Here is a 57671-nt window from a genome sequence, read left to right as displayed (position 1 = left end):
CTGGGAGTGGATCACTTAATCGCGGTGAATCCGGAGGTCAAGAATGGCCGCTACACAGGGCGCGTGTCGGGCATTCCCAGCTACCGCGAAGGCAAAGTCACTCGTTTGGAAAAGTGGTTGGAAGATCAAGACCTGACCATGGAAGGCGCGTGGTTTTACAGTGACTCGCACAATGATTTGCCGCTGCTGGAAATAGTCGAGCACCCCGTCGCCGTCGACCCCGATGACACCCTGCGCGAAATCGCCAAAGAGCGCCAGTGGCGGATTATGAGTTTGCGGGATTGAGTTTGTGAAGGCGAACCCCGGCACCGCTTCGCGCTGCTTCCGCGGGTGCGCTTCGCTTACCACGCGCTACTAAATCTCGCAGGCACATGAAGGTGGGGATTCCAAGGACATGTGCACGTTATGCAAATGGCCGTGGCACGTTATCATGCCACCGAAATCGGGTGACTGTCGTAGCGCGTGGTAACGAGAAAGCGAGTTCAGCGAGCGTTTCGAGGCACCCGCGGGAGGCGGCGGGACGACGCCCAGTGGTACCCAACCAACCCTGCCGGCACGAGCCAACCCCGGCACCGCTCCGCGCTGCTTTCGCGGGTGCGCTTCGCTTACCACGCGCTACTAAATCTCGCAGGCACATGAGGGTAGGGATTCCAAGGGCGTGTGCACGCTATGCAAATGGCCGTGGTACCCCACAACAACCTCTGCACCGTTGCATGCTGCTCAATCTCACCCAATAAAAAACCCCACAAGCTAAGCTTGCGGGGTTTTGGCGTTGGCTGCTGCTTCAATAGCACAGCGCCAGTAAGCGTGTTTAGCCGAGCAGGTGCTCGACGGCTGCACGCTCTTCGCGCAGTTCTTTCTCGGTGGCTTTCATCTTCTCTTGGCTGAATTCGTCAAGCTCAAAACCTTGAACGATTTCATACTTGCCACCCTGGCAACGCACTGGGTAGGAGTAGATGATGCCTTCTTCGATGCCGTAGCTGCCGTCAGACGGGATCGCCATGCTGACGATGCCTTTGGAACCCAGCGCCCAGTCGTGCATGTGGTCGATGGCGGAAGAAGCAGCAGAAGCGGCTGAAGAGGCGCCACGTGCTTTGATGATCGCCGCGCCGCGCTGCTGCACGGTGGGGATGAAGTCATTTTCGTACCAGTCGCGCTCGACCAGATCAAAAGCGGCTTTGCCGTCGACTTTGCACTGGGCCAGATCCGGGTACTGGGTGGCACTGTGGTTGCCCCAGATGATCATGTTTTCAACGTCAGTGACGTGCTTGCCGGTTTTCTGTGCCAGCTGGGTCAGGGCGCGGTTGTGATCCAGGCGCGTCATGGCGGTAAACTGGCCAGCGTCCAGATCCGGCGCGTTGCAGGAAGCAATCAACGCGTTGGTGTTGGCCGGGTTACCGACCACCAGCACTTTCACGTCACGGCTTGCGTGGTCGTTCAGCGCTTTACCTTGCACGGAGAAGATCGCGGCGTTGGCTTCCAGCAGGTCTTTACGCTCCATGCCCGGGCCGCGCGGACGCGCGCCTACCAGCAGAGCGAAGTCGACGTCTTTGAAAGCGGTGTTCGGGTCATCGGTGGCAACGATGTCTTGCACCAGCGGGAAGGCACAGTCGTTAACTTCCATCACCACGCCGTTCAGGGCGTCCATTGCCTGGGGAATTTCCAGCAGCTGGAGAATGACGGGTTGATCCGGCCCCAGCATGTCGCCAGCGGCGATGCGGAAAATGAGAGAGTAGCTGATTTGACCGGCGCCGCCGGTAATCGCAATACGTACTGGATCTTTCATCATTGCTCCTTGATTGGTTCGCCTAGGGATGGTTCTCGCCTGAGGGTGGCTTAACAGAACTCAAGACGCAAAGATGGTATGCCCAGCCGGACAAAAACTCAATCAGACATGAGACTACTTGCTATTTAACACACCTATCCGGTGATACACGTACGATCCACCCAATGGCGTGCCACTCGCTGAAAAGGTCGAGTTGCGCTATGGTATCTTCGGTTTTATGCCCTCCTTTACTTGTTTTGCTAAGGACATGGACGCTCCATGCGAAAAATTCCGTTCTCTTATGCCTTGGCTAGCCTGCTGGTGCTGGCACTGGTGATATGGCTCGCTTTTGGCAATTTTCAGCGCTTTCAAACGACGCCCCCAGACGCCCCCACAAGCAATGAAGCAGGCTCGCGGGTAGAAATTGTCGTTCAGCAGAGCACCCCGTTTATTCCTCAGCAACTTGTCCAGGGCCAGCTGACGGCAGAGCGCGAAACCACCCTGCGCGCCAATGTAGCGGGCTTTGTGGCGGAGAAGCCGGTCGCCCAAGGCAGCCGTGTGAATGCAGGCGATACGCTGCTAGTGCTGGATAACGACGCCCTGCCCGAGCAGTTGCAGCAGGCCCGCGATGAGCTGGCGGTAGCCGAGGCAGAGTATGCCGGGGCACGCAATCTGCGCCAGCGGGAACTGATCTCCCAGCCGGAGCTCCTGCGCTTGCAGAGTGCCCTAAGCGCCAGCGCCGCTTCAGTGGCACGACTGCAGAAGCAACTGGACGACAGCCGCCCCACCGCGCCATTTGATGGCGTACTAAACCGCGTTCAGGTAGAGCTAGGCGATCTGCTGCAGCCCGGTGAGGAGTGGGGTCAGTTGGTGGATGACCGGCGTCTGAAAGGTGCCGCCTGGGTCTCCCAGCAACAGGTGGGGGATTTAAGCGTGGGATTGCCGGTGACCGCCCGGCTGCTGAATGGTGACCATTTAGAGGGGGAGCTAACCTTTATCAGCCACCGCGCTGAAGAGGCAACACGTAGCTTCTATATAGAAGCCACGCTGGATAACCCGGCCGGTAAACACTTGGCGGGCGGCAGCGCTGAATTGACCATTACCCTGCCGCCCCGTCAGGTGCATACCCTTTCGCCCGCACTGCTGAGTTTGAACAGCGAAGGAGAGCTGGCGGTCAAGCATCTGGATGATAACGATCAGGTACAGCAGACCGCTGTTGAACTCGTTAGCGCCGATATCCAACGCGCCTATGTCACCGGCCTGCCTGATCCGCTGCGTTTGATTACGCTGGGCGCCGGTATGGTAGACACCGGCGAAACGGTCACACCGGTGCCCGTTGAGGAAGCCATCATTTCGCAGCCGGCGGAACAGGATAGCGTGCATGCGCCAGTTGATTAATGCGGCGCTAGCCCATACCCGTACGACGTTACTACTGTTGGTGAGCCTTCTACTGGCGGGTATCGCTGCCTGGCAGGTGATTCCTAAAGAGGCCAACCCCGACGTCACCATCCCGATGATTTATGTCTCGCTGTCGCTGGAAGGCGTTAGCCCCGAAGATGGCGAGCGGCTATTGATCCGCCCCATGGAGCAGGAGCTGCGCGGTATTGAGGGGCTGCGTAAATTTACCGCCCAATCCAGCGAGGGGCATGGCTCGATCACGCTGGAGTTCGACCCTGGCTTTGATCCGGATACCGCGCTAACCGATGTCCGCGACCGTGTGGACATTGCCCGCAGCGAGCTGCCTTCGGAAGCCGATGAGCCTCGCGTAATGGAGGTCAACGTCTCAGAATTTCCGGTATTAACGATTGGCCTCTCCGGGCAATTGGATACCCGTGAACGCATGACCATTGCCCGACGCTTGCAGGAGGAGATTGAGGGCATCGCCGATGTGCTGGAAGTCGACATTGCCGGTGAGCGGGAAGACCTGCTGGAAATTGTCGTCGATCCACTGGTACTGGAGAGCTATGGCGTCGATTTTGACGCGCTGTTTAATCAGGTATCGCGCAATAACCGCTTGGTAGCCGCAGGCAGTCTGGATACCGGCGCCGGACGTCTGGCGTTAAAAGTCCCCGGCATTATTGAGTCCCTTGAGGACGTCATGAATATGCCGGTCAAGGTCGATGAGGATCGCGTGGTCACCTTTGGCGATGTGGCGTGGATTCACCCCACCTATAAAGAGCCGGAGGGCTTTGCCCGCATTGATGACCAGCCAGCGGTGGTGCTGGAAGTTTCCAAACGTGCTGGCGCCAATATCATCGCCACCATTGGCGCTGTCCGTGAGCGCTTGGCGGAAGCTGATGACTTGCTCCCTGAACAGCTCCGCTTCACGACCATTCTGGATGAGTCGACCACCGTTGAGAATATGCTTTCTGAACTACTCAACAACGTACTGACCGCCGTGGTGCTGGTACTGATTGTGGTGGTTGCGGTGATGGGCTGGCGCATGGCGCTGCTGGTAGGGCTGACCATTCCTGGGGCCTTTTTAACCGGTATCCTGCTGGTGTGGGCATTTGGCTTTACGCTCAATATTGTGGTGTTGTTCGCGCTGATTCTGGTGGCGGGAATGCTGGTTGACGGTGCCATCGTGGTCAGTGAACTTGCCGACCGCCATTTGCGGGATGGTCAAACGTCTCACGAAGCGTGGTTTAACGCTGCCTCCCGCATGAGCTGGCCCGTCATTGCCTCGACGGCCACTACGCTGGCGGTGTTTATTCCTCTGCTGTTCTGGCCCGGCGTGGTCGGCCAATTTATGAAGTACCTGCCCGCCACGGTCATTTTGTGCCTGCTGGCGTCGCTTGCCATGGCGCTGGTATTTTTGCCCACACTGGGGCGCTTGTTTACCCGCAGCGATGCCAAGCAATCGAGTGCCCATCATGACGACGCCACAACTGCCTTTGGCCGCGGCTACCGCCACCTGCTGTCACGGCTACTGATGCACCCGGCCTGGGTTCTACTGGTAACGGTACTACTCATGGCACTGCTGTATACCGGCTATGCCCGTTTCAATCATGGTGTCGACTTTTTTCCTAATGTGGAGCCCGATAGCGCTCAAGTATTGGTGCGTGCCCGGGGCGACTTTTCCGCCGTGGAAACCGATGCCATTGTGCAGCGAGTAGAAGCCAAACTGTCTGGCATGAGCGAGGTGCGGGCGCTGTATGCACGCTCATTTGCCGTGCCTAACGAGCAGATGGGTAACGATGTGATTGGCATGCTGCAGTTCCAGTTTATCGACTGGCATGAGCGCCGCCCTGCCCAGGCCATTTTGGATGATATGGCCGAGCGCGCAGGAGACATTCCCGGCATCACGCTGGAGTTTCAGGAGCAGGAGATGGGCCCCGGCGGCGGTAAACCGATCGTACTCGAAGTGAGCGCCACTAACCCCGACGTCGCCGATGCGGGCGTGAACCAGCTAACCCAACTAATGCGCGAGCTGGGCGGCTTTACTGATATTCAGGATAACCGCAGCCTACCCGGCGTGGAGTGGCAGGTTAACGTGGATCGGGAGGCCGCGGCGCGAATGGGAACCGATGTGACGACCATTGGTAGCGCGGTACAGTTGCTCACCACCGGCCTTCAGGTGGCGAGCTATCGCCCGCCGGAAGTGAGCGATGAAGTGGATATCCGCGTACGTCTGCCAGAAAATTGGCGCTCGCTGGATCAGCTTGAGCGGCTGACCATCAATACCCAGCGGGGTCAGGTGCCGATCTCACATTTTGTGACCCTGGAACCAGCCCCTAAAGTGGGTACGCTGAACCGCATTGATGGTCGCCGGGCGATTACCATTGATGCCGATCTTGCCCCCGGTTACCTCGCCGATGAGCGACTCGGCGCCCTGATGGTGGCGGGAAGCGGCAGCCTGCCTGACGGTCTGATGGTCAATGTGGCGGGCGAGCAGGAGGATCAGCAGGAGTCGATGCAATTCTTAGCCAGTGCCTTCTTGATTGCTATCGGCTTGATGGCGCTGATTCTGGTCACTCAGTTCAATAGCTTCTATCAAGCGGGCCTGGTGCTCTCGGCGATTGTATTCTCCACCGCGGGGGTTTTGATGGGGCTACTGATTACCGGCCAGGCTTTCGGCATTGTGATGGTGGGCATGGGCGTGATTGCTCTGGCAGGTATTGTGGTCAATAACAATATCGTGTTGATCGATACCTACAACGAGCTGCGCGGTCAGGGTATGACGCCCGGCGAGGCGGCGCTTGAAGCAGGCTGCCTGCGTCTTCGCCCGGTGCTGTTGACGGCGATTACCACGGTGCTGGGATTGATGCCCATGGTACTGGGGATCAATGTAGACCTCTTCACCCCTGCCCTGGGCTTTAACGCCCCCTCCGCCCAGTGGTGGACACAGATGTCGAGCGCCATCGCCGGCGGGCTCACCTTCGCCACCGCGCTTACGCTGCTGCTTACGCCTTGTATGTTGGTAATAGGCGGAAAGTTACGGCGTTATAGGTAAATGGTGAGGTGTGAGGTGTGAGGTGTGAGGTGTGAATCGATTATTGGTCATCCGCCGGTTTATGTGCACGCGTGATTTAGTAGCGCGGCGTAAGCGTCAGCGCACCCGCGGGAGCAGCGCGCAGCGGTGCTGGGAGTTGGATCAATCATCAAGAGGCAAAGGCGCCGTTTGGCGGCGCCTGTTTCATAAGGTCTCAAGCGGGGGCTTTGTTATGCTGCGGGCTGTGGGCGGCGTGTAGACGTGCAATCAACTGGTCTTCCAGCGCGAAGCGTTCGGTAAGCCCGCGGGCTAGGCGGTCGATCCAGGCAGGCAGCCGGGCGATATTTTGCTCGCAGCTGAGCGTGGAGCCAAAATCGGTATCAAACTCCAACACCATCTCGGTGGACATTTCTAAACGCTCAAGCAGTTTAGCAGCGATCGCCAGCGCGCTTTCATCCTCAAAGGCTTTCGCCTCTTCCGACAGCTGGGGATAAATCTCAAAGTGGCCCGCGCTGATGTAGTCCATTAACTTTTCACTGAAGGTATCGATAGGCGCTTTGCTAACGGCTTCCAGCTCAGCATCGCACGCTTCCTTTAGCTCGATAAAGCTAATCAATAGCTGACGACGCTGATCCAACCAGCGGTCGATCAACGTGTGCACGCCACCCCAGCGCTCCAGGGCATTTTTGCAATCTTCGAGCATGGGGCTTTCTCCTTAAAACTCACCTTTTGACTACGCAACATTAACTGCGCAACTGTCGACTCTGTATAGCCGCTTAAAACAACAATAGGCCTAGGTTCGCGCCTCCTCCCACCTCTGTCAATCCCAGCGGGTACGGTTTCTTTGGTACTTATCATTCGCCGCTCATAGCGCCTTTGAGGACGCCGCATAAACACTGACCTCCAACGGCGAGCGCCTTAATAATTTTAACTATATTTATGTTCATTTCTTCTGATAGCTACTGTGAGTAAAGGCGACGACAGCCCCGAAAAGGCTTCTGAAAATATATTTTAAACTTAAACATTTTAAGCTTGAATTTTATACCTACCTCTCCTATCTTCAAAACAGAGTGTATTTTCCCGTGGAGAAAAATAATGAGAATCGCCTGCCTGGGTGGAGGGCCTGCCGGCCTCTATTTTGCTATCAGCATGAAGCTGCAGAATCCCTCTCACGAGATGGTGGTCATTGAGCGCAATCGTGCAGACGATACCTTTGGCTGGGGCGTGGTGCTGTCAGACGAAACCTTGGATAACCTGGCGGCGAATGACCCGGTTAGCGCAGAGCGTATTCGTGAACATTTCGCCTATTGGGATGACATTGCCGTCGTTCATAAAGGCGTAAAGACGGTCTCCACCGGCCACGGCTTTTGCGGCATTGGTCGTCGCCAACTGCTAATTCTGCTCCAAGAGCGCGCTCGGGAACTGGGCGTTGAGATGCGCTTTGAAACCGATGTAACGGAAGTCTCCATTGAGCAGTACCGACATGAGTATGACCTGGTACTGGCCGCCGATGGACTGAACTCCCGTACCCGCCAAACCTATGCCGAACATTTCAAGCCCGATATTGACGTGCGTGCATGCAAGTTCGTTTGGCTGGGCACACACCAGACTTTCAACGACGCCTTTACCTTTATTTTCGAGAAGACCGAGCACGGCTGGGTGTGGGCTCATGCGTATCAGTTCGATAAGGATACGGCGACCTTTATCGTCGAGTGCAGTGAGGCCACCTGGCAGGCGTTTGGCTTTGGCGAAATGAACCAACAGGAATCAATCACGGTTTGCGAGCGCATCTTTGCCAAGCATCTTGATGGTCATGCCTTGATGACCAACGCCAACCATATCCGCGGCTCGGCGTGGATCAACTTTCCACGAGTGCTTTGCGAGCGCTGGAGCTATGAGAACGTGGTGCTGATGGGCGATGCTGCCGCCACCGCCCACTTTTCGATTGGTTCAGGCTCCAAACTCGCCCTGGAAAGCGCAATCTCGCTGGCTAACATGCTACACAGTGAGCCCAGCATGGAAGCCGCCATCGCCCGCTACGAAGAGGAGCGCCGTTTCGAAGTGCTACGTTTACAGTCGGCGGCGCGCAACTCCACTGAGTGGTTTGAGCAGGTGGAGCGCTACCTGGATCTCGACCCGGTGCAGTTTAACTACTCCTTACTGACCCGCTCCCAGCGCATTAGCCACGAAAACTTACGGGTGCGCGACCCAGTGTGGCTGGAGAGCGCCGAACGCTGGTTTCAAACCCAGGCGGGTAATTCGGGCAGCGCCCGCGCACCTATGTTTGCGCCCTATCGGTTGCGTGATTTGACGCTGGTTAATCGCGTGGTGTTCTCGCCCATGGCCCAGTATAAAGCTGTCGATGGCTGCCCTACCGATTGGCACTTTAGCCACTACGCCGAGCGGGCCAAAGGCGGGGCGGGACTGGTGTATACCGAAATGACCTGCGTGAGCCCCACCGGGCGGATCACCCCCGGCTGCCCAGGACTGTATGCTCCAGAGCATGAAGCAGCGTGGAAGCGGCTATGTGATTTCGTGCATACGGAAACCAACGCCAAGCTGTGCGCCCAAATCGGCCACTCAGGAGCAAAAGGCTCTACTCAACTGGGCTGGCAGGAGATGGATGCCCCGCTTGCTGAGGGTAACTGGCCGATAATGGCAGCCTCTAATATGCCCTGGTCAGCGCGCAATCAAGTGCCCAAGGCCATGGATCGGCACGATATGGATCGTGTCCGCGATGAATTTGTCAGCGCGGCGCAGATGGCTGACCGGGCAGGCTTCGATATGATCGAGATTCACGCCGCCCACGGCTACCTGCTCTCTTCATTCATTACTCCTCTAACCAATCATCGTGACGATGAGTATGGTGGCTCGCTGGAGAACCGCCTGCGCTACCCGCTTGAGGTGATCAATGCCGTACGCCTTGCCTGGCCCGCCCACAAGCCGCTTTCGGTGCGTATTTCTGCCAACGACTGGTGTGGCGATGAAGGTATCACCCCCGACGATGCAGTGAAGATCGCTAAACGGCTGCGGGATGCGGAGGTGGATATCGTTGATGTCTCTGCCGGACAAACCTCGACCCAGGCCAAACCGGTGTATGGGCGTATGTTCCAAACGCCCTTCTCTGACCGGATCCGTAACGAAGCAGCGATTGCCACCATGGCGGTGGGCAATATCTATCAGGCCGACCATGTGAACTCGATTCTGATGGCTGGGCGTGCTGACTTGGTCTGCATTGCCCGCCCCCACCTGGCCGATCCTTACTGGACGCTGCACGTTGCCGCCGGCTTGGGTGATCGGGAGGTAGAGTGGCCCGCCCCCTACCGGGCAGGCGCGGATCAGTTGCAGCGCCTGGCTGAACGTGGCGAGGGGTGGGTATGACGCAGCTCACAGATAAGCGCGTGGTGATTACCGGCGGTGGCAGCGGTATCGGTGCCGATATGGCCATGGCCTTTGCCGAAGCAGGCGCCAGGGTCACGATTACCGGACGTCGGGAAGTTGCCCTTCAAGCGGTGGCAGATCAGCACCGTCAGCTTGATTTTGCTGTGGTCGACGTTACCGATGAGGCTGCCATGGTGGCGCTGTTCGAAAGAATTGGCAGGGTCGACATCGTTATCGCCAACGCAGGCGCCGCCGAGAGCGCGCCTTTTGGCAAGACCTCGTGTGAGCAGTGGCAGCGTATGCTCAACGTTAATTTAAGCGGCGTATTTTTAACCCTGCGTGAAGGCTTAAAGCAGTTGAACGATGGCGGACGGATGATCGCCGTAGCCTCTACCGCTGGCCTTAAAGGCTACGCCTATGTGGGCGCTTACTGCGCGGCTAAACATGGCGTGGTGGGGTTGGTGCGTTCGCTGGCGGCTGAAACAGCCACACGCAATATTACCGTTAATGCACTCTGCCCCGGTTTTACCGATACGCCGCTATTGGCTGCCAGCGTCGACAATATTATGGCGAAAACCGGCCAGTCCGCCGAACAGGCGACCTCTCACTTTCAATCTACCAACCCCACCGGGCGCTTAGTGACGCCCGCCGAGGTGACCGCTACTGCCCTATGGCTATGCGGCCCTAACAGCGGCGCGATTAACGGCCAAGCCATCTCAATCTCAGGGGGTGAGGTATGAAGGCGGAAAGTTTGGATAAAAATAGTTTGGATAAAAATAGTTTGGATAAACATAGTTTGGGTAAACATAGCTTAAGCAAGGAGCGCCTGCGCCTATGGCTGCGCATGCTGCGGGTTACCCGCCAGGTGGAGTCGGAACTGCGAGAACGCTTGCGTACTGAGCACGACTCGACGCTGCCGCGCTTTGATGTAATGGCCGCCCTGTATGCCGCTGAGGAGGGTTTGAAAATGAACGAGCTCTCCAAACGGCTGCGGGTTTCCAACGGCAACGTCACCGGGATTATCGATCGCCTGGTGGAGGATGGCGCCGTGGAGCGCATAGCCATTGAGGGCGATCGCCGCGCCACGCGGGTCTGCCTAACCGTCGCGGGGAGAGAAACCTTTAGAGGCATGGCCGTTGAGCATGAGCGCTGGATCAATGCGCTATTTGAGGGGGTGAGCGAAGAGGACGCCCACCATATCGGCGAGTTGCTCCACCGTTTACCCGCTTCTCCTAGCGATGCCCATTAATCACCGACAGGCGAGAACAACAATATGAAGAGTATGGCTGGCTTAACCCCCGAGCACTTTATCTGGAAAATGCGAGGCGGAGTCGCCGTTATTCGGCTCAATCGCCCAGAGCGTAAAAACCCGCTGACCTTTGAGAGCTACGCCGAGCTGCGCGATACCTTTCGTGATTTAGCCTACGCCTCCGATGTGCACGCCGTGGTGTTTACCTCCAACGGCGAGAACTTCTGCTCCGGCGGCGATGTGCATGAAATTATCGGCCCCTTGGTGGGCAGGGATATGAAGGGCCTGCTCGAATTCACCCGCATGACCGGGGAGCTGGTCAAAGCCATGCTCAACTGCGGCAAGCCGATAATTGCCGCCGTGGACGGCATCTGCGTAGGCGCCGGGGCAATTATCGCCATGTCTTCGGATATTCGCATTGCCACTCCCCGCGCCAGCACGGCGTTTCTGTTTACCCGGGTGGGTTTGGCGGGCTGCGATATGGGTGCCTGCGCCATGCTGCCGCGCATTATCGGCCAGGGCCGTGCCGCCGACCTGCTCTACAGTGGGCGCAGCATGAGCGCGGCAGAGGGCCTGCAGTGGGGCTTTTACAATCGGGTGGTCGAACCAGACGCCCTTGAAGAGGATGCCATCGCCTACGCTACCCGGCTGGCTAACGGCCCCACCTTTGCCCACAGCATTACCAAAACCCAGTTAAACCAGGAGTGGTCCATGAGCCTGGAGCAGGCCATTGAATCGGAGGCCCAGGCCCAGGCGATCTGTATGCAAACCAACGATTTTGCACGCGCCTACCACGCCTTTGTAGCCAAACAAACACCTGAGTTTAAGGGGGACTAATGAGCGACAAAAGCTTTCTAGCCTGGCCCTTCTTTGAGGCTAAACATCGCGAGCTTTCAGAGCAGCTCGAAGCGTGGTGCCGCACTGAACTTCCCCGCGACCACAGCGACGTGGATGCCACCTGTATTCAACTGGTACGCGATCTAGGCAAGGCCGGTTTTTTGGAAGGCACTGCGGGCGAGCATATCGATGTGCGCAGCCTCTGCCTGATTCGTGAAACCCTGGCCCGCCATGATGGTCTGGCCGATTTTTCGTTTGCCATGCAGGGGCTAGGCACCGGTGCTATCAGCCTATACGGCAGCGATGAGCAGAAGCAGTGGCTGGACAGAACCCGCAGTGGTGAAGCCCTTTCCGCCTTTGCCCTGAGCGAACCCCGCTCTGGCTCCGACGTGGCCCAACTGGATACTACCGCCGAGCGCGACGGCGACAGCTACCGTTTGAATGGCGAAAAAACCTGGATCTCTAACGGCGGCATTGCCGATGTCTACACCGTCTTCGCCCGTACCGGTGAAGGCCCTGGCGCCAAAGGGCTTTCGGCTTTTTTGGTACCCGCTGACACGCCTGGGATGGAGATTCGTGAACGTCTGGAGTCGGTGGCGCCCCACCCGCTAGCACGGCTGGGCTTTAACGATATGGTGCTGCCTGCCAGCGCCTTGATTGGCCAACCGGGCCAGGGCTTTCGGATTGCCATGTCAGTGCTGGACGTTTTCCGCTCCACGGTCGGCGCCGCCGCGCTGGGATTCGCCCGCCGTGCACTGGAGGAGTCGCTTTCCCGCAGCCGCTCTCGTGAGCTGTTTGGCGCCACCCTCTCCGATCTGCAAATGGTGCAGGGTCACTTGGCCGATATGGCGCTCAATGTGGATGCCGCCGCCCTGCTGGTATATCGCGCTGCCTGGACGAAAGATCAAGGCGCTGAACGGGTCACTCGCGAAGCCGCGATGGCCAAACTGTTTGCCACCGATCAGGCCCAACAGGTGATCGACCAGGCGGTACAACTCCACGGCGGTGACGGCGTTCGTAAGGGTCACATCATCGAAAGCCTCTACCGGGAAATTCGCGCGCTGCGTATTTATGAAGGCGCGTCCGACGTCCAGAAAGTGGTCATCGCCCGCAGCATGCTCGCGGAGGAGTAAGTAGTAAAAAGCCGTATAGCAAGTCACCAAAACAATAAAACACAACGCCAGACACCGTATCCCTGCCCGCGCCTCATTTGAGCCTTGGGCAGGAATAAACAACGACACCAAATACGGAGATTGGTCATGTACATCCAGTCGGCTCATGCTGATACTTTTGCGCGGGAAAACCTGCCACCCACTGATGGTCAGCCTGAGTTTCTACTCTCGGGCTACGATTATCCTGAGCGACTTAACGCAGGCGTTGAGTTATGCGATCGACTGCTCGACCAGGGGCACGGCGAACGCATTGCCCTGGCGGGCAACGGCCGACAGCGCACTTACCTGGAACTCACCGAGTGGACCAACCGCCTTGCCCATGTGCTGGTGGAAGACCTGGGAGTCATTCCCGGCCAACGGGTGCTGATTCGTTCGGCCAATAACCCCGCCATGGTGGCCTGCTGGCTGGCCGCTACGAAAGCGGGCGCTGTCGTGGTCAACACCATGCCCATGCTGCGCACTAAAGAGTTATGCCAGGTAATCGATAAAGCTGAAGTCAGCCTTGCTCTCTGTGATACCCGCCTGCTTGATGAACTGAGTGAATGCCAGACGTTAAGCCCAACCCTCACGCGTATTGTGGGCTTTGATGGCACCGCCAATCATGATGCAGAACTTGACCGCCTGGCACTGGGCAAACCCGCTACCTTTGATGCCGTGGATACCGCTGCCGATGATGTAGCGCTGCTGGGGTTTACCTCGGGCACCACCGGTTCACCCAAAGCCACCATGCATTTTCACCGCGACCTATTAGTGATTGCCGATGGCTACGCCAAGGAAGTGCTGCAGGTAACACCCGAGGATATCTTCGTCGGTTCGCCACCGCTGGCGTTCACCTTTGGCCTGGGTGGGCTGGCGATCTTTCCGCTGCGCTTCGGCGCTACCGCTGTACTGCTCGAACACGCCTCCCCGCCCAATATGATGGACATTATCCGCGAGTATCAGGCCACGGTGGTGTTTACCGCCCCCACGGCTTACCGGGCGATGCTTTCCGCGCCCACACGCCATGAGGATTTAAGCAGCCTACGCGTGGCGGTTTCCGCTGGCGAAACGTTGCCCGCTCCGATTTATCATGACTGGATCAAGCAAACCGGCACCCCCATCCTCGACGGGATCGGCGCCACTGAAATGCTGCATATCTTTATCTCCAACCGGCTGGATGACCATCTCCCCAGCTGTACCGGCAAACCGGTGAGCGGTTACGAAGCACGAATCGTTGATGACGAGATGAATGATGTTCCTCACGGCACGGTGGGTAAGCTTGCCGTGCGCGGCCCCACCGGCTGCCGCTATTTGGCCGATAAGCGCCAGCAAAAGTATGTGATTGATGGCTGGAATATCACCGGCGACGCGTTTTATCAGGACGAAGAGGGCTACTTCCATTTCGCCGCCCGCAACGACGATATGATTGTCTCGGCAGGCTACAACATCGCGGGCCCTGAAGTGGAAGCAGCGCTGCTGGCCCACCCCGCCGTTAAAGAGTGCGCAGTGATAGGCGCACCAAGCGAAGAGCGCGGCCAAATTGTCGAGGCTTTTGTTGTTCTAAACGATGGTTTTCAGCAAGATGAAGAGTGTCAGCAAATGTTGCAGGACTTCGTGAAGCAGACCATCGCGCCGTATAAGTACCCTCGCTCCATACGTTTTATCGAGGCGCTACCTAAAACAACCACGGGTAAGGTTCAGCGCTTTCGGCTGAGCCAGGAACATTACCCGAGCGCTGGCTCTCCTTGCATCAATGTGAATAGCACTAGCATCAACAGCACCAAAACTAATAGCACCAACGTATGCCCCTCTAAGCAATAAACGATTAAAAAATGAGGAATGATCCATGAAAATGATATCCCGCTTTGGCCTTGGCTTACTGCTCTCCTCCAGCCTGGCAACGGCTCATGCCGACGACGTTAAGATCGGTATGATCACCACCCTTTCTGGCGGCGGTTCACATCTAGGTGTGGACGTTCGCGATGGCTTTATGCTGGCGCTTGAGCAGTCGGGCCGCGACGATGTGGAAGTGCTGATTCAAGATGACGCCAACCGCCCGGATCTGGCCCGCAGTCTGGCCAATGAGTTTATGCAGCGCGATGAGGTGGACATCCTGACCGGTATCATATGGTCCAACCTGGCCATGGCGGTGGTGCCCTCTGTGACGCGCCAGGGCACTTTCTATCTCTCCCCCAATGCTGGCCCTTCCGATCTAGCCGGACGCATGTGCCACGAGAATTACTTCAACGTGGCGTATCAAAACGACAACCTGCACGGCGCCATGGGCGCCTATATGCGTGAAGAGGGGTATGAGCGACCGATTATCATGGCCCCCAACTACCCCGCAGGCACCGATGCGTTAGCGGGCTTTAAGCACCTTTATGAAGGGGAGGTGGTCGATGAGCTTTACACCCAAATGGGCCAAACTGACTACGCCGCTGAAATTGCCCAGATTCGCGCCAGCGATGCCGATAGCCTGTTCTTCTTCCTGCCCGGCGGTATGGGCATCTCCTTTATGAAGCAGTGGGAGAGCTCCGGCGTTGATATGCCGATCTTTGGTGCCGCCTTCTCGTTTGACGAAATTCTTATCAAAGCGGTAGGCAGTGCCGCCATTGGCGCACGCAATACCTCGCTGTGGGCTTACGATTTGGAAAATGAGGCCAATGAGCGCTTTGTCGAGGGCTTCCGGGAAGCTTATGACCGCACTCCTACCCTGTATGCAGCGCAAGGATACGACACCGCCAACCTGATCCTTAGCGCGCTTGAAACCGCCCACCCCGATGACAAAGACGCTTTCCGTGAAGCGCTGCGGGCCGCCGACTTTGATAGCGTGCGCGGTGAGTTCCGCTTTGGCCCTAACCACCACCCTATTCAGGACATCTACGTACGTGAAGTCGTGGAGGGTGACGATGGCGAGCCCACCAATCGTCTGATCGGTGTCGCTGTTGAAGATATCCAAGACGTCTACTTCGAACAGTGCCAGATGTAATGTCGCCGTGGCTGGGTGTCATCACCCAGCCTTTGCTTTCTTCCTTTGTTAAGGATGCCTAACGTGTCCGTTACTCTGCTAATAGAGCAACTTCTCAACGGCGTGCAGCTTGGCACCATGCTGTTTCTGATGGCCAGCGGCCTTACCCTGGTATTCGGGGTCATGGGGTTGATCAATCTTGCTCACGGCTCCTTTTATATGGTGGGCGCCTATGCCACCGCCGCCGTGACTGCATCAACCGGCTCTTTTATGATTGGGCTGGGCGCAGGCATGGCAGCCGCCGCAATGGTCGGTGCGCTGGTGGAACTGCTGGTGATTCGCCGACTCTATCACCGCCCCCACCTTGATCAGGTATTGGCGACCTTTGCGCTTATTTTGATTTTTTCCGAAGGCACGCGCTGGATATTCGGCTCGTCGCCTCTGCGGCTAAGCCCGCCTTCCTGGTTAACCGGATTCGTCACGCTGCCCGGCGACACCCGCTATCCCATCTACCGGCTGATGCTGATTGGCGTGGGCATTGTTATTTCGATCGCCCTTTACTTTTTGATCTCTAAAACACGCTTGGGCATGCGCATTCGCGCCGGTGAAAGTGACCGCGAAATGATTGGTGCGCTGGGGGTCAATATTTCAAAGCTGTATACCGTCGTGTTTGCCTTGGGCGCAGGGTTGGCAGGCTTGGCGGGGGCGTTAGTGGGCGCACTGCAATCTGTACAGGTAGGTATGGGCGAGCCTGTGTTGATTCTGGCCTTCGTGGTCATCGTCATTGGTGGTATCGGCTCCATCAAAGGGGCGCTACTGGGTGCCCTGTTGGTGGGTGTGGTCGATACATTAGGGCGGGTCTATTTGCCCATATTTTTCCGTGCGTTTATGCCGCCCTCTGAGGCGACCGGGGTTGGGGCTGCACTGGCCGCGATGCTGATCTATATCCTCATGGCCATCATTCTCGCCTTCAAGCCTAAGGGACTGTTCTCTGCCCATGACTAATAACACTTCCCTGACTAATAGTGCCCCGCAAGCCGCCACCGCCGACACGGCACTTGTACCCAAAACTGGCAGCCACTTTGACCGCAAAGGGCTGGTGCAGATGGCGCTGCTCGGCCTGCTGCTCTTGGTACCGGTGGCGGCTTACCTACTGGGCCATATCTACTACGTCAACCTGGCCTCGCGGATGACGATCATTGCCATGGCCGCTGTAGGCCTTAACCTGGCGATTGGCTATGGGGGCATGGTGAGTTTTGGTCATGCGGCCTATTTCGGCTTAGGCGGCTACGTAGCGGGCATCAGCGCTTACCACGCTTTTGATTACTCGCCGTTTATGAGCTGGCCTTTTAGCGTACCGGGCAGCGATAGCCTGCTGGTGGTGTGGCTGGTGGCTGCTCTGCTGTGTGCACTGCTGGCGCTGGTGATCGGCGCGATCTCGCTGCGTACCACCGGGGTCTATTTCATTATGATCACCCTCGCTTTTGCGCAGATGATTTACTACTTTGCCAACTCCTGGCCGACCTATGGTGGCGAGGATGGCCTGCCCATTTATATACGCAATACGCTACCGCTGGTGGATAGTAGCCACTCATTGACCTATTTCCTGATCTGCTTCACCGGGCTGGTGCTGGCCATGGCGATCACCTCGCGGTTGATGAAATCCCGCTTTGGCGCCGCCCTCACCATGGCACGGCTTAACGACGTGCGTTTGGCCACCGCAGGCATCAGCCCTTACCCCATTCGCCTGGTGGCGTTTGTGATTTCTGCAGCGATCACCGGCCTTGCCGGGGCGCTCTATGCGGATCTAAATGGTTTTGTTAGCCCCAACATGCTCAGTTGGCACTTCTCCGGTGAATTGATGGTAATTGTGATTCTGGGCGGCGTGGGGCGTCTTTATGGCCCACTGGCAGGTGCGGTGCTGTTTGTGATGATGGAAACCCTATTGGGTGGCATCACTCAGTACTGGCAACTCTTTTTAGGCTTGGTGCTGCTTGGGGTGGTGCTGTTTGCCAAACATGGGGTGATGGGCTGGTTAGCCGGGAGGGAACGTAATGAGTGATATCGTTCTTTCACTGCAAAAGCTGCATAAACGCTTTGGCGCGCTACAGGCCACCCACGATGTCTCGCTGGATCTTCAACAGGGTGAAATCCACGCCCTGATTGGCCCAAACGGTGCGGGCAAGTCGACCTTGATCGGCCAAATCGCTGGCAATATCCGCCCAGATGAGGGCCGTGTTTTTCTAGCGGACACCGAGATCACCGGGATGAACATTGCCCAGCGTGCCCGATTGGGCCTGGGGCGTAGTTTTCAGGTCTCCTCGTTAGCCGAGCCACTTTCAGTGATGCGTAATGTGATGATGGGCGTTCAAGCGCTGCAGAGTCACAGCTTCCGTTTCTGGAAACCGGTCGCCCGGGATCAGCAATTGCTTGAACCTGCTTACCAGGCGCTGGAGCGCATGCAGCTTAGCCATCGCGCCTGGACACCGGTATCTGAGCTTTCCCATGGGGAGCGCCGTCAGGTCGAAGTGGCCTGCGCCTTGGCGCTAAAGCCCCGCGCCCTGCTGCTTGATGAACCCATGGCGGGCCTGGGCCCGGAAGGCTCGGCCAAACTGACCGAACTGCTGGAAGCGCTGAAGCTGGAAGTGCCCATTTTGTTGATTGAGCACGATATGGAAGCGGTATTTCGCTTGGCAGATCGTATCTCTGTGCTGGTATCCGGCAGCGTTATCGCCCACGGCGATAGCCAGGTCATTAGGCAGGATCCGCGTGTTCGTGAAGCCTACCTGGGAGATTCCGATGCTTAAGGTTGCCGACATTGAAACATTTTATGGCCCCTCCCAGGCGCTATTTGGCGTCAACCTTGAAGTAAACGCCGGAGAAATGGTGGCGTTAATGGGCCGCAACGGGATGGGTAAAACCACCACCATCCGCTCGATATTTGGCCTTACCCCGGCAAGCCGCGGCACCATTGAGTTTGAGTCCCATAATCTACGCCGTCTGCCCGCCTACCGTATCGCTAAAGCGGGGCTGGGTTTGGTACCGGAGGGACGCCGCTGCTTTCCCAATTTATCCGTGCGCGAAAACCTGCTGGTCACCGCTCGCCCCGGCGAGTGGTCGCTGGAAAAAGTGGAAACGCTGTTTCCGCGCTTGGAGGAGCGTCGGGCACAAATGGCCAAAACCCTCTCTGGCGGTGAGCAGCAGATGCTGGCCATTGGCCGGGCGCTGATGACCAACCCGCGCCTGTTGGTGCTCGATGAGGCGACCGAGGGGTTAGCGCCGGTGATCCGTCAGGAGATTTGGCGGGCGATTCGGCTGTTTAAGGAGCAGGGGCAATCGACGCTACTGGTGGATAAGTCGTTAAGCGAAATTTTACCCATCGCTGATCGCTGCACCATTCTTGAAAAGGGCAGCACCGTGTGGGTTGGTGAACCAGCGGCACTGGACAGTTCGGTGCGTGACCGTTACCTGGGTGTTTAGCGAGGAGAAAAGTAGTGGCCTTTACCACTCAGCGGAAGGTGCGTTTTCAGCACTGTGACCCGGCCGGGATCGTTTTTTATCCCCGCTATTTCGAGATGATTAACTCCGTAGTGGAGGATTGGTTTGAGGAGGTCGTGCACCACGACTTTAACCAACTGCATGTGGAAACCGGGACGGGTGTGCCTACTGCCGCCATCGACACTCAGTTTCATGCCCCTAGCCGATTAGGCGAACGGCTGACCTTTGAGTTAAGGGTGCAGTCCATGGGGCGTAGCAGTTTAACGCTGCAGATTGTCGCTTATTGCGGAGAGCAGAAGCGCTTAACCAGTGATTCAACCTTGGTATTTGTGGATTTAAGTAGCGGTAAGCCGATGCCATGGACAGAGGCAATACGCCAGCATATTACCGTTGATAACCTATAAGGATAGCCATCATGAGTGACGCCAACTTTCATCAGCTTCTTCACCCTTCCCATTGGAAACCGGCCATCGGCTACGCCAACGGGGTGCTCGCTTCCGGCCAGACGGTTTTTGTCGGCGGCCAGATTGGTTGGAATGCCGACCAGGTATTTGAAAGCGATGACTTTGTCGTTCAAGTGAACCAGGCGCTGCAGAATATCGTGGCGATCTTAAAAGAGGCCAACGCAGGCCCTGAGCATATCGTCCGCTTAACCTGGTATGTGACCGACAAGCGGGAGTACTTGGCACGGCTTAAGGAGGTGGGCGGCGCTTATCGCGAAGTACTTGGCAAGCATTTCCCGGCGATGACCATGGTGCAGGTGGCGGGGCTTGTGGAGGATCAGGCTAAGGTGGAAATCGAAGCGACCGCTGTGATTCCGGCTGGTTAAGGACAATCAAAAGTGCCTCTAGCAGAGTACTAAGAGGTGCGCCGGATCGAAACAACCTTCCGCGGGGGCGCTGTGAACCCATCCTTGGGCGCTACTTTTTCCATCTGACCGCCATGGATGGCGGAAATGCCGGAATTGTCGGGAACATTTTCCGGCCCTGGAAAAAGACCCCCGCTATACCCTGCCCCTGCCCCTGCCCCTTGCTGGAAGCCCAACTAGCAGCGCCACTCACTGGACGCTGTTATAAACCGTGAAACCCTTTGATCCACTCCACGAAATAACCATCATTAAGGTAGTACTCAAGGATCGAGAAGTGATCGTCGTTGGGGAGTAGCTGCTGGGTGACCGTTTGGCCTTGCTCGCTCACATGCTCAGCATAGCAACTCATCTGCCGTGCAAACTCGTCAGACTCTAAGGCCCCTGCTACCAACTTTATCGGTGCAGCCACTCGGCACGGCTGCCATAGCGGGCTGAACTCCTGTACATCGCGACCCGTTAGCTGAAGCTTGGGTTGCAGCCACGACCAGGGAAAAGGCCGCAAGTCGTAGAGCCCGCTCACACATAGCGCGCCACGAATCAGTTGGCTCGGTAAGCCAAAGGTGCCTTGCCAATCCGTAGACATCAGCATGGCGCATAGATGCCCACCCGCCGAATGCCCCGAAATACTCAACTGCTCTTGGTCAACGCCTAGCTCAGCGGCATGGGTGTAAACATAGGCCACGGCTGCCTGCGCCTGACGCACTAGCTCACTAAAACGAACCTGGGGGCAGAGTGCATAATTAACCACTGCCACCGTGATACCGGCTTTGACCAAATCATCGACGATAAAGCTAAATTCTCGGTGACTCAGTGAGCGCCAGTAGCCACCGTGGAAAAACACGTGTACGGGGGCGTGTGTGCTATTGGTATCAGGCGCATCGGCATGAAAGATATCCATGCGTTCAGTAAGCGAAGGCCCGTAAGGGACATCTAGACTTACCCGGTGGCGCGCGCGAGAAGTCTCGCTACGCTCACGCCATGCCTTAACCAACGCCGCCGGGTCTCGACCCAGCATCGGGTCGTAGGCGCGGTCGATCTCTTCTTGAGTCGCAAAATGTTGATAAAGCATGGCGCACTCCTTATCGCTGATGCCCTACTAGCCCCGACTTTTTATCAACAGCATACGCAGCGGGGCGATGGCCAGAATGGCAAAACCGATCAACGTCCAGGCAGGTAGTGAGAGGCCTAGCAAGGAAAAATCGATATTGGCGCACTCGCCAGACCCCGTTAGCACCATGGCAACGACGTCCTGCATGGGCAGGATATCCATCATGTAATCCAGTCCAGGGCCGCAGGAAGGTACTTCATCGGCGGGCAAGCCTTGCAGCCAAACGTGACGCCCAGCGATAAAGGCACCGGTTCCAACGGCCGCCAGTGACAGCAAACCGTAAATCACTTTGCCCACACGCCCTGCTGGGCTGTGAATGGCGGCTATCGCAAACACAATACCCGCGGCGATTACCGCTACGCGCTGAAAGATACACAGCGGACAAGGTTCATAACCGCCGATATGCTCCAAGCCCAGGGCTACCGCCATCATTAGAACGCAGAAGGCTAAACCGGCCAGGGCCACCGAACGAAAGGAGTGCAGAATCATTGACGAACCTCAGATGGCAGCGCAGAAAGAGCGCGGGACTCACGAGCTTTGGTGAAGTAGACCTGCAAGAACTCTTCAAAGGTCTCTTGGTCAGCGGCTTCGATATCGTGCTGCTGTTGGTGAGAAGTCTCGATCAGCTGAGCTAACAGTGCTTCCCGACAGCGCTGCATGGGGGCAGCTTTTAGCTGCTCCGCCTGCTCTTTGGCCAGACTAAGCATCAAATCGCTGAGTGATCCACCGTTCGCTTTGAGACGTTCGAGTACCTGAGCAGATGGCGTGAGCGAAGGGTCTGCCAGGCGTGGCGCTAGGCTTGCCAATGCATCGGCATGAGGTGTGCCCTCTTCGACGGCGTCCAGCAGGCGGGCAACCTCGCCCATCTCGGCAAATATCTGTTCGCCCCACTCACGCACCGAGGTGGTTTCACCGTGATTGAATAACTGCAGTTCCGGATCGCGGCCACGCTCAACCACCCAGCGACGGTTATCGTCCAGACGATCGCACTCTTCGTCGGAGATCCACGGGCTGTCGCTGAGTAAACACCACATTAAGAAAGTGTCTACAAAACGCATCTGCTCTTCAGTGACGCCGAGAGGATCAAAGGGATTCAAGTCCAAACAGCGCACTTCAATGTACTCCACGCCACGGGCTTCGAGGGCCTGGCTGGGGGTTTCGTTGTGCTTGGCGACTCGCTTGGGGCGAATATCGCTGTAATACTCGTTTTCGATTTGCAGAATATTGGCATTTAGCTGACGCCACTCGCCATCAACATTAACGCCCATTTTTTCATAGTCGGGCCACGGCGAAGAGATGGCGTGACGCAGGGTGTTCACGTAGTTAGAGAGCGAGTTAAAACAGATTTTTAGCTGCGACTGTACTTTGTTTGATAACCCAGATCCGACATACGCAGCGTCGTTGCATAGGGCGCAAAGTAGGTGTCGTCGCTCAGCGACTGAAGCTTTTCCGGTACTTTTTTACCCTCAGGCAAAAAGCTCTTATCGATGGCCGGGGAAGCGCCAAACAGGTAGAGCAACAGCCAGCTATGGCGGCGGAAGTGACGAATCATGCCGAAATAGCGGGTGGAGCGGTAGTCGTTGAACGGGATGTTGGTGGCTTTCTCAAGCTCACGCAGGCCATGCCACATATCATCCGGTAGCGATACGTTGTAGTGAACACCGGCAATTGCCTGCATGATGCGGCCATAACGCATGTCCAACCCTTTGCGGTAGACATGCTTCATGGTGCCCACGTTGGAGCTGCCGTAATCGGCAATCGGTACACTGTCGTTGCCGGATAGCCTAGAGGGCATGCTGCCAGGCCAGATCCACTCGTTTTCCAAGTGGTGGTAGGTAAAGGTGTGCAGATCAGACAGAAAACAGAGCGCTTCACCCGGCTGAGAGTATACCGGCGTAATGTACTCTAACAGTGACTCTGAATAGTCAGTGGTGATATGCGGGTGGGTTAACTTAGAGCCCAATGCATGCGGATGCGGCGTTTGGGCGATGTGGCCATTGGCATCAACCCGCAGCCCCTCTTTTTCAAGCCCACGCCGTAGGCGGCCCAACCGACCAAGGCGCGCACTGGGGATCAGACGCTCAACTTGCGCAGTCAGCGCGGATGGCACAGTGAGTGGTTCAGGCAAGGTGAACACTCCTTGTCAGTAAAGCCCGCCGTGAGCGGGCCTTGGTGTAGTCAGGTGGCATCGCCATCATCGCTGTCTTGCAAATAGAAGGCAGGATATGGCGGCAACGATATTATTTTCAAGTCGCATACGCTTCAAGAAGCGCGACTATTTGCCGCCACGCGCTTTCAACAACGCGGCGCCCAGCGCACCCATAGGCTCCGGCGCTTCCGCTTTATTGGCGTTGCTGCGCTGGTTCCGAGCCGGTTTACGGGCACCATTGTGTTGATCTTTAGGCGAGCCACTGTGCTTATTGGCGCCGTTTTCAGCCTCAGGCTGGTCATCCAAGCGCATCGATAGACCTACCCGTTTGCGGGGGATATCAATGCTCATCACTTTAACGGTGACGATATCACCTGCCTTCACCACGCTGCGGGGGTCGTCAATAAAGCGATCAGATAACGCCGAGATATGTACCAGGCCATCCTGATGAACGCCGATATCCACAAAAGCGCCGAAGTGGGTCACGTTGGTGACTGTGCCTTCGAGCACCATGGAAAGCTTGAGATCATTAAGGGTTTCGACACCTTCACGAAATTCGGCCGCTTTAAACTCAGGCCGAGGGTCGCGGCCCGGCTTATCCAGCTCTTTGAGGATATCGTTCACCGTGGGTACGCCGAAGCGCTCATCGGCGAAATCGGCAGGTTTTAACGCTTTGAGTGCGGCGCTATCACCAATCAGGCCACGTACCTCACGGCCACTCTGTTTGGCGATGCGCTCTACCAGCGGGTAGGCTTCCGGGTGCACGGCGCTGGCATCCAAAGGGTTGTCAGCATTGTGGATACGCAGGAAGCCCGCGCACTGCTCAAAGGTTTTAGCCCCTAGACGGCTCACTTCTAACAGCTCTTTACGGCTTTTAAAGGCGCCTTTGAGGTTGCGCTGGGCAACGATATTTTCCGCCAAGGCCGTGCTAAGGCCAGCCACTCGTGAAAGCAGTGCGCTGGAGGCGGTATTGAGATCGACGCCTACGGCGTTTACACAGTCCTCTATTACCACTTCCAGGCTGCGGGAGAGCTGCACCTGGGAGACATCGTGCTGGTACTGGCCCACACCAATCGACTTGGGCTCGATTTTCACCAGCTCGGCCAGCGGATCCTGCAGGCGGCGGCCGATGGAGACCGCGCCACGTACGGTGACATCTAAATCGGGCATTTCCCGTGAGGCGTACTCAGAGGCGGAGTAGACCGAAGCGCCCGCCTCAGAGACCATCACTTTGCTTAAGCGGTGTGCGGGAGCCAGTGCTTTGAGCAGTTCACCCGCCAGCTTATCGGTTTCGCGACTGGCGGTGCCGTTGCCCACCGCAATCAGCTCTACACCGTGCTGTTTTACCAGCTTAGCCAACACACTCAGGGCTTCATTCCACTGGTTTTGCGGCGCATGGGGATAGATAGTGGTGTGATCGACAAATTGGCCGGTGGCATCAATCACCGCAACCTTGCAGCCAGTACGCTGGCCGGGGTCGATGGCCATAGTGACTTTTTGCCCCGCCGGTGCCGCCAGCAGCAGGTCTTTTAGGTTGGCCGCAAACACCTCTATCGCGGTCAATTCGGCCTGTTCCCGCAGGCGCCCCAGCAGCTCGGTTTCCAGGGCGGTGTAGAGCTTCACACGCCAAGTCCAGCGGACGACTTCGGCTAACCATTTATCTGCCGGACGACCCTGATCACTGATACCAAACTGCTTGGCAATCGCGACTTGAGCAGGATGGACGGGGGCTTCTTCTTCGCCGGGTAGGCGAATGGACAGACTCAGCACACCTTCGTTACGCGCCCTAAACATGGCCAGCGCGCGGTGTGACGGCGCTTTGGCGAGCTTTTCATCGTGTTCAAAGTAGTCGGAGAACTTAGCGCCCTCCTGCTGCTTGCCCTCCAGCACGCGGGCGCTTAGTTCGCCCTCTTGCCAGAGGCGTTCACGTAACTGACCAATCAGTTCTGGGTCTTCGGCGAAGCGCTCCATCAGGATCTGCTTGGCGCCATCCAGGGCGGCTTTGGCATCTTCGATGGCGGGGATATCGCCTTCTGCTGGGCGCAGATAGTTTTCCGCTTCGCTTTCCGGATTAAGCGTTGGATCAGCAAGCAGCGCATCCGCCAGCGGCTCAAGCCCTGCTTCGCGGGCAATTTGCGCTTTGGTGCGGCGTTTTTTCTTAAACGGCAGGTATAAATCTTCCAACCGCTGCTTGGTCTCGGCGGCGTCAATGCTGGCTTTCAGCGTAGCATCGAGCTTGCCCTGCTCATCAATGGCAGCGAGTACCGCTGCGCGGCGCTCTTCCAACTCACGCAGGTAGCGCAGGCGTTCATCGAGCTGGCGCAGCTGGATATCGTCCAGCGCGCCGGTGACTTCTTTACGGTAGCGGGCAATGAACGGCACGGTGGCGCCACCGTCCAGTAGCTCCACTGTAGCGGATACTTGCTCGGGTCGTACGCCTAGCTCAGTGGCTAGGCGGGAAATAATACGCTGATTGACATCCATAAATTGCAACTAACTCATGCAGCATTTTTAAGTGCCAACAAGGTATCACAAACCCGCCATGGCTGGCATGACTTAGGCGTTAGCGCCGCCATCCCCGATCATCCCAAAACGGGCGGCGCGACTCACGCTGAACGGCGTCGCGGCTCATGCCAATATCTTTTAGCATGTCATCGCTTAAATGGCGCAAGGCATTGCGCTCACGACTAAGCTGGCGCCAGCGATAAAACCTTTCCCGCCAGGTGACCCTTGATTGCGGCGCCTCAACCGCCTGGCACTGTTGGTTTTGCAAGTAGTGTAGCGAGCGTTCCATTTCAACCCTCCCTGCGCCGCCAGAAACGACGCCATAAATAAGTGTTGAAGGAAGTATTGAGCAGCATCTAAAATCAATCCAACGAATACTCCTTATGACAAACATCAAAAAGATTGATACCCATGGCCACGCTACCCACCATCGATCACGAGCTACTGCGTACCTTTGTTGCGATTGTCGATCAAGGCGGCTTTACCCGTGCCGCCCAAACGGTGAACCGCACTCAATCGGCTGTGAGTATGCAAATTAAGCGGCTGGAAGAGGATGTTATTCAGCGCCCGCTGTTTGTACGCCAAAACCGCCAACTGCTGCTGACCAGTGAAGGCCATACACTACTTGGGTATGCGCGCAAGATTTTATCGCTGCAGGGGGAAGCACTAACGCTGTTGCGCCAACCCGATATGGTGGGGCGTGTGCGCCTGGGCGTGCCAGATGATTATGTAATGCGCTTTTTGCCCGGCATTCTGAAAACCTTTTCCCAGGCTCTGTCGTCGCCATGCCTGCAACGCGCTTGACCGCGCAGGCCGAGGGTATCGAATTGCCTACAGCAGCCCCAGCCTGGCAACGCTGCAAGCCGTTGTTGGAGCGGGATTGGCCGTTTCTGCCTGGATGCGCAGCTTAGTGACCGCTGACATGCAGATACTGGGTGTAAAAGAGGGCTTTCCCGAATTACCCGAATCCTCCATCGTGCTATTGCGCACCGCCTCTACCCAATCGCCCATTATTGATAGTTTGGCGGAGCATATTGTTGAAGGGTTTCGGCTTTGATCGATACCCACTAACTAAAGAGTTTTACGCCCTGCGTACTCCTAAGCCTTCAGCAGCGGCTTTTTTCCGACGGAGCTTATTGCGTTTAAGTCTAACCCCCTCCCGCGGTCTATCTGGGAAGAGAACACATAACTCGTCCACAGACGCATCAAGGTGCTGGCGCAAGCGTTCCACCTCCTCTGCTGACCAGAACTTAACCGGGTTCCACTGCAATTTATAACGTTTGTTGATTACCGCTTTCTTTTCCCGATGTGGAAAGAGTTTGGCCAGCTCTGAGGCGGGTAGTTCACAGTTAGCCTTTAGAAGCTCAAGCTCCTCAGTGCTCCAAATATCTCCCGACTCCCCATCACCGTGCGGTACGTAAACGACCCCCTCTACTCGGCTGCGCAGCTTAATGGCATCTATCGTACGATGGGGTAGTCGTTGGTTAACCCGCTTAGGCCCGCCCAGCGGGAACTCTTGACGTAAGATTTCCAGCTCTTTTTCAGTCCAGTGAACCACGGAAAACACCCGTAGACCGAGTTTCCTTCCTGCCTGACGGATGGCTACGATACTACGATGAGGCAGGAAACGATCTCTTATCTCGCTTGTTTTAAGTGACAGAAAATGCTGCGCAACAATGCGTAACTCCTCTTCTGTCCAGCGTGGCTGACCATACTCCCGTTCATATTCCAGCTTTTTCAGCCCCAGTAAGTAAGCCATCCGCTTTATACCTCCAATCGGACGATGGGGCAGATGCTGGGCCTGAAGCTCTTTAAACGTCAACTCGCCATGATGGCGCTTAAGGAGATCCATCTCTGTTAGGGTCCACTCGCGGTAAACCCCTTTACTACGGCGCCGACGCGAGCGTGGTGCTGCCATATTGTCCTCCTATCACGTTGCTGCTTACTTGGCTCTCCATGAAGATGGCGTTGAGGCACCAATACCTTCTGACTTATGGCCTACCCGAAATAAATATAATAACCATGCTCTAAGGGAGATGGCACTTTTAGGGAAAACTCAATCTCTGTGCAGGTGTTCTTTTTTAGCAAACCATGGCTTAACTTTTTTGCTGTAAGCCATGGATTAAAATTTTGTAAGAGATTTCGTACGTATGTAAGCCATATCTTACAAGCGTGTAACTGGTTGCGCAAAAAACAAACAATCACACCTTACTTATAACCAATTGAATTATAACGTATAAAATGCGTCAAAACGTATATTAAGCCTATTAAGAGATCGCTGTAAATTGCCTTAAAATGGCCCTAAATATGCCCTATTAAGGGTTGCTATTCGCATTAGCATCGCTACCCTAATTTCCTATTATTCTCAGATGACAATCCAAGGAGCGGAGAAATGGCAGATAGCACGGGCCTGCAATTTACCCTGACTTTACCCGGGGCCGATGATACCGCCGTGGTTCGCTTTACCCATCGCGAAGCGCTCTCTGAGCCGTTTACCCTCTCCGTCGATTTTGCCAGCCGTACTCACACCCTATCGCCCAGCGACTGTTTGGATCAGGAGGCGACGCTCAGCATTTGGCAGGACGGTGAGCCGCTGCGCCGGGTGCATGGGATAGTCGCAGAGCTGCATCGGGGCGATCGCGGACACCGGCGCAGCTTCTATCGGGTGGAGATTCGCCCTGCGCTGTGGCGGTTATCGCTGCGCCATAATTCGCGCATCTTTCAGGACACCTCACCTTTTGACGCCATCACCACCCTGGCCAGCGAGCGTGGCCTGACCGATATCGGCTTTGCTACGACCCGCACGCCCCTGGATCGTGAGTATCTGGTGCAGTACCGGGAGACCGATCTGGCCTTTATCGAGCGCGTGGCCGCCGAAGAGGGCTGTTTCTATTTCCATGAGTTTGAGAACGCCGAAGGCGGTAAACACGAGCTGGTGTTTGCCGATGCCACCGTGGTGCTGCCCAGCGTCGGCGAGCGCGTCTACCACGGCCGCGCCGGGGGCACCCCGCCCCGACGCCATATCCGTAAACTCCGCCAGGCCAGCCGGGTGCGCCCCGCCTCGGCGATGCTTAAAGACTATACTTTTAAGAACCCGCCCTACGCCCAGATTCACGAGCACCTCGCGCCAGGATTGGGGGAGCATGCCCAGCGGGAGGATTACGAACACTTTGATTACCCTGGGCGTTATAAGAAGGATGCCTCCGGCAAGCCCTTTACCCGCCACCGCTTAGAGTCTCTGCGCGCCGATGCCCTCACCGCCGAGGCGGAGAGCGATCTCCCCGAACTGGCTCCCGGCCTCTGCTTTACCCTCACCGACCACGATATCGATAGCCTTAACCAGGCGTGGCAGGTGGTCTCGGTGGTGCACCACGGCGAGCAGCCACAGGCGTTGGAAGAGGACGGTATGGCGCGGGGTGGTAATGGGAGTGGAGCCAGTTCGGCCCAGTCAGGCGAGCTAATGACCCGTTACCACAACGATGTGGTGATCATGCCCCGAGATCAGACCTTCCGCCCGGTGCCCAACCCCAAGCCGCGGGTCGATGGCCCCCAGGTGGCCTTTGTGGTCGGCCCGGAAGGCGAGGAGATCTACTGCGACGAACACGGCCGGGTGAAGGTGCAGTTCCCCTGGGATCGCTACGCCGAACCCAACGAGACGGCGAGCTGTTGGGTACGGGTGGCCCAGGGCTGGGCAGGCGGTGGCTATGGCAGCATGGCGATCCCTAGGATCGGGCATGAAGTTATAATATCACATTTGGAGGGTGACCCGGATCAGCCGTTGATTACCGGGCGCACCTACCACGCGGTGAATATCCCGCCCTACCCGCTACCGGAGCACAAAACCCGCACGGTGATTCGTACCCAGAGCCATAAATCGGCCGGCTTTAACGAACTGCGCTTTGAGGATGCCACCGGCGAAGAGCAGATCTGGCTCCACGCTCAAAAAGATCTGGAGCTGCTCACCCTTAACGACCGCACCGAGGAGATCCGCCGGGATAGCCACCTTAAGCTCCATCGCAACCGTTTGAGCGAGATCCACAACGACGACCACCTCACCGTCCACGGCAAGCGCTACACCCAGATCAAGGGCGATGACCACCTTCAGGTCGATCAAACCCGCCATGAGGTCTACGGTGAAGCCCAACTGGTGGAGACCGGCCGCGAGCTGCACCACAAGGCGGGCAGCCAAATCGTGTTGGAAGCGGGCAGTGAGATTACCCTGAAAGCGGGCGGCAGCTTTATCAAGCTCGACCCCGGCGGTGTGACTATTGTCGGCCCTCAGGTCAAGATCAACTCCGGCGGCAGCCCTGGGCGTGGCCAGGGCCACGCCATTGTGCTACCCCGCTTACCGGGAGAAGCCGAGCCCGAGGAGAGCGAGGACGTTACCCTCGAACCGCACCAGACCCCGCTGCTCAGCAGCGATATCACCGCGGCCACGCCGCTAGCGCTGGACGATATTGATATCACCGATGGCCTGGCCGACGACTGCAGTGCCTGTGAGCCGGCGGTGGGTAGCCCAGTCAACCCGCTGCTGGGCGCCAAACTGCTGCCCGCGGAGACCGATTTTGCGCTACCGGCGCCACGGCCGTTTGTGTTTAGCCGGGGTTACCTCTCCAGCAACGAACAAATAGGCGCCCTGGGTCAAGGCTGGTCGGTACCCGGCGAGTCCCTGGCCATCAGCCTTAAAGACAACGCCTGCATTGTTCACGATGCCCAGGGCCGTCGAATTACCTTTGGTGCACTGGCCCCCGGTCAGGCGCGCTTTTCGCCTACCGAGCAGCTATGGATACGTCGTGGGGGCGCCTCAATCGATGAAGAGAGTAACGCGCCTCGCTGGCAAGCGTTAGACGAGACGTTGCGCAGTGATCCTGAGCGTATCGTCCTTAGCGATGCCAGCGGCTTGTATTATGTCTTCGCGGATAATGCTGCTTCTGCGACAGAAAAAGCCGCCACCGATGCCGGCCGCTGGCCCTTAATCGAAGAGCGTGACCGCAACGGCTACACCACCCAGTACCGCTGGGAATCCGGTCTGCTGGTCACGGTGATCGACAGCGCCCAGCGCCACTACCAGATGGTTTACGATGGTCTGTTACCCGCCATGCAGGGTGATACCGGGCAACGCTTAACCGGCGTTAAGCTGGTGCAAGAGCACGATAGTGAGTCGGCGGATGAGTGGTTGGTACGCTACTCCTATAGCCCCGTGGGGGATTTGATTGCGGTGCGCCACCGCCACGGCGAGGTAGTGCGCGAGTTTGAGTGGCAGGCGCATATGCTGACCGCCCACCGGGTACCTGGGGGCATGGAAGCGCACTATACCTGGGATCGCCACGCCCCGGATGGCCGCGTGGTCGGCCAGCAGGAAGCTGGTGGCCTGGCGCGCTCTTATACCTATCACGTGGATCACACCCTGGTCACCGACAGCCTGGGCCGGGAGGAGCGCTACCACTTTGTGGGCAGCGGCCCCGGCCGCCGCTGGACGGCCCACACCCGCGCCGACGGCTCGCGGATCGAGTTCCGCTATGACCGTGCGGGTCTCAAGGTGGCGACGGTAGATCCGCTGGGTCACGAGACGCTGATCGAGCGGGATGAGCATGGGCAAGTGATTGCCCAGACCGGCCCGGACGGTACCCGCTGGGCCATTGAGCGCGATGCGCTCGGGCAGCCGGTGAGTATCGAAGGCCCTGACGATCAGCGCTGGCAGATCACGCGTAACGACCTCGGCCATCCGTTGGAAGTCACCGGGCCGGAAGGCACTACCGCCTTCGCCTACGACAATGCCGACCTGCCCGACCGCCCTACCACCGTCACCGATGCGGGCGGCGCCACCCACCAGCGCGAGTGGAACGCCCTAGGCCAGGTCACCGCCCAGATCGACTGCTCACAGCAGCGTACCGAGTACGCCTACGACCGCCACGGCTATCTGGCCAGCGTCACCAACGCCCTGAGGGAAACCACCCGCACCCAGCACGACGAGATGGGCCGACGTATCGCCACCCAGCTTCCCGACGGGCTCTACTGGCACCACCATGTGGACTCCCTAGGACGCTTGGTGGAGCTGGAAGGCCCCCAAGGGTTTAGGCAGCAGTTCTTCTTTGATGACCACGGCCGCCCAGCGCAGCGCATCGAGGCCGACGGCAGCCAGCAGTTTACCGCTTACGATGACGTGGGCCGCTTGAGCGAACTGACCCTGGGCAACGGCGCGGTGTACCGTTTTGCCTATGACGAGATGGATCGCTTAGCCAGCGAGACCGGCCCCGATGGCCGCGAGCAGCAGTACCGCTACGATGACGCCGGACGACTGATCGAACGTATCGAAGCCAACCGCCCAGGCCCGGACGGCCAGCCACTGGTGACCCGGTACGACTATGACGAAGCCGGTCGACTGACTGCCCGCCATCTGCCTGCCACGGAACACGCCCCGGCCAGCACGGAGCAGTACCAGTGGGGTGCCAATGGTCAGCTACTTAGCGTCACCAACGATCACGGTGAAGTGACTTTTAGCTACGACGACGCCCAGCGGTTAATCGGCGAACAGCAGCGCCATGCGGGCCTAGCAGGTGAGAGTGGCTGGCAGTGGCAGCACCAGCACACGCTCACCGCCAACGGCGCGCCCCAGGCCAGCCAGTTCGGCGACCTACCCGCGCTTAACTGGCACACCTACGGCAGCGGCCACCTCCACGGTATGAGCGCCCCCGGCCTGGATCTGGAAATCGCCCTGGAACCCGATGCCCTGCACCGGGAGACCCAGCGCCGTCTTAACAGTAGCGATCAAGCCCAGCCATTAATTTTAGAACGCGGTTACACCCACCTCGGCCAGTTAGACCACCTTACCCTGCGCGGTGCCAACAGCGCCGCCAGTGAACAGCAGTACCAGTACGACGCCCTGGGGCGCATGAGCTTCCGCGCGCTACAAGGCGATCAGTCCTCCAAGGTCATCGCCTACAGTTATGACGCAGCCGGTCGCTTAATCGGCAGCCAACACGGCGACCACGCCCACCGCTACAGCGTGGACGCGGCGGGCAATCGGTTAGAGCAGGGGGTAGACAAGCAACAAGGACTGACCGATAACCGCCTCACCCAACTCAACGGGGCGCGTTACCGCTACGACGGTGCAGGCAACCTGATCGAACGCCAACAGCCCAACGGTGAACGCCTAACCCTGGGCTACGACGGTGCGAATCGCTTAGTCCACCTGATCCACGCCAGCGAGCTGGGGGCGACCCGCGAAGCCACCTACCGTTACGACGGCCTGGGAAGACGCATCAGCAAAACCGTGCGCCACACCAACGGCACCACCGCCACCACCCACTACGGCTGGGACGGCGACCGCATCGTTAGGGAAGAAACCGACAACCGGCGCACTACCGTGGTCTACGAGCCGGGCAGTTTTGTGCCCATGCTCAGAATTGATGATACCCAGCAAGGCCAGCTAGTCAGCGCTTACATCACCGATGCCCTGGGCACCCCGATGCAGCTGGTCACCCCCAACGGCCAACCCCGCTGGCTCGCCGAACCCGACGACTGGGCGGCGGTCAAAAACCAACGCGCCGTGCGCAACCTCACCCAACCGATCCGGTTCCAGGGCCAGTGGCACGATGAAGAGAGTGGGCTCTACTACAACCGCCACCGTTATTATGACCCGCTGCAGGGGCGGTATATCAGCCAGGATCCGATTGGTCTTAATGGCGGCACGAACCTGTATGGTTACGTAACTAATCCGACGGAGATGGTGGATCCGCTGGGGTTGTATGATAACCAGCCTCGTCAAGGGAACGGTGGCTTTGGACTTATGGGCCTGATTGCTCCACGCACCATGTCAGGTTTTGCTATCCATGAGAGCGACCGCGACACACTTGAGCAAATGGCAGATATACAGGAATTTAATAGAGGAGCAGCGGTTACAGCAGCTTACGCTCCTTCTGTTTTAGCAGGTGCAGTTATTAGCGGCCCCTCTGTGGTTTCTGCTGGCTATGCTGGCTACCGATCGCCCGTAGGCCAGTGTATAAAAGAAATTTCGCAAAACGTGATTTTCGAAGCAGTTACCAATATGGATGATCCATCACCAAGCGTACCCGATGCTAAAACTCTGGCAGAGGAAAATATGCGTAACCGCACAGAACAAGTACAACGAGATACTCGCCCACGAGTTAGAATACCTGACGTGCTTATTTGCAAAAGGTGAACTAATGAAAGATCTTTATCATGACTCTGTTTTTTATTTAAAAACCTGCTCGTGGGAGAGCAAATTAAGTGACGCCGACATTTACAAAAAAATAGTTTCAAGAGCTCAGAGCAATGATCCAGATTTTCTCGTTTTGCAAAGTTGGTATCTTAGCCTAGGCAAAGGATGCAAAAGAGATATTTCTACCGCAATTAAGCTTTTGGAAACTTCTACAGTACAGTTAAATGCAGGATCTCTATGTGCAGCAGGACTCGGCTTCCTGCGAGGGTACTATGGAGAGCCAAACGAAGCTATTGCTTTATCTTATTTTGATCAAGCGGAAAAAATATGCCCACGCAAAGCCAGTTACCAGAAAGGCTACATGCACTTTAACCGATACTTCTATCAGGGGGGTACTGTAAGCGACCTCAAGAAAGCAAGATTATTTTTTGAAAAAGCTGCTAAGAGAGGCCATGCCACTAGCTTAAACTTCCATGTATTTTGTCGAACGGGCACTCGAACCTATCACATTTATAAATATTTCTTAATGCTTGTAGGCTACCTCCTAGCTAGAAAAAGCTTAGGTGGGCCTGAAAGATGGTGGTGCTATCGTGACTTAGAAGCATTTAGACCTCCAGCAGTTAGACTTGCTGAAGGCTGTGGGCATGCACTAGGATATTTCGCAAAAAATAAACTAAAAATAATTTATTCTCCTGAATTCATAGAATAAACGCAGCACTTTGGATTTCTGAATTCAACCTGTAACCGCAACATGGAAGTTGCCTTATTAAACACTTGCCAAGGAAGTCATCTAGCTGTCTTCCTCGGCGGTAGCGTTGTAGAAAGCGTAATAATCGTCTTACTTCAATAGTCGTCGCCTTTATCACCATTATCAGTTGGCACACCTACGGCAGCGCCCACCTACACGACATAGGCGCCCCAGCATGGGCCCTAGAGCGCGATGCCCTACACCGGGAAACCCTGGGCCGGATGAGCTTCCGCAGCCTGGAAGGTGATCCCGCCTCCAAAGTCATCGCCTACAGCTACGATGCTGCCGGTCGTTTAATCGGCAGCCAGCACGGCGACCACGCCCACCGCTACAGCGTGGACGCGGCAGGTAATCGGTTAGAACAGGGTGTCGACAAGCAGCAAGGACTGACGGATAACCGCCTCACTCAGCTTAACGGTGCGCGCTACCGCTACGACGGTGCAGGCAACCTGATTGAGCGCCAACAGCCCAACGGCGAACGCCTTACCCTGGGCTACGACGGCGCCAATCGCTTAGTGCACCTGATCCACGCCAGCGAGCTGGGGGCGACCCGCGAAGCCACTTACCGTTATGACGGCCTGGGAAGACGCATCAGCAAAACCGTGCGCCATACCAACGGCACCACCGCCACCACCCACTACGGCTGGGACGGTGATCGCATCGTCCGCGAAGAAACGGACAACCAGCGCACGACAGTGGTCTACGAGCCGGGCAGTTTTGTGCCCATGCTCAGAATTGATGATACCCAGCAAGGCCAAGTGCTCAGTGCCTACATCACCGACGCCCTGGGCACACCCATGCAGTTGGTCACCCCCAACGGCCAACCCCGCTGGCTCGCCGAACCCGACGACTGGGCGGCGGTCAAGAACCAACGCGCCGTGCGCAACCTCACCCAACCGATACGGTTCCAGGGGCAGTGGCACGATGAAGAGAGTGGGCTCTACTACAACCGTCATCGGTATTATGACCCGCAGCAAGGCAGGTATATTAGTCAGGATCCGATTGGGTTAAGGGGCGGGATGAACATGTATCAATATTCGGTTGCACCAAGCATCGAAGTAGACCCACAAGGGCTCAGTGGAGTCTATGGCCTGGGAGGCGGGCCTTATAGTCAATCCAACACTGTGAGTAGGGCTGCTGAAAATATTGTTATAACCGGTGAAGGAAACGCTTCTGCAGAAACATTCGGCGGTGTATTCGGCCAAACAGTGTCGACGGGCTTAAAGTTCGACAATGTTGGTAACGCTGCCTGGGTCATGACTGAATGCCAACAGCATGGCCTAGGTATATTTAGAGGGACAGGCGTTGGAGGAAATGCGAGTGTTGGCTCCGCTCCCCTTGAAGATGGCGTTTCAGAAACTTGGGGGCCTTTTGTGCGCGGTGCTGTTATTAAAGGAGGCGGTGCATCTATTGATGTTGGTGGAGGGGCTTTAGCTGGAGCAAGCGGTTGGCTTGGGCCTAGTTTTGGCCTAGCAGGTGGAATTCAGCACTGTAAAACAACCACTACGGTTTTAAGAAAGGGAGATAGGGAGAAATGATATGAAATTAATCAATAAAATCCGACTCTCATCTTTTATGATTTTTTTTGCGAGTGGCGCCATACTCGCGCTTGGATCTGATAAGAGTTTCGTAGTGGAGAAGTGGGAGCTACTGATGTGGGTGTTAAGGATCTCTGGCGTAATAGCGATTGGCACCACATTCATACTTCTTATACAAGGCTTCGGTGACTACCTAGATAAACATCAAAAAGGAAAAGATGTAAAAAGGGATAAAAAGAATCGCCGATAAGTCGCTCCTGAGACTATGAAATAAATAATAGCAGCACGAAGCACTGTAGCTTGACCGCCTGGGAAAGCCTTCCTTTCACCTTACCAAACGGTAATCTGCCTAAAAGCCAAATTACCCTAGCACCATGACTCACACTATCGACCAAATACTAGCCGTCTACCGCTACTCAGTGGACGCGGCAGGTAGTCGGTTAGAGCAGCAGCAAGACAAGCAGCAAGGGCTAACAGATAACCGCCTCACCCAACTCAACGGCACCCGCTACGACGGCCTGGGAAGACGCATCAGCAAAACCGTGCGCCATACCAACGGCACCACCGCCACCACCCACTACGGCTGGGACGGTGATCGCATCGTTAGGGAAGAAACCGACAATCAGCGCACCACTGTGGTCTACGAGCCGGGAAGTTTTGTGCCCATGCTGCGTATTGATGATACTGAACAAGGCCAAGTACTCAGCGCCTATATCACCGATGCCCTGGGCACGCCCATGCAACTGGTCACCCCCAACGGCCAACCCCGCTGGTTAGCCGAACCCGACGACTGGGCAGCGGTCAAAAACCAGCGCGCCGTGCGCAACGTCACCCAACCGATCCGGTTCCAGGGGCAGTGGCACGATGAAGAGAGTGGGCTTTACTACAACCGCCACCGTTATTATGACCCGCAGCAAGGTAGGTATATTAGCCAGGATCCGATTGGACTCAACGGTGGTATGAATTTGTATGGCTATGTCACTAACCCAATAAGCATGGTGGATCCGTTGGGGTTGAGTGGCTATGGCTTCCATCATTTAGAACCGCTTAGCATTCCAGCGGGTGAAGCCTATGGTGCTAATATGCCAGCTCCTACACCAGAACCTGCGGGACAGCACATGACAGGTGGGGATTACCGTCCCGGTATTGGTGCATTATTCCCATCCAGCATGTCAGCCTTTGTGAAAGATCCACAATACGCAGAAGCACTGAGATACCAAGGAGGAACACGCAATGCAACCATCCCCGCAGCAGCCATTGCTGCTGAAGGGCCAAAGGTATTAGCCGCCGCACCCTTTGCTATAAAAACGGCGTTAGGAACTGGTAGCGCTGCTGCCGCAAGCGCCAATCAGTTCAGCCTACATGCGATGTGCAGCGTTGCGACTGTATCGCCGGGTGCAGCAGTAGGGATGGCTAATCCAGTAGTTCAGCAAAGGGCTATTGATTTCATTGATAGCGCTGTGGGAGGAACTAGTCCTACTCCGGACTTTTATGGTGCTGGCGGTTTTTTAATAGACTTCATCTCAAGCCCCAAAGAGGCCTTGAGATGAAGAAATATCAAAAAAAACTACTAAGAAAAGCTAAAAAAATTAATTTTGTTTTTTGCTTCTTGGAGTGCTGTCAATAGCTGCTGGTATCAATGTTTTTTCACAGGAGAAATAGGGCGAGGGGGTGTGTTACAAGATGAAAATCTAAAAAAAATTTACTCCATTTTATTAATAGCTTTAGGGGTTGCTATTCTAATTTTTCTTACAAAAAAAGGATCAGTAATAAGAAGTTAATCACAGGTCTGTGTTAAACATACTTGGCCGGGAGGAGCGCTACCACTTTGTGGGCAGTGGCCCTGGCCGCCGCTGGACGGCCCACACCCGCGCCGACGGCTCGCGCATTGAGTCCCGCTATGACCGTGCGGGTCTCAAGGTGGCGACGGTAGATCCGCTGGGTCACGAGACGCTGATTGAGCGGGACGACCACGGTCAAGTGATTGCCCAGACCGGCCCGGACGGCACGCGTTGGGCCATTGAGCGGGATGCCCTGGGGCAACCTGTGAGCATTGAAGGCCCTGAGAATCAGCGCTGGCAGATCACGCGCAACGACCTCGGTCATCCGCTGGCGGTCACTGGGCCGGAAGGCACCACCGCTTTTGCCTATGACAATGCCGACCTGCCCTACCACCCTACCACCGTCACCGATGCGGTGGGTGCTACCCACCAGCGGGAGTGAAGTGCTCTGGGCAACGCCCGTTGACTGGGATCAGCAATACAGATACGATGCGGCCGATCGGTTGATCGAACACACCGAAGATACCGAAGATACCGCCCCATGATACCGTACCTCCCCAAGGTTGCGGGAGAACTAACCTAAGCGAAGCTACAAATACCCATCGATTCCGCTATTTGCCCAAACTTGCCAGACATTTTCCTATTAAAACCATTAAGCAAGTTTATCAAGACTCCTATCAAGAGCACCAACCAACCAGTCAATATTATGCTCTTGAAACGCTAGTGGTGGCCGTAGCTTCAATACATTGCCATGTGGCCCAGCCACTGAAGTAAGTACACGCTCTTCTCGTAAAGCTTCGATAACGCTTAGCGCTAGCGCTTTATCAGGTGCTTTAGTCTGCTTGTCGGTGACTAGTTCGAAACCAATGAACAAGCCAGCCCCTCGCACATCACCAACACACTCATACTTATCTTTCAGGCTCAGCAACTCTGTCCGCAAGGCCTGCCCTACCCGCAAGCTATGCGCCTGCAGTTTTTCCTCGTGGATCACATTTAAGACTGCCTGGGCGGCAGCCATAGAGACAGGGTTGCCACCAAAGGTATTGAAGTAAGGTATCTGATCGCTAAAGGCCGCTAAGACGTCACTTTTGGCCAATAGGCCAGACACGGGTATTCCATTGCCCATTGGTTTTCCCATCGTCACGATGTCCGGTACCAGATTATGGCGAGCGAACCCCCAGAAGGTATCTCCCGTTCGGCCAAACCCTGGCTGCACCTCGTCCGCGATAAAGATACCGCCATTGGCATGTACGACATCGATGGCCTGTTGCAAAAAGCCTGGCGTTCCCGGCATCACACCATCTGAAGAAAAAATAGAGTCCGCCAAGAAGCCAGCAAACTTAATCCCCTGAGCAGACATCCGGTCAATAGCCTGCTGTATCTCACTGGCAAACCAGTCGCCCAGTGCAGCTGAACCTATTCGATACTGATCGGGTGACGGGACTAAAAACGTGGTGGGCGCAAGCACTTGGCCGCTACCCAGCGCAGGAGAAGCGCCAGAGGTTAGTTCGCTGGTGCCATGATAGGCCTCATTGGTGACGATAATGCCGGTGCCACCGCTCCAGGCTCTGGCCACACGGATAGCTAGATCATTAGCCTCTGAACCGGTACACATATACATCGCACGATTAATGGTGTTAGGCACCGTGGCCAGAATTGAGTCGGTGTAATCAAGGATGCCTTCATGCAGATAGCGGGTATGGGTATTAATCAGCTGCATTTGCTTTGTCACTGCGGCGATAACCTCAGGATGACAATGGCCTATACTCGCAACATTGTTATAGGCGTCGAGATATTGTGTGCCTTGCGCATCCCATACATATTGACCACGCCCCCTTACAAGATGAACAGGATTTTGATAAAAAATCCGATACGAACCCCCTAACACGGTGGCTCTTTTATTTGTCATTGCGCGTATTGAGGAATGCAGAAACGCTGAGTTCTCTTTACGAAAACTATTGGTATCCATAATCGTGGAACGCCTTGCCATATAACTCTCCTGCAGACCGAAGTACTGCCTGTTAATTTAAAAGTCAGTTCACTTAAATTTCAAATATAAAAAACCATGTAAAATCCGGCTCGCTATTAACCCATCGACTACTCACTGGTAATAAGCACTGCATTCTTCTTCATAGCATCGAGAATTAATGGGTCTTCTATCGTCTTATCCGTAATCAGGAAATCTATACTTTTAATAGGGCAGTAACTGACTCGGCTGACTTTGCCTATTTTTGAGTGGTCGGCCAGCAGGAGCACTTTGTCGGCGTTATTCACCATCGCCTCGGCGATCGCAGCCTCATCATGGTCAAAGCTGCTCGCCCCGAAGTGTGCATCAAGACCTACGGGAGACAGCAAGGCCATATCTGCGCGATATTTATGGATTTCACTGATGGTGTGCTGGCCAAAGGTGGACTTCAATTGTGGGTTTATTTTCCCCCCAAGGAGAACCACTTGATTGGAACCGGAGACCCCCTCCTCCTGATTGCAGGTCTCCAGAAGGTAGGCTACTTCCCAGGAGTTGGTAATAATGATGAGGCCCGATAGTTTTTTCAGCTCTTCTGCTAGTAGTGTCGTGGTACTGCCTGCATCAATAAATAGCGTTTGGCCGCTTTTTATTTCATTGCGCGCCCGTTTAACCATCGATTTTTTTTCATTAACATTGAGCTTTTCGCGCACATTGATCGGCGGCTCTTCTTTATTAATAGAGAGCGCTCCACCATGTATACGCTTTAACTCGCCTGTTTTCTCTAAATGTAATAAATCTCGTCTTATCGTTTCTTTCGACACCCCCAATTCCTCCACAAGCCTTTCTGTGGAGAGTTGATTGAACGTATTGATAAGCGAGCAGATACGCTGGTGACGCTCATGATGCCACATGGATTAACTCCTTTTTTCCGGTGATGGCACTTTTTTAATCAGCCAACGCAGTAATAGCATCGCCGTCACCACCACCATCATCAGGCATGTCGAAAAGGCAGCTGCTTCAGAAATTCTACCTGCATCGCTAAGTTGCATAATGGCAACAGGCGCCACATTGATGCTCGGCGTAATGAGGAAAATGACTGCGGACAATGACACCATTGAGCGCATAAACACGAAGAAAAACACTGCAATGCAAGTTGTCATCATGAAAGGTACGATGGCATCGCGTAGTGTTTCCTTCATGCCACCACCAAAACAGGTACAAGTGTCTTCCAGTGACGCAGGCACGCCTCTTAATCCCGTCATCATGGTTAGAAAGCCTTGCGAGTGGTAGTGGTACAGATTGCATAAACCAATCAGAAGCGACGTTCCATACAGTAACGTTAGCGGCCCGCCGGTATTAAAGGCGAGGATATAGGCCAAACCGAGCACCAGCCCGGGCACACCTACCGGCATGATGGCAATAAAATTAACGATACGTCTTATCTGGGTAGGCAACTTTTTCATCGAGATGGTCATCAGGAAGATCAGCACTACACCCACGGAGGCGGCGAGCAGCGATATCCATAGCGACATCCATAAGGGCCGGTAACCCCCTGCCATACTGATATTGTAGTGGCGTAAGGTGAGCTCCATGCGATAGGGCCAGAGATCGATAAAGCTGGCGAACACCGTTACCCCAATGACCATGTAGATAACGAAGGCACAGGAGTGGGTCAAGGCTCCTAATATGAGATCACGCTTGAGGTTACGGTCGGGTGTCACCTGAATGGCACTTTCGCTGGCGGAAGCGGACTGCTTACGCGCGGCAAATCGTTCGATGCTGACAGCCACCACGGTAGGAATCAGCAGCAGTATGCCAACCACGGCCCCCATACTGAAGTTCATCTGCCCTGCGACTTGGTTATAAATTTCAGTAGCCAATACTCTGAAATTACCTCCAATAACCGCCGCGTTGCCAAAGTCGGTGATAGTGACGGTAAAAGCCACAAAACCGGCACTGACTAGCCCGAACTTCGCGTTTGGGAGGGTAATATCGCGAAACTTTTCCCAACCGTTCGCACCCATTACCTCTGCGGCTTCATAGAGTCGCGCGTCTGACTGCCTTAGCGCCGCCTGTATGATCAACACCACCTGTGGCAACGCATAGAGCACATTTGCCATCAGTAGTCCGTAGAATCCATACGGATTGATACTGATACCAAACCACTGGCTGATGAGCCCGTTTCTGCCAAAGATAAAAATAAGTCCTAGGCCCTGCACTAACGAAGGGGCCAATAATGGCAGGGCAAGTGCCACCGTAATGAAAGCTCGCCCCCTGGTACTGGTTCTCTCTAATCGGTAAGCGATGGCAAACCCCAGCAACAGCGCAATCAACATCGTCATAAAGCTGAGCAACAAGCTATTGAGGGTTGCTGCGATCAAGGTGGGATTGTTGAATACCTGAACGTAGTTCGCCAGCCCCACTGTGCCATCCGGCGTGGTGAGACTTCGAATCAGCACAATATAGAGTGGATAGCCAAAGAACAGCAAAAGACAGATAAGGGGAATAAGCGTGGAGGCAATCACCAGCATCTTATCGAAATTGAGGTACGTGATGGGGAGAGACACCCGGCGTTGATCTCTATGGGAGAAAATACTATTCATGATGTCACCCAAACAAACCCGTTGGCATCAAATGACACACCAACACGGGCTCCTGGACGGCACTGAATATGGTTGTGAGCCTCGATGGTAAGCTCCATGCCAGCATACTCAACGCACACGCGGTTGAAGCTGCCATGAAAGGTACTGCTTTTGACCTTGGCTTGCCGTTGCCTGTCCTGATCAATGGTGATGAACTCAGGCCTAATGCATAGGAAATGCTCGATTCGGTCTTGGGCAGGCAGTGTCGCCAACGCCTCGGGTAAATGCTGTTTTACCCACGCCAGCGGGAATAGGTTGCTTGCCCCGATAAAGTCGGCAACAAAGCGTGTTTTGGGCTGTAAGTAGAGTTCATCAGGGCGCCCTATCTGTTCGATCATGCCGTTATTCATACATACAACCTTATCGGCAAGGGCCAGCGCCTCCTCCTGGTCATGGGTCACCATCAGAATGGGAATCCCCAGCCGCTGCTGTACATCTTTTATCTCCATCCGCATCTTCTCGCGCACTTTCGCGTCCAATGCAGATAGCGGCTCATCGAGCAGGATGATGGAAGGGTCTATCGCCAAGGCGCGCGCCAGCGCAATTCTCTGCTGCTGTCCCCCTGAAAGTTGATGCGGGTAACGGTTCGCCATATCGGCTAGATTGATGAGTTCCAGCATCTCGTCTGCACGCTGGATGATAGCCTTTTTGCTCCACCCTCTTAGCTTTAGTCCATAGCCCACATTCTCTTTGGCGGTCATATGGGGAAATAAAGAGTAGGACTGAAAGACTATGCCGAAATTACGCTCTCGGGCCGGCAGTGTGATCAGGTTTTTACCTTCCAGCGTTAGTTTGCCACCATCAGACGGTAGAAGACCTGCAATGATTCTTAGCAGCGTGGTTTTTCCACAGCCACTGGGGCCTAGCAAGCAAACGAAATCACCACTATCAATCTTGAGATTAATTCGATCGAGAACGATATTGTCGCCAAATATCTTATGTAAATTATCAATTTCTAAATACATGCTTCATCCAGCCGAGTGGGAGCCAATTCGAAAAAGGCAAGAAAGGCGGCTTATCACACATAAGCCGCCTGTTTCTTAACGTCCTATACGCTGCTGCCATTCGGCCAGAAAATTAGCTCTATCACTTGCGGACTGGGCGAAGTCCATGGGAAAGAGGATCTCTTCGACGTTTTCCGGGAGACCCGCTTCGTCGGCACCTTCTGGGCGGCTTGCTCCTGGCGTGGTAACGATCTCTTTGTATTCCCCATACATGTCGGCGACTGCATCAGACAGCGTCCAATCGAGGAACTTTTGCGCTGCCTCTTTGTTTTCGGAAGTGCTCAACATGGCTGATGCTTCCAGCTCATAGCCTGCAAAATCCTCAGGAATCACCATTTTGATCGGGTAACCTTCGGCAATAGAGCGCATCGCGACAAAGGCGAACGAGGCGCCGATGGCGTACTCCCCTGTTCGCGCCATTTGGCAGGGCCTGGAGCCCGAGCTGGTGTACTGCGCCACATTGTCATTGATCTGCTCAATCAACGCCCAGCCATCCGGCATACCTTGTTCAATCGCCACCATTTGCATATAGCCGGTTCCCGAAGAGGCCGGGTTAGGCATAACGATCTCGCCTTTGTAGACGGGGTCGGCAAGATCTTCCCAGGAGGTAGGGGTCGGTAGGCCTAGCCGCTCTAGCATTGGCTCATTGGTGCATAGGGCACCTAGGTAACCTGTGGCCGCAAACCACCGCCCTTCTTCATCCTTGTAAGGTGCCGACAGGACATCAACCCCTTCAGGGCTATAGGGAGCCAGCTGGCTGAGGATCTGAGGGTCAATCATATTGCTGAGCGCCAAACCCCAGATAACATCTACCTGAGGGCGACCAGCCTCAGCAATCAACCGGGCAGCTAAATCGCCTGTCGAAAGGCGTAAAACATTTACCTCAAGGTCTGGATGGTCAACGCTAAGCTGCTGGAGATAAGTATTAATTTCATCCTGTTCCAGTGCGCTATAGACGGTGATGGAGTCGGCATGAGCTATTGAGCTCACTGCACCTAGCAGTACGGCAAAGGCTAATTTCGTTTTTATAGGTCGCATCGCAATCTCTCCTCATAACATGGAATCGAGTGTGATGATGGCGAGCGTATTGCTTAGTTGTTTTTATGTGCTTGTTGTTTTTATGTGGTTTTGTGTTTTTTTATGCTTTTATTAAAAACACAAAGCAGAGAGACACGCAAGTTTTTTTCGCGATCAGCGCAAGTTAAAATATTAGAAAATCAGAAATTAGCCGCTGCGGGTGCGCTGACGCTTACGCCGCGCTACGAAAACCTCCGATCCAGCTCCGTGCATATCCCGTAGCGCGTGGTAACGAAAATGCGAGTTCAGCGAGCGTTTGAGGCACCCGCGGGGGCGGCGGAACGACGCCCGGTGGCACTAAAAGTGGGGGTTGTACGGATCTGCACCGTGATTCAGTTTCATCCGCTGATGTTTTTGTGCATGGACGACAATGACTGCGGTACTTCACCGGCTGTTGGTTGGTAGAGGCAGGTACGGTCTAGCTGTGAAAGGCTGGTCAGCCCCAGCAGCGCCATATTGCGTTCAACTTCACGCTGTAGGAGATCGGCAACATGCTCTACACCAGCCTGCCCCGCGCAGGCAGCGGCGTAGTTGAAGGGGCGCCCCACAAAGACAAAATCGGCCCCCAGGGCCAGCGCCTTGATCACGTCCGTGCCACGTCGGAAGCCGCTGTCGATCATTATCGGAATATCGCTGACCCGGCGCTTAATCTCTGGCAGCACCTGGAGCGGGGAGATAGTGCAATCTAATTGGCGAGCGCCATGATTGGAAAGAATAATGCCATCAACCCCCGCCTGCTGAGCACGTACCGCATCATCAGGGTTGAGGACTCCTTTAACGATCAAGGTGCCGGGCCATAGGCGCCGCACCAGGTCGAGATAGCCCCAGTCAAAATGGCGGCGACCAGAGAAGTCTCGCGCGGCTTCACGGGAGATTACTGGTGCCCCTCGCTCGGCATGGTTATTTTCAAAGTGTGGCATGCCATGCTTCCACAGGGTGCGCAGAAAGGTGTTGCACAGCCAGCCTGGACGCATTAAGCCATCGAAGGCGAGGCGCAGGCTTGGCTCCAACGGTGAGGAAAACCCCGAACGGCGGAAATTATCCGGATTGGGGGGTACCGGGTAATCGAGTGTTACCACCAGCTTTCTAAAGCCAGCCCGCTGGATCCTTGCCAGCAGGGCTTCGATACCTTCCGGGGTTCCCGGTAGATACGCCTGAAACCAGTCGGCGCCCTCGACCTTGGCCACCTCTTCCATAGGTACCAGAGACGACCCGCTCATAATCATTGGCAGGTTGCGCTTCGCCGCTGCCCGCGCCAGCACTATGTCCCCCTGGTAAGTCGAAAGCGCACTGATCCCCATGGGGGCGATGCCGAAAGGCACGGCGTAGCGTTTGCCATACAGCTCAGTGTGCAGATCAATTTGCGAGACATTAACAAACGCTTTGGGCAAAAAGTGGTACTCATCAAAAGCGCTCAGGTTCGCGCGCTGGGTACGCCCATCCTCGGCCACATGGTCGATATAGCCAAAAATGGGCCTGGGCAGCTTGCGCCGTGCCAGCCGCTCAACATCGTGCAGATTATGAATATTGGCGAGTTTTTTTTGAGTCCAGAAATTCACGTTTGGCTCCTTAGCCTTTTTAACCACCAACATACCGTCAGTAGTCAAAAAACGCCGTCAAAAAAAGAGGGGCAGTGCCTTGGCACTGCCCCCTTTATAGGCACTTATTTTTATAAACCTAGTTCAGCTGAATCTTAGCCTAGCTGAGGGCCTGCCTTAATGATCGCTTCGTTGACACCTTCAAACTTTTTGAAGTTATCGACGAATTTGGTCGCCAGCTCTTTTAGATGGCGGTCATAGGCGTCACGGTCTTGCCAGGTCTCGCGTGGGTCGAGCAGGCTGGAGTCAACGCCTGGCACGGCTACCGGCACTTGCAGATTGAGACCGTCGATGTGTTTGGTATCGATGTCACGCAGTACGCCGGATTGAATGGCGCTAATGATGGCGCGGGTGGTCGGAATGGAGAAGCGTGCGCCGCCTTCGCCATAAGCGCCGCCTGTCCAGCCGGTGTTAACCAGGTATACCTGGGCGTCTTTCTTCTCGACGCGCTTGATCAGCAGGTCAGCATACTCACGGGCCGGGCGCGGGAAGAACGGCGCGCCAAAACAGGTAGAGAATGTGGCGGCCAGGCCTTCAGAGGAGCCCATTTCAGTAGAGCCCACTTTGGCGGTGTAGCCTGATAGGAAGTGGTACGCCGCGGCTTCCTTGGAAAGAATCGACACTGGGGGCAGTACGCCGGACATATCGCAGGTCAGGAACACGATGGCATTCGGCTCGCCAGCCAGATTCTCCGCTACGCGCTTCTCAACGTGCTCTAGCGGGTACGCGGCGCGGGAGTTTTGGGTCAGGCTATCGTCAGCGTAGTCAGGCTCACGGCGGTCATCCAGCACTACGTTTTCCAGCACGGTGCCAAACTTGATGGCGTTCCAGATGACCGGCTCGTTCTTCTCGGAGAGGTCGATACACTTGGCGTAACAGCCGCCTTCCATATTGAAGACAATGCCGTCACCCCAAGCGTGCTCGTCGTCACCGATCAAGAAGCGCGCCTGATCCGCAGAGAGCGTGGTTTTACCGGTGCCAGAGAGACCGAAGAAGAGACAGGTTTCGCCATCTTCACCCACGTTCGCCGAGCAGTGCATGGGCAGTACGTCAGCGGCTGGCAGCAGGAAGTTCTGCACCGAGAACATGGCTTTTTTCATTTCGCCGGCGTAGCGCATGCCTGCGATCAGCACTTTTTTGTCGGCGAAGTTGATGATCACACAGCCATCAGAGTTGGTGCCATCGCGAGCAGGGTCACACTCAAAGCCCGCGGCATTGAGAATTGTCCACTCGTCTTTAACCGCTGAATTATAGGCCTGAGGGCGCACAAACATGGTACGGCCAAACAGGTTTTGCCATGCAGTTTCAGTGGTGACGCGCACCGGTAGATAGTGAGTGGAATCACTGCCCACATGCAGTTCAGAGACAAAATGCTCCTGACTGGTCAGGTATTCATTGACCCGCTCCCACAAGGCGTTGAATTTACCGGCATCGAAGGGTTGGTTAACGTTGCCCCAATCGATTTGACTGCTAGTGGAGGGCTCGTCAACGATATAGCGGTCTTTCGGTGAGCGGCCGGTACGCAGGCCGGTATTGACTACCAAGGCGCCGTTGGCTGAGAGGCGGCCTTCGCCACGTGCCACTGCGCGCTCGATCAGTTCGGCACTGCTGAGATTAACGTGGGATTGGGGAGCGGCTTGAGTCGTGGTCATGTCGATTCCTGGGCTTCTCTCGATTTACCGGGCGTCACCGACGCCTTAATGTTCATCCCAACCACTGAAAAACCGGCTGGGCGCGCTGAAGTCCGGCGCATTATGGCAAAAAGAAAGCCCCCAGGAAACGGGGGCGAAGATCAAATATCTTGTAGTTAAACTACTACAAAGGCACTACATTTTGTGTTGCAGCGCAGTAAGAATTCAAACAGCCGTTTGCAAGAACCGTCAAAATCATTGAATACAATGGCGCTCCTAGTACAGCTGTTAGTCGCCCTGGCATACGCTTTCGACTACATAGTTAGTGAATAGTGGGCGATGGGGCTTCAGGGTCGTCCAACAAAGTTTCAATATCTGCTGCTGTGTAGTGATATTTCGTGTGGCAAAAGTGGCATTGAGTATCAATAGTCCCCTGCTCGTGCAAAATATCGCGCAGTTCCTCCTTGCCCAGAGAGTGCAGTGCGTAACTCATACGTTCCCGTGAACAGGTGCAGCCAAAGCGCAGCGCTTTGGGTTCAAAAACGCGCACGGTCTCTTCGTGGTAGAGTCGATGCAGTACCTCGCGCTGCTCCAGGCCGAGCAGCTCTTCTGTTTTGATCGTATCAGCCAGCTGTACGCTGCGATCCCAGGCATCCACATCCTGGTTTTGTGACTCTTCTGGTAACCGCTGTAGCAGTAACCCGCCCGCCCTCTCCTTATCGGCAGCCAGCCAGAGGCGAGTTGGCAACTGCTCGGATTGGCTGAAATAGGCTTCCAGACAGCCGCCCAGGGTCTCTTGATCCAACGCCACAATACCTTGATAGCGGTGGCCCTCACGGGGATCGAGGGTAATCACGATTTGGCCTTCGCCCACCAGCTCACGGAAGCTGGCGTGTTCGCTGGGCAGGGCGGCGTCTTCTGCTATGCGGGCAATCGCGCGAAGCTCACCACCGGGGTTCGATTCAGCCATCAACAGTGACAGAACGCCGCGTCCACGCACTTCGATACTCAACGTGCCATCTAACTTCACGGTGTCAGTAAGCAGTGCCACAGCGGCTAATAGCTCGCCCAGCAGCTCATTCACCGCCGGTGGGTAGGCATGGCGATCCAACACTTCGTGGTAGGCGGCCGCCAGAGTGACGATCTCGCCGCGGACATTGGTGTGATCGAACATAAAACGTTGAATTTGATCGGGCATAATTTGGCAACCTGAAATTAATTAAGACATTGACTGTAGCGAGGTAAAGCGGGGCTATTCGCCCTGGTTACGCTGAAGGCGCTGGATATCGCGGCGCTGCTTTTTGTCGGGGCGCTTGAGCGGATGCTGCATCGCTTCGTTAGTGAGGCGTCTTGCTTCGGCCTCTTTGGCACGCCTCTGGACGCTCTCTTCGGTTTCCGCATAGAGCGTACGCGCTTCTGGAGCCCCGCGGCGTTGATCCGAAAGCGATAAGACCTCTACCTCCAATATTTCCCAGCCCTGGGGCACGCGTATAAGCGCACCGACCTCTACCTGCTTGCTGGTTTTAGCGCGACCGCCGTCGTAATTCACCTTCCCGCCTTCGATGGCTTTTTTAGCCAGTGCGCGGGTCTTAAAAAAGCGTGCGGCCCATAGCCATTTATCCAAGCGTACGCTCTCACTCATTTAGGCACTCCTTGGGTTGCTGACACCTGTTCCGGAAGCTGTTCGGGTAGCAGGTGGGCAAAGCGGTCGAGGGCTATAAATTCTTGCAGCTCTTTTTCAGGCCGCTGACTATCGGGCTGTTTTATGCCTAGCAAATGCTTAATACCAAACTCACGAGCGCTCTCTAGCACGCGGGCGTTGTCATCGATAAACAGCGTGCGCGCAGGATCAAAAGCTTCAATCTCTTGTAGCGCAAACCAAAACGCCTGCTCCTCTTTGGCGGCGCCCACGTCCTCGGAAGAGACGATTGCGTCTAGATAACCCTCCAAACCGGTAAGCGGCAGCTTTAGGGCTAGGCTCGCACGATCCGCGTTAGTGGCAAGCACGACCCTTGGATGCGCCTGTTTAAGCCATTTGAGAAAATCCAGCGCGTCGCTACGCAGACCAATCAGGTGCTGGACTTCGCGCTTTAACGCAACAATATCCACGCCCAGCTCACGGCTCCAGTACGCTAAGCTGTACCAGTTTAAAGTACCCTGCTCGCCGATAATGCGCGCGCGCAGCGCTTCTTGGGAGGCCTCATCCAGTTGGTGCATTTCGCGGTAGCGCCTTGGCAAGTGCTCGAGCCAAAAGTGGCTGTCGAAGTGTAAATCCAACAGCGTGCCGTCCATATCCAAGAGGACGGTATCTATCTCGCGCCAATCAATCATTGCCGCTCCAGTCACGTTAGGAGTAAGCGTGCTATTGTAGCGTAACCGCCTTTTTCCAGCCATGGAGGCCCTCTTTAATGTCTACCTCTCCCCCTACGCATGACACCTTCAATCCCCCTGAGGGTAGCCGTGCTAAGCGCTCTAATTATCAGCAAAAACCCCAAATTTTGGCGCGTAAGTGCGTTGCCCAAAGCCGTTTATTTCAGGTTGAGTCGCTTGATTTGCGCTTTTCTAACGGCGAAGAGCGCCAGTTTGAGCGTTTGACCGGCGCTGACCGCGGTGCGGTGATGATGGTGGCGATGCCCGACCCCGACCACGTGTTGCTGATCCGCGAATACGCCGCGGGGTTTGAAGATTATGTGCTCACCCTGCCGAAAGGGTTGGTCGATCCTGGCGAAGATATCATTACCGCGGCTAACCGCGAGTTAATGGAGGAGTGTGGCGTTGGTGCTCACCGTATTGAGCCGCTGGTCGAGCTTTCGTTGGCGCCCAACTATATGCGACACCGGATGCAGGTGCTGCTCGCCACTGATCTTTATCCCAAGCGACTGCCAGGGGATGAACCGGAGCCATTAATTGTAGAGACTCACGCCCTTGAGGAGCTACCCACCCTGCTACTGCGCGAGGATTTTCACGAAGCCCGCGCTATCGCCGCGCTTTATATCGCCCGGGACAGGTTACGGGAAGAGAAGCGCAATAGTGTGACGGATTTGCTTTGATTGGGTAGTGAAGCGTGAGAAGAAAGGAGTGAATAGTGCGCGGGGTAGCAAGCCGCCCAGTGGCATTGCCACCCCAACCCCGGCACCGCTTCGCGCTGCTTTCGCGGGTGCGCTGACGCTTACGCCGCGCTACGGAAACCCACTCACCCCTCACCCCTCACATCAATGGTTCTTCAACGCAATCCAGCGCCGTTGACGGTGGCTGTCCAGGCCTGCTTCCAGCAGGGTCATTGAGCGCAGGGCGTCGTCGACACTTACCGGGAGCGGTGCTTTATCACGGATAGCGTCGGTGACGCCTTGGTAATAGGCCAAGTAGTCCCCCGGCAGGGTCGGGAGTTCACGCCGCGTTAGCAGGGCGTTTTCCCCCTCCCTTTCACGCAGCGTCAGGGTGCCATGCTGGGTGTCTTCGCCCCACTGGGGTGTCGGCACTTCGCCTGCTTTTAAGCGCTCCTCTTGAGGGTCTAAGCCGTATTTAATAAAGCTGCCCTGGGTGCCATTGATCCGAAAGCGTGGTGTCGGTTCGGCCACCAGCGTCCCCGCTGCCAGGGTAACGCGAAAGCTTTCGTAATCGAGCAGCGCCAGAAAGTCATCGTCGGCTTTGGCGCCATCTCGCAATGTCCCTAGTTCCAGCAGAATAGCGTGGGGCATGCCGAACAGCTCGCAGGCTTGATCTAGCAGGTGTGGGCCCAGGTCGTACCAGACACCACCACCGGGGGTAGCTTTCTCGCGCCAGCGGTCGCGCACTTCCGGGCGAAAGCGGTCAAAATGGGATTCAAAATTAACCAGTCGCCCTAGTGTTCCCGCCTCAAGCAGCGCCTTAACAGTCAGGAAATCGCTGTCCCAACGGCGGTTGTGAAACACCGACAATAGGCACTCTTTGTCATCCGCCAACTTTTTGAGCAGCTTGGCTTCTGACAGCGTGACCGTAAAGGGTTTGTCGACCACCACGTGTTTACCCGCCGACAGAGCCGCTTTAGCAATCGAAAAGTGGGTGTCGTTAGGCGTAGGGATAACGATCAAATCAATATCGCTACGCTGACAAAGCGCTGATGCCTGAGCTTCTACCTCAACCTCAGGCAGTGACGCCTGAACCTTGGCCGCATCGCTTGAAGAGACTGCGACTAAATCCAGGCCTTCCGTGGCCTGGATGAGCGGAGCGTGGAACGTTTGGCTAGCGAAACCGTAGCCAACTAATCCAACGTTTATAATCGCCTTCATTTGATTCCTTACTTGGACTGTTGCGAATGTCGATTGCGTGTATCAATCAAGCTTGCTTAGATCCCGAACAGCTCCTTTGTCGGCGGAGGTCGCCAACAGCGCATAGGCCTTAAGCGCTGGGGTGATCTTGCGGGGGCGCTGTTCGACTGGCTTCCAGGCCGAGGCGCCCTTGGCTTCCATCGCTTCCCGGCGAGCCGCCAGTTCGGCATCCGTCAGTTTGACGTTGATTGCCCGGTTGGGGATATCGATGCAGATCAGATCCCCTTGCTCGATCAACCCAATGGCGCCACCTGCCGCTGCTTCAGGGGAAACATGACCAATCGAAAGCCCTGAAGTGCCGCCAGAGAAGCGCCCGTCAGTCAGTAGCGCACAGGCTTTGCCTAGCCCCTTGGATTTAAGATAGGAGGTGGGATAGAGCATCTCTTGCATGCCCGGGCCGCCTTTGGGGCCTTCGTAGCGGATCACCACTACATCGCCCTCTTTGACCTTATCCGCCAGCACATCGGCGACGGCTTGATCCTGAGACTCCACCACATGGGCGGGGCCTTCAAACACCAGGATCGAGTCATCGACTCCGGCGGTTTTAACCACGCAGCCATCCAACGCGATATTGCCGTAAAGCACGGCCAAGCCGCCCTGCTGGGAGAAGGCGTGTTCAAGGTCGCGAATACAGCCGGTAGCGCGGTCACCATCCAGGCTCGGCCAGCGGGCACTTTGAGAGAACGCCGTTTGGGTCGGGATGCCCCCTGGCCCGGCTTTAAAGAACTCGACCACTTCAGCGCTTGGCGAGCGCATGATATCCCACTCATCCAGCGCAGCTTTCAGGCTGTCGCCATACACCGTGGGCACCGAAGTATCCAGCACTCGGGCACGATCCAGTTCACCGAGAATGGCCATAATGCCGCCGGCCCGGTGAACGTCTTCGATATGGTACTTCTGGGTATTGGGCGCCACTTTGCATAGCTGGGGTACTTCACGAGAGAGGCGGTCGATATCCGCCATGGTGAAGTCCACTTCGGCCTCTTGGGCTGCCGCGAGGAAGTGCAGGATGGTGTTGGTAGAGCCACCCATAGCGATATCCAGGGTCATGGCGTTTTTAAACGCCGCCTTGGAGGCAATGGCGCGGGGTAGCAGGTGCGTCTCGTTACCTTCGTAGTAACGTTTGGCCAGCTCGACAATACGGTGCCCCGCCGTTTCAAACAGGCGACGGCGATCCGAGTGGGTAGCCAGCACCGTGCCGTTACCTGGCAGCGCCAGCCCCAGTGCTTCCGTCAGGCAGTTCATTGAGTTGGCGGTAAACATTCCCGAACAGCTGCCACAGGTGGGGCAGGCGCTGCGCTCGACTTCCGCCAGGGTTTCATCGTCTACGCTGTCGTCGGCAGCCATCACCATGGCATCGACGAGATCCAGTCCGTGGTTGAGCAGCTTGGTTTTACCCGCTTCCATGGGGCCGCCGGAGACAAAGATAACCGGAATATTGAGGCGCAGAGCGGCCATCAGCATTCCAGGGGTAATCTTGTCGCAGTTGGAAATACACACCAGCGCATCAGCGCAGTGGGCATTGCACATATACTCGACGCTGTCGGCGATCAGGTCGCGGCTAGGCAGCGAGTAGAGCATGCCGTCATGACCCATGGCGATGCCGTCATCCACCGCGATGGTATTGAACTCTTTGGCCACCCCCCCGGCTTTCTCAATCTCCCGCGCCACCAGTTGGCCCATATCTTTTAAGTGAACATGGCCCGGCACAAACTGGGTAAAGGAGTTGGCGACCGCAATAATCGGCTTTTGAAAATCACCGTCCTGCATACCGGTTGCGCGCCATAACGCGCGGGCGCCGGCCATATTGCGGCCAGCGGTGGTGGTACGTGAGAGATACTCTGGCATGGCTTCCTCTACTCTCTACTTTTTACTCTCTATTATTTATCAGCCCACCGCATAAAAGGCGGGAGCTGGTGTCAATCCAGCGGCCTTAGATTGTGGCATGAGCGATGCGTAGAGACTAGATGCAGGATTAGATGAAGAGGCTAGATGTAATAAGAGAGGGGCGCCCTCCATGGCGCGGATTCAGCACTGGTTGCCTTGGCGTTTAGGCTGGCTGAGCAAGCGTTTCAGGTAGAGACGGGCGCACTTGAGGCGAGCCTAACGCCTGGGACGCTGAGGATAAGGATGGCATGGGCGCAAGCCCTGCCTGTTTGAGCAAGCGTTCACGGGCAGTCTCGCTGCTCTCCTCGGCAGCACCTTCCAAGCGAAAGGCGGCAATAACGTTGGCAAGGCTAAGTGCTTCGCGGGTGAGGTCTTGAGCAGCGCTGGAAATCGACTGTACCTTGGAGGCATTCTGCTGGGTGACATGATCCATTTCAGCAACAGCGGTATTAATCTGGGCGATGCCATTGCTCTGTTCATCGGAGGCGGTGCTGATCTCTTCCATAATACCGCTGACTTTCATGACCTGGTTGACGACCTGATCAATGGCGGCTTCGGCCTCTCTCACCGCCTGGGCACCACCGCTGATCTCCTGAGAGGATGCATCAATTAAGCGGCGAATCTCGCCAGCGGCGTCAGCGCTGCGCCCGGCCAAATTGCGCACCTCATTCGCCACCACGGCAAAACCACGCCCCTGCTCACCCGCTCGGGCAGCTTCTACCGAAGCATTCAGCGCCAGAATATTGGTTTGAAAAGCGATACCGTCAATCACGCTGATGATATCGGTCATCTTATTGGCACTGGCAGCGATGCGTTCCATTCGTTCGACTAGCGCCTGCATCTGCTCGCCGGTTTCTCGGCTGGTGGTGGCATTTTGCATGGCCAGTTGATTTGCCTGGCGGGCGTTTTCGCTGTTTTGCTGAACGGTGGCGGTCATTTGATCCATGCTAGAGGCGGTTTGCTGTAACGAGGAGGCCTGCTGCTCAGTGCGCGTTGCCAAGTCTTCGTTCTGCTGTTTGATATGCTCAGACGCAGGCGTGACCACATCGACTTTGTTGCCCACTTCGGTGATCAGACCCGACAAGCTTGAACGCATCGTTTCGAGTGAGTTAAGCAGCTCACCCAGTTCATCGTTACGCTTTAGCGTTACCCGATTGGCCAAGTTGCCAGCGGCAATTTGGAACGTCACCCGACGCGCTTCATTGAGTGATTTGATTAACGATTTGAGTACCGCCATGCTCAACCCAACCATCAGCACGATGCCCATTAGCAGCACACCAAGTTGCCCGTATAGCAGTACCTTCTGCTGCTGCTCAGCGTTCTCCATCAATATATGGGCTGCTGCACGCTCTTGCTCAACGAGCAAATTAATCGTGGCACTAATGCTGGCAGAAGTAGGCTGCACGATATCATTAAACGCTTCGAACGCCGCGAAGCCGTTGCCATCGCGAATAGCTACAAACGCTGTATCTGAAGCCGCTATAAAGTTGCCGAGGTGCGCCGCCAGACCTTCCTGAACGCCGCCGCCCGTTGTGCGCAGCTCAGTGAACTCCTGCCACGACTGTTCGATGTCGGCACTCATGGTGGTTAGTTGGCTTTCAAGGGCCTCAAGATCGGCCCGACGAGGATTGCGCACCGCTGGTTCTAATGCCTGGATAGCCTGGCTCACTCGCTGATCAATCTGCTGCAGGTCGGAAATCCCTTCCAGGCCAGTTTGATTTAGCGTTCGTAGACGTTCTGCGGAACTGGTTAAACCATAAACCCCCGCCGCTGCCGCCATCATCAATAAGATAATAGACGCCAACACCATCCCGATGAGCTTGGCCTGGATGCTGCTGAAACTAAAGCGTTGCACCCAACCCCATAACCCAGTGCGACGTAACGCACCATAATGAAGCTTAAAGCCACGTACTCTGCCCTGTTGCATAGCAGCGTATACGCGCTCTGCTCGGATAATCGCCTTAGTCGAGGCTTTGCGCCGGATAGAGGTATAGCCCACTACGCGTTCGCCATCGAGCAGCGGCGCAACAGTGGTATACATCCAGTACGCTTCACCCGTCTGACGGCGATTCTTGATCAGGCCTTGCCAGGTTTTACCCGCCTCAATGGTTTCCCATAAGTTTTTAAAAACCGCTTTGGGCATGCTGGGATGGCGAAACAGGCTATGGGGTTCGCCCATGATCTCGTCCAACGAGTAGCCGCTCACGTCTACGAAGGTCTGGTTGGCATAGGTGATCCTACCTTGCAAATCCGAGCGTGAGATCAACACCTCGTCATCGGCTAATTCATAAACAGCGGATACTGCTTGTTCGGCATTATGCATTTAGTCCCCCTATTTTTTTATTGAAGGCTTGCGCCATCATTAGGCTTCGGTTCCCTAGCACCAAGCCTTTTCAATTAGAGGTAATGCATGAAATATGCCACCGCAGAGGGTGGCATGTGATTAAATCGAATAAAGAAAAATCAAGCACCTAAGGCGTTGCCTGACGGCCTAGAACGCTTCCCACTGATCAGTTGGGCGCGGCTGTGTTGAGGCTGACTTAGCACGCTGCTCAGTCGGAGCAGGTAAACGCTGGGCGGCTTTACTGAGTGCATGGTTAGCACGTTGCAACTTCGCCCGCGCCTCTTTAATGCTCTCATCTTGTGCCCCCTCCAAACGGAACGCATCGACCACATTGGCGAGTTCAAACGCTTCAAGGGAAAGGTTATCCGCTGAGGCCGCAATTGACTGTACTTTGGAGGCGTTCTGCTGGGTCACAGTATCCATTTCGGCAATCGCCGAGTTAATTTGCCCGATCCCGCTGCTCTGTTCGCTGGACGCTGTGCTGATCGACTCCATCAGCTCACTGACCCGGCTCACCTGCTGTGAGACCTCCTTGATCGCCCGCTCAGCCTGATCCACCGCACTTCGACCGCCGCTCACTTCCTGGGTGGTGCTATCAATCATCTTCCGGATTTCCTGGGCGGCATCTGCGCTGCGACCGGCCAGATTGCGCACTTCACTGGCCACGACCGCAAAGCCACGGCCATGCTCACCGCGCGGGCAGCCTCTACTGAAGCGTTGAGTGCCAAAATATTGGTTTGAAAAGCGATGCCGTCGATCACACTGATCATCTCGGTCATCTTTTCAGCACTCTGGGCGATACGCTGCATACGCTCGACCAACTGCTGCATCTGCTTGCCTGTTTCCCGGGTGCTGGTCGCATTTTGTACCGCCAGGTCGGTGGCTTGACGGGCATTATCGGTGTTCTGCTGAACCGTCGAGGTCATCTCCTCCATACTGGAAGCGGTCTGTTGAAGCGACGATGCCTGCTGCTCGGTACGCGAAGAGAGCTCTTCGTTTTCAGCGGCGATCTGTTGAATGGCCGGAGTGACGACGGATACCCGGCTCTCCACATC

Annotated in this window: 43 protein-coding genes and 4 pseudogenes (2 of these 47 running past the window's edge); 25 read left to right on the top strand and 22 right to left on the bottom strand. The window is 55.9% G+C overall.

Annotated features, from left to right (window positions below):
• Positions 1 to 285: the end of an HAD family hydrolase gene (locus OM794_RS07055; RefSeq protein WP_088701248.1), read on the top strand. 372 nt of this gene lie to the left of the window's left edge; the window shows 285 of its 657 coding nt (coding positions 373-657); the start codon falls outside the window, past its left edge; the stop codon is at positions 283 to 285.
• A 526-nt stretch (positions 286 to 811) separates the two neighbouring features.
• On the opposite strand, the gene OM794_RS07050 is transcribed toward OM794_RS07055, so the two are convergent.
• Positions 812 to 1786, bottom strand: coding sequence for a malate dehydrogenase (locus OM794_RS07050; RefSeq protein WP_226251109.1), 975 nt, complete (start codon positions 1784 to 1786; stop codon positions 812 to 814).
• Between the two features lie 258 nt (positions 1787 to 2044).
• Between OM794_RS07050 and OM794_RS07045 the strand changes: the two genes are divergently transcribed.
• Both OM794_RS07045 and OM794_RS07040 read left to right on the top strand, forming a co-directional pair.
• The gene (locus OM794_RS07045) at positions 2045 to 3163 is read left to right on the top strand and encodes an efflux RND transporter periplasmic adaptor subunit (RefSeq protein ID WP_226251108.1); all 1119 of its coding nucleotides are present in this window, start codon (positions 2045 to 2047) and stop codon (positions 3161 to 3163) included.
• The gene (locus tag OM794_RS07040; RefSeq protein WP_226251107.1) at positions 3147 to 6218 is read left to right on the top strand and encodes an efflux RND transporter permease subunit; all 3072 of its coding nucleotides are present in this window, start codon (positions 3147 to 3149) and stop codon (positions 6216 to 6218) included. The genes OM794_RS07045 and OM794_RS07040 overlap by 17 nt, the downstream gene beginning before the upstream one ends.
• Positions 6219 to 6411: 193 nt before the next feature.
• Here OM794_RS07040 and rsd read toward each other — a convergent pair whose 3' ends face one another.
• On the bottom strand, positions 6412 to 6900 hold the full coding sequence (rsd, locus tag OM794_RS07035; RefSeq protein ID WP_211593727.1) for a sigma D regulator: 489 nt from the start codon (positions 6898 to 6900) through the stop codon (positions 6412 to 6414).
• A 392-nt stretch (positions 6901 to 7292) separates the two neighbouring features.
• Here rsd and OM794_RS07030 point away from each other — a divergent pair, with 392 nt between their 5' ends.
• The 13 genes from OM794_RS07030 (at position 7293) to OM794_RS06970 (ending at position 20110) form a co-directional block, all read left to right on the top strand.
• Positions 7293 to 9578, top strand: a complete 2286-nt coding sequence (locus tag OM794_RS07030) for a bifunctional salicylyl-CoA 5-hydroxylase/oxidoreductase (protein ID WP_226251106.1) — start codon at positions 7293 to 7295, stop codon at positions 9576 to 9578.
• The gene (locus OM794_RS07025; RefSeq protein WP_226251105.1) at positions 9575 to 10318 is read left to right on the top strand and encodes an SDR family NAD(P)-dependent oxidoreductase; all 744 of its coding nucleotides are present in this window, start codon (positions 9575 to 9577) and stop codon (positions 10316 to 10318) included. Before OM794_RS07030 ends, OM794_RS07025 begins: the two co-directional genes overlap by 4 nt.
• Positions 10315 to 10827 (top strand): MarR family winged helix-turn-helix transcriptional regulator, encoded by a 513-nt coding sequence (locus OM794_RS07020; protein WP_226251104.1) that lies wholly within the window; start codon positions 10315 to 10317, stop codon positions 10825 to 10827. Before OM794_RS07025 ends, OM794_RS07020 begins: the two co-directional genes overlap by 4 nt.
• A gap of 24 nt (positions 10828 to 10851) precedes the next feature.
• A complete protein-coding gene (locus tag OM794_RS07015) occupies positions 10852 to 11664 on the top strand; it encodes an enoyl-CoA hydratase family protein (protein WP_226251103.1) in 813 nt (270 codons plus the stop codon).
• Positions 11664 to 12797, top strand: a complete 1134-nt coding sequence (locus OM794_RS07010) for an acyl-CoA dehydrogenase family protein (protein WP_226251102.1) — start codon at positions 11664 to 11666, stop codon at positions 12795 to 12797. Before OM794_RS07015 ends, OM794_RS07010 begins: the two co-directional genes overlap by 1 nt.
• A gap of 126 nt (positions 12798 to 12923) precedes the next feature.
• Entirely contained in the window at positions 12924 to 14636 is a 1713-nt protein-coding gene (locus tag OM794_RS07005; RefSeq protein WP_226251101.1) for an AMP-binding protein, read from the top strand.
• Between the two features lie 25 nt (positions 14637 to 14661).
• On the top strand, positions 14662 to 15804 hold the full coding sequence (locus OM794_RS07000; protein ID WP_226251100.1) for an ABC transporter substrate-binding protein: 1143 nt from the start codon (positions 14662 to 14664) through the stop codon (positions 15802 to 15804).
• Between the two features lie 63 nt (positions 15805 to 15867).
• Entirely contained in the window at positions 15868 to 16788 is a 921-nt protein-coding gene (locus OM794_RS06995; RefSeq protein WP_226251099.1) for a branched-chain amino acid ABC transporter permease, read from the top strand.
• On the top strand, positions 16781 to 17845 hold the full coding sequence (locus tag OM794_RS06990; RefSeq protein ID WP_226251098.1) for a branched-chain amino acid ABC transporter permease: 1065 nt from the start codon (positions 16781 to 16783) through the stop codon (positions 17843 to 17845). The genes OM794_RS06995 and OM794_RS06990 overlap by 8 nt, the downstream gene beginning before the upstream one ends.
• A complete protein-coding gene (locus OM794_RS06985) occupies positions 17838 to 18590 on the top strand; it encodes an ABC transporter ATP-binding protein (protein ID WP_226251097.1) in 753 nt (250 codons plus the stop codon). Before OM794_RS06990 ends, OM794_RS06985 begins: the two co-directional genes overlap by 8 nt.
• On the top strand, positions 18583 to 19263 hold the full coding sequence (locus OM794_RS06980; RefSeq protein ID WP_226251096.1) for an ABC transporter ATP-binding protein: 681 nt from the start codon (positions 18583 to 18585) through the stop codon (positions 19261 to 19263). Before OM794_RS06985 ends, OM794_RS06980 begins: the two co-directional genes overlap by 8 nt.
• A gap of 14 nt (positions 19264 to 19277) precedes the next feature.
• Positions 19278 to 19685, top strand: a complete 408-nt coding sequence (locus OM794_RS06975) for an acyl-CoA thioesterase (RefSeq protein ID WP_179917021.1) — start codon at positions 19278 to 19280, stop codon at positions 19683 to 19685.
• 11 nt (positions 19686 to 19696) lie between these two features.
• Positions 19697 to 20110, top strand: a complete 414-nt coding sequence (locus OM794_RS06970; RefSeq protein WP_226251095.1) for a RidA family protein — start codon at positions 19697 to 19699, stop codon at positions 20108 to 20110.
• A 241-nt stretch (positions 20111 to 20351) separates the two neighbouring features.
• Here OM794_RS06970 and OM794_RS06965 read toward each other — a convergent pair whose 3' ends face one another.
• The 5 genes and pseudogenes from OM794_RS06965 to OM794_RS06945 all read right to left on the bottom strand — a co-directional run bounded on the left by OM794_RS06965 (position 20352) and on the right by OM794_RS06945 (position 26200).
• Complete coding sequence (locus OM794_RS06965; RefSeq protein ID WP_226251094.1) at positions 20352 to 21218, bottom strand: alpha/beta hydrolase; 867 nt, start codon at positions 21216 to 21218, stop codon at positions 20352 to 20354.
• A 27-nt stretch (positions 21219 to 21245) separates the two neighbouring features.
• Entirely contained in the window at positions 21246 to 21746 is a 501-nt protein-coding gene (locus tag OM794_RS06960; RefSeq protein ID WP_226251093.1) for a disulfide bond formation protein B, read from the bottom strand.
• Positions 21743 to 23385: pseudogene (gene gshA, locus OM794_RS06955) on the bottom strand (glutamate--cysteine ligase). The gene OM794_RS06960 and the pseudogene gshA overlap by 4 nt, the downstream one beginning before the upstream one ends.
• Positions 23386 to 23532: 147 nt before the next feature.
• The gene (locus OM794_RS06950; RefSeq protein WP_226251091.1) at positions 23533 to 25890 is read right to left on the bottom strand and encodes a Tex family protein; all 2358 of its coding nucleotides are present in this window, start codon (positions 25888 to 25890) and stop codon (positions 23533 to 23535) included.
• Between the two features lie 79 nt (positions 25891 to 25969).
• Positions 25970 to 26200, bottom strand: coding sequence for a DUF1127 domain-containing protein (locus OM794_RS06945; protein WP_226251090.1), 231 nt, complete (start codon positions 26198 to 26200; stop codon positions 25970 to 25972).
• A gap of 122 nt (positions 26201 to 26322) precedes the next feature.
• Here OM794_RS06945 and OM794_RS23250 point away from each other — a divergent pair.
• Positions 26323 to 26968: pseudogene (locus tag OM794_RS23250) on the top strand (LysR family transcriptional regulator).
• 24 nt (positions 26969 to 26992) lie between these two features.
• Here the strand turns inward: OM794_RS23250 and OM794_RS06930 are convergent.
• Complete coding sequence (locus tag OM794_RS06930) at positions 26993 to 27829, bottom strand: hypothetical protein (RefSeq protein ID WP_226251087.1); 837 nt, start codon at positions 27827 to 27829, stop codon at positions 26993 to 26995.
• A gap of 474 nt (positions 27830 to 28303) precedes the next feature.
• Between OM794_RS06930 and OM794_RS06925 the strand changes: the two are divergent.
• The 7 genes and pseudogenes from OM794_RS06925 to OM794_RS06895 form a co-directional block, all read left to right on the top strand.
• Positions 28304 to 30322: pseudogene (locus OM794_RS06925) on the top strand (type VI secretion system Vgr family protein); the annotation flags it as partial.
• Positions 30323 to 30418: 96 nt separating this feature from the next.
• On the top strand, positions 30419 to 34093 hold the full coding sequence (locus OM794_RS06920; RefSeq protein WP_265154629.1) for an RHS repeat-associated core domain-containing protein: 3675 nt from the start codon (positions 30419 to 30421) through the stop codon (positions 34091 to 34093).
• 4 nt (positions 34094 to 34097) lie between these two features.
• Positions 34098 to 34802 (top strand): hypothetical protein, encoded by a 705-nt coding sequence (locus OM794_RS06915; protein ID WP_265154396.1) that lies wholly within the window; start codon positions 34098 to 34100, stop codon positions 34800 to 34802.
• 260 nt (positions 34803 to 35062) lie between these two features.
• Positions 35063 to 36379 carry an RHS repeat-associated core domain-containing protein gene (locus tag OM794_RS06910; protein WP_226251326.1) on the top strand — a complete coding sequence of 439 codons (1317 nt, stop codon included), beginning with the start codon at positions 35063 to 35065 and terminating at the stop codon, positions 36377 to 36379.
• Between the two features lies 1 nt (position 36380).
• A complete protein-coding gene (locus tag OM794_RS06905; RefSeq protein WP_226251325.1) occupies positions 36381 to 36629 on the top strand; it encodes a hypothetical protein in 249 nt (82 codons plus the stop codon).
• Between the two features lie 124 nt (positions 36630 to 36753).
• The gene (locus tag OM794_RS06900) at positions 36754 to 37929 is read left to right on the top strand and encodes an RHS repeat-associated core domain-containing protein (RefSeq protein ID WP_226251324.1); all 1176 of its coding nucleotides are present in this window, start codon (positions 36754 to 36756) and stop codon (positions 37927 to 37929) included.
• A gap of 241 nt (positions 37930 to 38170) precedes the next feature.
• Positions 38171 to 38602, top strand: a complete 432-nt coding sequence (locus OM794_RS06895) for a hypothetical protein (protein WP_226251323.1) — start codon at positions 38171 to 38173, stop codon at positions 38600 to 38602.
• Between the two features lie 210 nt (positions 38603 to 38812).
• Here OM794_RS06895 and OM794_RS06890 read toward each other — a convergent pair whose 3' ends face one another.
• From OM794_RS06890 to yrfG, 10 genes are all read right to left on the bottom strand, one after another.
• Positions 38813 to 40150 (bottom strand): aspartate aminotransferase family protein, encoded by a 1338-nt coding sequence (locus OM794_RS06890; protein ID WP_226251322.1) that lies wholly within the window; start codon positions 40148 to 40150, stop codon positions 38813 to 38815.
• Positions 40151 to 40257: 107 nt separating this feature from the next.
• Positions 40258 to 41037 (bottom strand): DeoR/GlpR family DNA-binding transcription regulator, encoded by a 780-nt coding sequence (locus tag OM794_RS06885; protein WP_226251321.1) that lies wholly within the window; start codon positions 41035 to 41037, stop codon positions 40258 to 40260.
• Between the two features lie 3 nt (positions 41038 to 41040).
• Positions 41041 to 42729: an ABC transporter permease subunit gene (locus tag OM794_RS06880; protein WP_226251320.1), complete on the bottom strand. Its 1689-nt coding sequence runs from the start codon at positions 42727 to 42729 to the stop codon at positions 41041 to 41043.
• Complete coding sequence (locus OM794_RS06875; RefSeq protein ID WP_226251319.1) at positions 42726 to 43733, bottom strand: ABC transporter ATP-binding protein; 1008 nt, start codon at positions 43731 to 43733, stop codon at positions 42726 to 42728. Before OM794_RS06875 ends, OM794_RS06880 begins: the two co-directional genes overlap by 4 nt.
• A gap of 75 nt (positions 43734 to 43808) precedes the next feature.
• Positions 43809 to 44810 carry an extracellular solute-binding protein gene (locus OM794_RS06870; protein ID WP_226251318.1) on the bottom strand — a complete coding sequence of 334 codons (1002 nt, stop codon included), beginning with the start codon at positions 44808 to 44810 and terminating at the stop codon, positions 43809 to 43811.
• A gap of 377 nt (positions 44811 to 45187) precedes the next feature.
• Positions 45188 to 46408 carry an alpha-hydroxy acid oxidase gene (locus OM794_RS06865; RefSeq protein ID WP_226251317.1) on the bottom strand — a complete coding sequence of 407 codons (1221 nt, stop codon included), beginning with the start codon at positions 46406 to 46408 and terminating at the stop codon, positions 45188 to 45190.
• Between the two features lie 134 nt (positions 46409 to 46542).
• Complete coding sequence (locus tag OM794_RS06860) at positions 46543 to 48099, bottom strand: phosphoenolpyruvate carboxykinase (protein ID WP_226251316.1); 1557 nt, start codon at positions 48097 to 48099, stop codon at positions 46543 to 46545.
• Between the two features lie 301 nt (positions 48100 to 48400).
• Entirely contained in the window at positions 48401 to 49276 is an 876-nt protein-coding gene (gene hslO / locus OM794_RS06855) for an Hsp33 family molecular chaperone HslO (RefSeq protein ID WP_226251315.1), read from the bottom strand.
• A 54-nt stretch (positions 49277 to 49330) separates the two neighbouring features.
• A complete protein-coding gene (locus tag OM794_RS06850) occupies positions 49331 to 49720 on the bottom strand; it encodes an RNA-binding S4 domain-containing protein (RefSeq protein WP_226251314.1) in 390 nt (129 codons plus the stop codon).
• Positions 49717 to 50409 (bottom strand): GMP/IMP nucleotidase, encoded by a 693-nt coding sequence (gene yrfG, locus OM794_RS06845; protein WP_226251328.1) that lies wholly within the window; start codon positions 50407 to 50409, stop codon positions 49717 to 49719. Before yrfG ends, OM794_RS06850 begins: the two co-directional genes overlap by 4 nt.
• Positions 50410 to 50486: 77 nt before the next feature.
• Between yrfG and nudE the strand changes: the two genes are divergently transcribed.
• Complete coding sequence (gene nudE, locus OM794_RS06840) at positions 50487 to 51128, top strand: ADP compounds hydrolase NudE (RefSeq protein WP_226251313.1); 642 nt, start codon at positions 50487 to 50489, stop codon at positions 51126 to 51128.
• 162 nt (positions 51129 to 51290) lie between these two features.
• Here nudE and OM794_RS06835 read toward each other — a convergent pair whose 3' ends face one another.
• The 4 genes and pseudogenes from OM794_RS06835 to OM794_RS06820 all read right to left on the bottom strand — a co-directional run.
• Positions 51291 to 52346 (bottom strand): oxidoreductase, encoded by a 1056-nt coding sequence (locus tag OM794_RS06835; protein WP_226251312.1) that lies wholly within the window; start codon positions 52344 to 52346, stop codon positions 51291 to 51293.
• A 42-nt stretch (positions 52347 to 52388) separates the two neighbouring features.
• A complete protein-coding gene (gene ilvD, locus OM794_RS06830) occupies positions 52389 to 54233 on the bottom strand; it encodes a dihydroxy-acid dehydratase (RefSeq protein WP_226251311.1) in 1845 nt (614 codons plus the stop codon).
• 202 nt (positions 54234 to 54435) lie between these two features.
• On the bottom strand, positions 54436 to 56595 hold the full coding sequence (locus OM794_RS06825) for a methyl-accepting chemotaxis protein (protein WP_265154395.1): 2160 nt from the start codon (positions 56593 to 56595) through the stop codon (positions 54436 to 54438).
• Positions 56596 to 56763: 168 nt separating this feature from the next.
• Positions 56764 to 57671, bottom strand: a pseudogene (locus OM794_RS06820) (methyl-accepting chemotaxis protein); it runs 1260 nt beyond the window's last position.

The sequence above is a fragment of the Halomonas sp. BDJS001 genome (genome assembly GCF_026104355.1).
Classification (GTDB): domain Bacteria; phylum Pseudomonadota; class Gammaproteobacteria; order Pseudomonadales; family Halomonadaceae; genus Vreelandella.
Note: the sequence above shows the minus strand (reverse complement) of the source record. Positions and strands in the feature narration are given on the sequence as shown.

Bases quoted from the DNA above. Each gene is read 5' to 3' on its own strand.
- OM794_RS07050 (WP_226251109.1), bottom strand. From the start codon at position 1,786: ATGAAAGATCCAGTACGTATTGCGATTACCGGCGGCGCCGGTCAAATC.
- OM794_RS07045 (WP_226251108.1), top strand. From the start codon at position 2,045: ATGCGAAAAATTCCGTTCTCTTATGCCTTGGCTAGCCTGCTGGTGCTG.
- OM794_RS07040 (WP_226251107.1), top strand. From the start codon at position 3,147: ATGCGCCAGTTGATTAATGCGGCGCTAGCCCATACCCGTACGACGTTA.
- rsd (WP_211593727.1), bottom strand. From the start codon at position 6,900: ATGCTCGAAGATTGCAAAAATGCCCTGGAGCGCTGGGGTGGCGTGCAC.
- OM794_RS07030 (WP_226251106.1), top strand. From the start codon at position 7,293: ATGAGAATCGCCTGCCTGGGTGGAGGGCCTGCCGGCCTCTATTTTGCT.
- OM794_RS07025 (WP_226251105.1), top strand. From the start codon at position 9,575: ATGACGCAGCTCACAGATAAGCGCGTGGTGATTACCGGCGGTGGCAGC.
- OM794_RS07020 (WP_226251104.1), top strand. From the start codon at position 10,315: ATGAAGGCGGAAAGTTTGGATAAAAATAGTTTGGATAAAAATAGTTTG.
- OM794_RS07015 (WP_226251103.1), top strand. From the start codon at position 10,852: ATGAAGAGTATGGCTGGCTTAACCCCCGAGCACTTTATCTGGAAAATG.
- OM794_RS07010 (WP_226251102.1), top strand. From the start codon at position 11,664: ATGAGCGACAAAAGCTTTCTAGCCTGGCCCTTCTTTGAGGCTAAACAT.
- OM794_RS07005 (WP_226251101.1), top strand. From the start codon at position 12,924: ATGTACATCCAGTCGGCTCATGCTGATACTTTTGCGCGGGAAAACCTG.
- OM794_RS07000 (WP_226251100.1), top strand. From the start codon at position 14,662: ATGAAAATGATATCCCGCTTTGGCCTTGGCTTACTGCTCTCCTCCAGC.
- OM794_RS06990 (WP_226251098.1), top strand. From the start codon at position 16,781: ATGACTAATAACACTTCCCTGACTAATAGTGCCCCGCAAGCCGCCACC.
- OM794_RS06985 (WP_226251097.1), top strand. From the start codon at position 17,838: ATGAGTGATATCGTTCTTTCACTGCAAAAGCTGCATAAACGCTTTGGC.
- OM794_RS06980 (WP_226251096.1), top strand. From the start codon at position 18,583: ATGCTTAAGGTTGCCGACATTGAAACATTTTATGGCCCCTCCCAGGCG.
- OM794_RS06970 (WP_226251095.1), top strand. From the start codon at position 19,697: ATGAGTGACGCCAACTTTCATCAGCTTCTTCACCCTTCCCATTGGAAA.
- OM794_RS06965 (WP_226251094.1), bottom strand. From the start codon at position 21,218: ATGCTTTATCAACATTTTGCGACTCAAGAAGAGATCGACCGCGCCTAC.
- OM794_RS06960 (WP_226251093.1), bottom strand. From the start codon at position 21,746: ATGATTCTGCACTCCTTTCGTTCGGTGGCCCTGGCCGGTTTAGCCTTC.
- OM794_RS06950 (WP_226251091.1), bottom strand. From the start codon at position 25,890: ATGGATGTCAATCAGCGTATTATTTCCCGCCTAGCCACTGAGCTAGGC.
- OM794_RS06945 (WP_226251090.1), bottom strand. From the start codon at position 26,200: ATGGAACGCTCGCTACACTACTTGCAAAACCAACAGTGCCAGGCGGTT.
- OM794_RS06930 (WP_226251087.1), bottom strand. From the start codon at position 27,829: ATGGCAGCACCACGCTCGCGTCGGCGCCGTAGTAAAGGGGTTTACCGC.
- OM794_RS06915 (WP_265154396.1), top strand. From the start codon at position 34,098: ATGAAAGATCTTTATCATGACTCTGTTTTTTATTTAAAAACCTGCTCG.
- OM794_RS06910 (WP_226251326.1), top strand. From the start codon at position 35,063: ATGAGCTTCCGCAGCCTGGAAGGTGATCCCGCCTCCAAAGTCATCGCC.
- OM794_RS06905 (WP_226251325.1), top strand. From the start codon at position 36,381: ATGAAATTAATCAATAAAATCCGACTCTCATCTTTTATGATTTTTTTT.
- OM794_RS06900 (WP_226251324.1), top strand. From the start codon at position 36,754: ATGACTCACACTATCGACCAAATACTAGCCGTCTACCGCTACTCAGTG.
- OM794_RS06890 (WP_226251322.1), bottom strand. From the start codon at position 40,150: ATGGCAAGGCGTTCCACGATTATGGATACCAATAGTTTTCGTAAAGAG.
- OM794_RS06885 (WP_226251321.1), bottom strand. From the start codon at position 41,037: ATGTGGCATCATGAGCGTCACCAGCGTATCTGCTCGCTTATCAATACG.
- OM794_RS06880 (WP_226251320.1), bottom strand. From the start codon at position 42,729: ATGAATAGTATTTTCTCCCATAGAGATCAACGCCGGGTGTCTCTCCCC.
- OM794_RS06875 (WP_226251319.1), bottom strand. From the start codon at position 43,733: ATGTATTTAGAAATTGATAATTTACATAAGATATTTGGCGACAATATC.
- OM794_RS06870 (WP_226251318.1), bottom strand. From the start codon at position 44,810: ATGCGACCTATAAAAACGAAATTAGCCTTTGCCGTACTGCTAGGTGCA.
- OM794_RS06860 (WP_226251316.1), bottom strand. From the start codon at position 48,099: ATGACCACGACTCAAGCCGCTCCCCAATCCCACGTTAATCTCAGCAGT.
- hslO (WP_226251315.1), bottom strand. From the start codon at position 49,276: ATGCCCGATCAAATTCAACGTTTTATGTTCGATCACACCAATGTCCGC.
- OM794_RS06850 (WP_226251314.1), bottom strand. From the start codon at position 49,720: ATGAGTGAGAGCGTACGCTTGGATAAATGGCTATGGGCCGCACGCTTT.
- yrfG (WP_226251328.1), bottom strand. From the start codon at position 50,409: ATGATTGATTGGCGCGAGATAGATACCGTCCTCTTGGATATGGACGGC.
- nudE (WP_226251313.1), top strand. From the start codon at position 50,487: ATGTCTACCTCTCCCCCTACGCATGACACCTTCAATCCCCCTGAGGGT.
- OM794_RS06835 (WP_226251312.1), bottom strand. From the start codon at position 52,346: ATGAAGGCGATTATAAACGTTGGATTAGTTGGCTACGGTTTCGCTAGC.
- ilvD (WP_226251311.1), bottom strand. From the start codon at position 54,233: ATGCCAGAGTATCTCTCACGTACCACCACCGCTGGCCGCAATATGGCC.
- OM794_RS06825 (WP_265154395.1), bottom strand. From the start codon at position 56,595: ATGCATAATGCCGAACAAGCAGTATCCGCTGTTTATGAATTAGCCGAT.